Annotated in this window: 41 protein-coding genes (1 of these 41 running past the window's edge); 4 read left to right on the plus strand and 37 right to left on the minus strand. The window is 48.9% G+C overall.

What is annotated here, in order from left to right:
- Nucleotides 1-182 precede the first annotated feature (182 nt).
- Together G491_RS0114690 and G491_RS0114700 are read right to left on the minus strand one after the other, a co-directional pair.
- Nucleotides 183-536, minus strand: a complete 354-nt coding sequence (locus tag G491_RS0114690) for an AMP-binding protein (RefSeq protein ID WP_028315130.1) — start codon at nt 534-536, stop codon at nt 183-185.
- A 366-nt stretch (nt 537-902) separates the two neighbouring features.
- Complete coding sequence (locus G491_RS0114700; protein WP_028315131.1) at nt 903-1,349, minus strand: PaaI family thioesterase; 447 nt, start codon at nt 1,347-1,349, stop codon at nt 903-905.
- A 237-nt stretch (nt 1,350-1,586) separates the two neighbouring features.
- Between G491_RS0114700 and G491_RS30935 the strand changes: the two genes are divergently transcribed.
- Nucleotides 1,587-3,176, plus strand: a complete 1,590-nt coding sequence (locus G491_RS30935) for a sigma 54-interacting transcriptional regulator (RefSeq protein WP_035219037.1) — start codon at nt 1,587-1,589, stop codon at nt 3,174-3,176.
- Nucleotides 3,177-3,273: 97 nt separating this feature from the next.
- Here G491_RS30935 and G491_RS0114710 read toward each other — a convergent pair whose 3' ends face one another.
- The gene (locus G491_RS0114710) at nt 3,274-4,137 is read right to left on the minus strand and encodes a ferredoxin family protein (RefSeq protein WP_028315132.1); all 864 of its coding nucleotides are present in this window, start codon (nt 4,135-4,137) and stop codon (nt 3,274-3,276) included.
- Nucleotides 4,138-4,520: 383 nt separating this feature from the next.
- On the opposite strand from G491_RS0114710, the gene G491_RS0114715 reads away from it, so the two are divergent.
- Nucleotides 4,521-5,747: a saccharopine dehydrogenase family protein gene (locus G491_RS0114715; protein ID WP_028315133.1), complete on the plus strand. Its 1,227-nt coding sequence runs from the start codon at nt 4,521-4,523 to the stop codon at nt 5,745-5,747.
- Nucleotides 5,748-5,792: 45 nt separating this feature from the next.
- Nucleotides 5,793-7,373 (plus strand): xylulokinase, encoded by a 1,581-nt coding sequence (locus G491_RS0114720; protein ID WP_028315134.1) that lies wholly within the window; start codon nt 5,793-5,795, stop codon nt 7,371-7,373.
- A 439-nt stretch (nt 7,374-7,812) separates the two neighbouring features.
- Here G491_RS0114720 and G491_RS0114725 read toward each other — a convergent pair whose 3' ends face one another.
- From G491_RS0114725 to G491_RS0114735, 4 genes are read right to left on the minus strand one after another with little or no spacing between them, the layout of a single operon-like run.
- Nucleotides 7,813-8,850 (minus strand): Fic family protein, encoded by a 1,038-nt coding sequence (locus G491_RS0114725; RefSeq protein ID WP_028315135.1) that lies wholly within the window; start codon nt 8,848-8,850, stop codon nt 7,813-7,815.
- Between the two features lie 9 nt (nt 8,851-8,859).
- Nucleotides 8,860-11,430 (minus strand): restriction endonuclease subunit S, encoded by a 2,571-nt coding sequence (locus tag G491_RS30940; protein ID WP_211239147.1) that lies wholly within the window; start codon nt 11,428-11,430, stop codon nt 8,860-8,862.
- Nucleotides 11,346-12,644 carry a type I restriction enzyme HsdR N-terminal domain-containing protein gene (locus G491_RS36105; RefSeq protein ID WP_211239148.1) on the minus strand — a complete coding sequence of 433 codons (1,299 nt, stop codon included), beginning with the start codon at nt 12,642-12,644 and terminating at the stop codon, nt 11,346-11,348. The genes G491_RS30940 and G491_RS36105 overlap by 85 nt, the downstream gene beginning before the upstream one ends.
- A gap of 8 nt (nt 12,645-12,652) precedes the next feature.
- A complete protein-coding gene (locus tag G491_RS0114735; RefSeq protein ID WP_028315136.1) occupies nt 12,653-12,871 on the minus strand; it encodes a helix-turn-helix domain-containing protein in 219 nt (72 codons plus the stop codon).
- Nucleotides 12,872-13,080: 209 nt separating this feature from the next.
- On the opposite strand from G491_RS0114735, the gene G491_RS0114740 reads away from it, so the two are divergent.
- On the plus strand, nt 13,081-13,272 hold the full coding sequence (locus G491_RS0114740) for a hypothetical protein (RefSeq protein ID WP_028315137.1): 192 nt from the start codon (nt 13,081-13,083) through the stop codon (nt 13,270-13,272).
- 492 nt (nt 13,273-13,764) lie between these two features.
- Here the strand turns inward: G491_RS0114740 and G491_RS0114745 are convergent, their stop codons facing one another.
- From G491_RS0114745 to G491_RS0114890, 30 genes are all read right to left on the minus strand, one after another.
- On the minus strand, nt 13,765-17,073 hold the full coding sequence (locus G491_RS0114745) for a DNA-binding protein (protein ID WP_157468316.1): 3,309 nt from the start codon (nt 17,071-17,073) through the stop codon (nt 13,765-13,767).
- An 18-nt stretch (nt 17,074-17,091) separates the two neighbouring features.
- Entirely contained in the window at nt 17,092-20,139 is a 3,048-nt protein-coding gene (locus G491_RS36110) for a chromosome partitioning protein ParA (protein ID WP_051327278.1), read from the minus strand.
- 2 nt (nt 20,140-20,141) lie between these two features.
- Entirely contained in the window at nt 20,142-22,097 is a 1,956-nt protein-coding gene (locus G491_RS0114755) for a hypothetical protein (RefSeq protein ID WP_157468319.1), read from the minus strand.
- Nucleotides 22,088-25,546 carry a DEAD/DEAH box helicase gene (locus G491_RS0114760; protein WP_028315140.1) on the minus strand — a complete coding sequence of 1,153 codons (3,459 nt, stop codon included), beginning with the start codon at nt 25,544-25,546 and terminating at the stop codon, nt 22,088-22,090. The genes G491_RS0114755 and G491_RS0114760 overlap by 10 nt, the downstream gene beginning before the upstream one ends.
- The gene (locus G491_RS0114765; RefSeq protein WP_051327279.1) at nt 25,543-26,904 is read right to left on the minus strand and encodes a protein kinase domain-containing protein; all 1,362 of its coding nucleotides are present in this window, start codon (nt 26,902-26,904) and stop codon (nt 25,543-25,545) included. The genes G491_RS0114760 and G491_RS0114765 overlap by 4 nt, the downstream gene beginning before the upstream one ends.
- Nucleotides 26,897-27,616: a PP2C family serine/threonine-protein phosphatase gene (locus tag G491_RS0114770; protein WP_028315142.1), complete on the minus strand. Its 720-nt coding sequence runs from the start codon at nt 27,614-27,616 to the stop codon at nt 26,897-26,899. The genes G491_RS0114765 and G491_RS0114770 overlap by 8 nt, the downstream gene beginning before the upstream one ends.
- A complete protein-coding gene (locus G491_RS0114775) occupies nt 27,610-28,086 on the minus strand; it encodes a vWA domain-containing protein (protein WP_028315143.1) in 477 nt (158 codons plus the stop codon). The genes G491_RS0114770 and G491_RS0114775 overlap by 7 nt, the downstream gene beginning before the upstream one ends.
- Nucleotides 28,083-29,843, minus strand: a complete 1,761-nt coding sequence (locus G491_RS0114780; protein ID WP_028315144.1) for a Card1-like endonuclease domain-containing protein — start codon at nt 29,841-29,843, stop codon at nt 28,083-28,085. Before G491_RS0114780 ends, G491_RS0114775 begins: the two co-directional genes overlap by 4 nt.
- Nucleotides 29,840-32,953 (minus strand): FtsK/SpoIIIE domain-containing protein, encoded by a 3,114-nt coding sequence (locus G491_RS0114785; RefSeq protein ID WP_028315145.1) that lies wholly within the window; start codon nt 32,951-32,953, stop codon nt 29,840-29,842. Before G491_RS0114785 ends, G491_RS0114780 begins: the two co-directional genes overlap by 4 nt.
- Nucleotides 32,950-33,177 carry a hypothetical protein gene (locus tag G491_RS0114790; RefSeq protein ID WP_035219039.1) on the minus strand — a complete coding sequence of 76 codons (228 nt, stop codon included), beginning with the start codon at nt 33,175-33,177 and terminating at the stop codon, nt 32,950-32,952. The genes G491_RS0114785 and G491_RS0114790 overlap by 4 nt, the downstream gene beginning before the upstream one ends.
- Nucleotides 33,170-33,502, minus strand: coding sequence for a hypothetical protein (locus G491_RS0114795; protein WP_028315147.1), 333 nt, complete (start codon nt 33,500-33,502; stop codon nt 33,170-33,172). Before G491_RS0114795 ends, G491_RS0114790 begins: the two co-directional genes overlap by 8 nt.
- A 1-nt stretch (nt 33,503) precedes the next feature.
- Nucleotides 33,504-34,817 (minus strand): translin family protein, encoded by a 1,314-nt coding sequence (locus G491_RS0114800; protein ID WP_028315148.1) that lies wholly within the window; start codon nt 34,815-34,817, stop codon nt 33,504-33,506.
- 12 nt (nt 34,818-34,829) lie between these two features.
- The gene (locus tag G491_RS0114805) at nt 34,830-35,099 is read right to left on the minus strand and encodes a WXG100 family type VII secretion target (RefSeq protein WP_028315149.1); all 270 of its coding nucleotides are present in this window, start codon (nt 35,097-35,099) and stop codon (nt 34,830-34,832) included.
- Nucleotides 35,099-35,875: a vWA domain-containing protein gene (locus G491_RS0114810; RefSeq protein WP_028315150.1), complete on the minus strand. Its 777-nt coding sequence runs from the start codon at nt 35,873-35,875 to the stop codon at nt 35,099-35,101. Before G491_RS0114810 ends, G491_RS0114805 begins: the two co-directional genes overlap by 1 nt.
- Complete coding sequence (locus G491_RS30950) at nt 35,875-36,627, minus strand: vWA domain-containing protein (protein ID WP_051327280.1); 753 nt, start codon at nt 36,625-36,627, stop codon at nt 35,875-35,877. Before G491_RS30950 ends, G491_RS0114810 begins: the two co-directional genes overlap by 1 nt.
- 45 nt (nt 36,628-36,672) lie before the next feature.
- Nucleotides 36,673-36,999, minus strand: coding sequence for a thermonuclease family protein (locus tag G491_RS30955; protein ID WP_051327281.1), 327 nt, complete (start codon nt 36,997-36,999; stop codon nt 36,673-36,675).
- 135 nt (nt 37,000-37,134) lie between these two features.
- A complete protein-coding gene (locus G491_RS33985) occupies nt 37,135-38,631 on the minus strand; it encodes a sigma-54-dependent Fis family transcriptional regulator (protein WP_051327282.1) in 1,497 nt (498 codons plus the stop codon).
- Between the two features lie 2 nt (nt 38,632-38,633).
- Nucleotides 38,634-41,906 (minus strand): DEAD/DEAH box helicase family protein, encoded by a 3,273-nt coding sequence (locus tag G491_RS0114830; protein WP_028315151.1) that lies wholly within the window; start codon nt 41,904-41,906, stop codon nt 38,634-38,636.
- Complete coding sequence (locus G491_RS0114835; RefSeq protein WP_028315152.1) at nt 41,906-45,277, minus strand: DNA methyltransferase; 3,372 nt, start codon at nt 45,275-45,277, stop codon at nt 41,906-41,908. Before G491_RS0114835 ends, G491_RS0114830 begins: the two co-directional genes overlap by 1 nt.
- 19 nt (nt 45,278-45,296) lie before the next feature.
- Nucleotides 45,297-48,179, minus strand: coding sequence for an SNF2-related protein (locus G491_RS0114840; RefSeq protein ID WP_035219041.1), 2,883 nt, complete (start codon nt 48,177-48,179; stop codon nt 45,297-45,299).
- A 6-nt stretch (nt 48,180-48,185) separates the two neighbouring features.
- The gene (gene mads1, locus G491_RS0114845; RefSeq protein ID WP_028315154.1) at nt 48,186-48,386 is read right to left on the minus strand and encodes a methylation-associated defense system helix-turn-helix domain-containing protein MAD1; all 201 of its coding nucleotides are present in this window, start codon (nt 48,384-48,386) and stop codon (nt 48,186-48,188) included.
- Nucleotides 48,387-48,688: 302 nt separating this feature from the next.
- Complete coding sequence (locus tag G491_RS0114850; protein WP_028315155.1) at nt 48,689-48,946, minus strand: hypothetical protein; 258 nt, start codon at nt 48,944-48,946, stop codon at nt 48,689-48,691.
- 13 nt (nt 48,947-48,959) lie between these two features.
- Entirely contained in the window at nt 48,960-52,520 is a 3,561-nt protein-coding gene (locus tag G491_RS0114855) for a DUF4815 domain-containing protein (RefSeq protein ID WP_028315156.1), read from the minus strand.
- A 15-nt stretch (nt 52,521-52,535) separates the two neighbouring features.
- Nucleotides 52,536-53,069 carry a hypothetical protein gene (locus G491_RS0114860; protein WP_028315157.1) on the minus strand — a complete coding sequence of 178 codons (534 nt, stop codon included), beginning with the start codon at nt 53,067-53,069 and terminating at the stop codon, nt 52,536-52,538.
- 10 nt (nt 53,070-53,079) lie between these two features.
- A complete protein-coding gene (locus G491_RS0114865) occupies nt 53,080-53,541 on the minus strand; it encodes a hypothetical protein (protein WP_028315158.1) in 462 nt (153 codons plus the stop codon).
- Nucleotides 53,528-53,659: a hypothetical protein gene (locus tag G491_RS36555; RefSeq protein ID WP_282705990.1), complete on the minus strand. Its 132-nt coding sequence runs from the start codon at nt 53,657-53,659 to the stop codon at nt 53,528-53,530. The genes G491_RS0114865 and G491_RS36555 overlap by 14 nt, the downstream gene beginning before the upstream one ends.
- Nucleotides 53,660-53,664: 5 nt before the next feature.
- On the minus strand, nt 53,665-54,654 hold the full coding sequence (locus G491_RS0114875; RefSeq protein ID WP_028315159.1) for a hypothetical protein: 990 nt from the start codon (nt 54,652-54,654) through the stop codon (nt 53,665-53,667).
- A gap of 10 nt (nt 54,655-54,664) precedes the next feature.
- Complete coding sequence (locus tag G491_RS0114880; RefSeq protein ID WP_028315160.1) at nt 54,665-55,258, minus strand: hypothetical protein; 594 nt, start codon at nt 55,256-55,258, stop codon at nt 54,665-54,667.
- A 9-nt stretch (nt 55,259-55,267) separates the two neighbouring features.
- On the minus strand, nt 55,268-56,842 hold the full coding sequence (locus G491_RS0114885; RefSeq protein WP_028315161.1) for a phage tail protein: 1,575 nt from the start codon (nt 56,840-56,842) through the stop codon (nt 55,268-55,270).
- Nucleotides 56,842-57,671 carry the 3' portion of a baseplate J/gp47 family protein gene (locus tag G491_RS0114890; RefSeq protein WP_028315162.1) on the minus strand. 580 nt of this gene lie beyond the right edge of the window, so 830 of the gene's 1,410 nt are visible here — the last part of the coding sequence; its start codon lies beyond the right edge, outside the window; it ends in the stop codon at nt 56,842-56,844. The genes G491_RS0114885 and G491_RS0114890 overlap by 1 nt, the downstream gene beginning before the upstream one ends.

The following is a 57,671-nucleotide window of genomic DNA, read 5'->3' on the forward strand; positions in this document are numbered from 1 at the left end:
GTCATGAATTACATCCTTGACATTATTGAAAAAACAATAATTGACCAGATGTCTATAGCATCTGCGAAACTTTAGTTAAAAGTAAATTGTAGTTGCAATTCATCAATAAAAGATCGGTCAGAAGCAGTAATATGAATATTACCCGCCGGCCGTTCTATGGTCAAAGAAAACTTTAAGTTTGTTCAGTGACCCATGCAATTCCCGCCTATGACTGGAGGGGGGCGGGCGTCTTTTTCGTCGGAAACGTCCTTGTACGCGGCGCTTTTCTGGATGAAAATCTTCACGATTTCGCTGTCCGGCCTTTCGGGGTTGGGGACGCCGACCAAAGCGCACATCTCTATGGCCGGGTGCTTGAACAGCTTGTCTTCCACTTCCGAGGAAAACACTTTGTACCCGCCGACAATGATCATGTCTTTGGCGCGATCCACCACGTAGACGAAACCGTCCTCGGCCATCCTGCCCACCTCCCCGGTGTGCATCCAGATTTCGCCCTCGTGCTCCCTTAAGGCGTTGAGGGTTTCCTCCGGACGATTCAATTAGCCCTGCATCACCTGGGGGCCGCAGCAAATAAGTTCCCCACATCCTTCGACATTTTTGTCGTAAGACGCAAGCCAGGGTTTGTCTTCACAAAACATACTGCGTACTCCTTGACTGCCAAACATCTTAAACCTGCGACGTCAATACTAATGCTGGCGTTTGGATATATCTTTGAAAATAGGGCGTTTTCAGAATTGGCTGGTTGTTCCGGACTTTGGACGCAAATATAGCGTCGCGGCTCAAGGTTCAGCAACCTGCGCCGTTTTTCCGGTCTCGGTTCATCCCGATTTAACCGGGATGGCTTTGGTCAATCCTTGTGAAAAAGCCTGGGACAAATCCCATTTTGCACAAGCAGTAAAGAAAAACTACTTGCGCAGGCGAAGCTGATACAGGCCCTTGCTCAACGCAGTCACCTGCCCGGACTCATCCTTGATTTCGCCTTCCAAAATAAAATCACTCTTTCCCTTGGTGGATGCCTCCTCCTCGATACGGGCGATTTCATCTTCCGAGATGCTAATTTCCACATACGCATCCGTGGTGACCGGCCTGCGGTAGGAAATGCTCATCTCCTTGATAATGGGAAAAAACTTGTTGAGGTCAAAGCTGGACCAGCTGAGGGCCCCGCCTGGGATTTCCGCCAGCGTGAACAGAGCGCCGGCATACATGGTTCCTATGTGATTTTCATTTCCTTTGATGGGTGCAGACAGCTTACAATACCCCCTCTTTAAATCCACCACCTTCAACCCCATCCTTTTGACGAAGTCGATTCCCTCTTCAATGATGCTGATCATAGGATCGGAATGGTTGCTCATTTTTTCTCCTTAAGTGACGGCTGGTTGGAGCAAGGCCTTGCATCTCAAAAGACTGATATGGCAAAGCCCATGCCAAGATGGAACTGAGATTGCATATATTGTATTTTTAAGAGGTTATGTTTTGCGCCAGTGTATTTAGAATGGATTTAACGGGAATTCTACCACATTCGTTGAAAAACGCCCACATATGTGGTAGAAAATAAGCCTGTCTATCAAATAAGGTATATTGGGGGGCTTATGAATCCGGATCCAAATGAATTTTTTAAAAATACCGTTCTTAGAATTTGCTCCAGCCTGGAAGTGGAAAAAGCCTTGTGGCACTCCCTGCTGTATGTCAGGGAGCATATTCCCGCTTCCCAGATGAGCCTGCATCTATACAACCCGGTTACTGGAGTCGCTGAAACCGTGGCCCAAGCCACCCCGGGAAAATACGGCCGGCTTTCGGTCAAGACCCATCTGTCCGAAAAGGCCCGCCGGCAGGTGGAGGCCCAGCGTTCTCAGCGTTTGCGCAGGGTCAACCGGGTCAGCGACGACCCTGTGGCGGAAGAGGTGAGCCGGTATTTCGGCGGCGCGGTCCAATCCGCCCTGATTCTCGACCTGGTGATCGAAGGCCGGCTGATAGGCGTTTTGACTCTCCACGGAGAAGTGGGCAAAACCTATACGGCCAGGCACGAGCAATTATTCCGCCTGTTGAACGAACCTTTCGCCGTGGCCTTAAGCAACAGCATGCGGCAACGCGAGTTAAACAAGCTCAAAGAACTGCTGACCGACGACAACCCCTATTTTCAGGAGAATGAGGAGGCCTTTTCCGAAAACGAGGTTGTGGGCGCCGATTACGGCCTAAGGGGCGTGATGGAAATGGCGCGTCAGGTCGCTCCCCTTGAGAGCCCCGTGCTTTTGCTGGGCGAAACGGGCGTGGGCAAAGAGTTGATCGCGTCAGCGGTGCACAGGGCGTCCCCCCGGCGAAACGGCCCGCTCATCAAAGTCAATTGCGGCGCCATTCCGGACACCCTCATTGATTCCGAACTTTTCGGCCATGAAAAGGGCGCCTTCACCGGCGCCTCGTCCATGAAGCGCGGCCGCTTTGAGCGCGCGGACGAGGGAACGATTTTTCTGGACGAAGTGGCCGAGCTTTCCCCCGAGGCCCAGGTGCGCCTGCTGCGGGTGCTTCAGGAAAAGGAAATCGAACGCGTGGGCGCCGCGGAAACCACCCATGTGGATATTCGGGTTATTGCAGCCACCCACCGGAACCTGGACGGCTTGGTTTCCATGGGCCGTTTTCGCCAGGATTTGCTGTTTCGGCTTAAGGTGTTCCCCATCGTCATTCCACCCTTGAGGGACCGCAAGGGCGACATACCCTCCCTGGTCCAGCATTTCGTCCGCATTAAGAGCCTGGACATGAAGCTGGGAACCATTCCGCCCCTGGCGCCCGGCGCCATGGACAAGCTCATGGATTACTCCTGGCCCGGCAACGTGCGCGAACTGGAAAACGCCGTGGAGCGGGCCTTGATCCTGAGCGGCGGCAAAAAACCCGTCTTTCAGGAATTCGACCTGGGCCTCAAACCCGGCCCCAAAACCAAAAATGTGGAATCCCTCAGCCTGCCCACCATGGATCAGGCCATGGCCGACCTCATGCGCAAAGCTCTGGTCCTTGCCAAGGGCCGGGTGGAAGGCAAGGGCGGGGCGGCTGAAATCCTGGGGATGCACCCCATGACCTTGAGGAATCGCATGAAAAAGCTGGGCGTCCCGTTCGGTAAAAAAGCCCGCGCGGTGTACAAGAGCTCCGCCCCCTCCACGGTGCTCAACTGGCCCCAGGTCAAAAAATAGGCCTTTAGCCAGCTTAAATCCCGACGCCTTTGTTCGCAGGTTCATCCGACAACATTTTGACTGCAATCCCGAAAGTTGAGGCCGTACCGTTAAATTGCTACACGTCGGGCCGGAATCCCCAGAAATAGTCCTTGATGTCGTCTTTTAACGGGGCTTTTTGGTAAAGCTCCATGGCGTCCGTGGGACAATTGCTTGCGCACAGCCCGCACCCGATGCACCGGCCCTGTATTTCAGCTTGTTCCTCGCCCAGGACAATGGCGTGCATGGGGCAGACCTCCACGCATTTTCCGCAGGCGATGCAATCGCCGCTCACCCGCGCTTCCCAGCCGATGCTTTGAATCCTGTCGCCGAAGACTTCCGTGATTTTTTTGCACGAATTCAAAGACAGGCAGCAGCAGGGGCAGCAAAAGCAGACTTCCAGGAAATTTTGCATCTTATCCTTGGGAAAGCCCCAAAAATACTGCTCCGCCTCGATCCACAGGCACTGGCAGATTAGCCCAAGCTCCACGCCTTTGTGCAAATGCTCGATGGCTTCCTCCACCGAGGCCTTGCGGGAAATCCCGTTTTCATAGGTGACATGGGACCCCTGGCCCAAAAAAATGCAGGCGTGGTCATGGGGGAAGTCCTGGCAGTTATTGCCATCGCGGCAAAGACACCTGTGCACGATATACCGGTCGGGCGCCTCGCGGATCAGCTTCTCCACTAAATGGATAGGCATGACCGTGCTGCCCTGGCTTCCCTTTTTGTTCAGCTCCGCTTCCAAAGGGATGACCGTTCCCTGGGTGAAATGTATTTTCTTGTCATTGATCAGGGCTGCCCGTCTGACCATCCAGCCGATGTACGGATTTTCCGCATGGTGAAGCAGCTTCACCAAATTGTGAAAAATCGGGACATAAAAATTCCACCAGTTGATGCGCACTGCAAATTTTTTCTTAAAAAGCTCTCCCAACATAACAAACATGGAAAAATCCCCCCGTGATGCAAGCGTGACGATGAACTCGACATATGCCGGCGCCGGCGAAGAACCTTTAAGGCCAGGGGCTCTTGGGCCGGTTTGCGAAAAAATACTGAATAGCGAGCAATAATATTCATACTTTACATTTGACCTCTTAGTCAATACACGATGTAAAATTTTTTTGGGAGAGCGTCCACCGGTTCCAAAGGTTAAGCTGCTTCAAAATTAGTCTGAAAAATCAGTACAAAATCCATTTTTACTATTCAGCTTCACTGAATTGTGTTATAAAATGAAAAAAAATTTCCAAAGTATGTTTTTGCTTGACAAAGAGAGCTGATTTTAACAAAGTTCATTTAAAATAATTCAGCTCATAAGGAGGGGAGGGCGTCATGGCAAAAGCAGTGGTTCTCGGTGGATGTGGTGCGGTAGGCACGGTGGCTTCCAAGACCTTGGCGGGCCAGGATCTTTTTTCCCAAGTGATTCTGGCCGATCAGAACAGGGAGCGGGCCGAAAGCCTCATTGGGGAATGGGGATCGGACAAAGTCGGTTTCGTGCAGACGGACGCCTTGGATCCGGAAAGCATCAAAGCGGCCATTCAAGGGGCTGACGTGGTGGTCAACTGCGTGGGGCCGTTTTACAAGTCGGTCAAGATCATCCTGGATGCGGTTCTGGAGTCGGGGATTAATTATGTGGACGTGTGCGATGACGTTGACGTAACGCTGGATATTCTGAATTGGGACAAAAAGGCCAAGGAAGCCGGGGTGTCTGCGTGCATCGGCATGGGCAGTTCGCCGGGGGCGACCAATCTGCTGGCCAAGTTTGCGGCCGACGCCTTGCTGGATGAAGTGGAGTCCATCGATATTTTTCACGCCCACGGAGGCGAGCCTTTTGAGGGGCCGGGCGTGATCGGCCACCGTTTTCATTGCATGAGCATAGACATCCCCATGTTTTTGGACGGGGAGTTGAAATACGTCAAATATTTCGAAGAGGACGGCATCGCCCTGCGCCAGACATTCGACTTCCCGGTTTTGGGAGGGGACGTGCTTTTATACCCGTATCCCCACCCGGAACAAGTGACATTGCCCCGATACATCAAGACCCGGCAGGTCACCAACAAGGGGACCGTGCTGCCTTCGGAATATTACGATTTGACCCGGGACATGTGCCGTCTGGGCCTTTCCGGCAAAGAATCCCTGGACGTGAACGGCCAAAGCGTCGTTCCGTACGATTTCGCCCTGGCTTACATCATCCGGGAGCGGGAAAGGATTTTAAAGGAGACCCGATTCGGCTCCCAGCGGGGATGCTGCAGCGTGGTCGTCAAAGGCAGGAAGGAAGACGCCTACAGCGAGTACAGGTTCCACATGGCTTCCGGCAGCCAGGCCCTGGGGGAGGGCACCGGCGTACCGGCGGCCGTGGGCGCCATGCTTATGGTTCTGGGCAAGATCACGGAAAAAGGGGTGCTGCCGCCCGAAGGGTGCATCAACCCCCAGGATTTTCTGGACCTTGTCAGTCCGGTCATGAAACTGGATGAGAAAAAAGGGGATTCCGATTCTTTTAGCGGGGTTATCGTTCAGCATGTGGATGCTTTGGGGAAGGTTTCCACACTAGACATTTAGCCTCTTGTTTGCAGGGAGGGTTGACGCCGGAGATGAGGAAAGGAAATGAGCATTTCGGACAAGCATATACTGGCCATCGACCATGGCACCTCCGGAGTGAAGGCCAGTCTGGTTTCCATGAAGGGGAAGGTTCGGGACTACGCCTACCGGAAAACGGAGATGTTTTTCCTGCCCGAAGGAGGCGCTGAACAGGATCCCCAGGAATGGTGGGATGCGCTGATTGCCGCCTGCAGGCATTTGATCGAGCGGGGCTCCGTGCCCCGGGAAAGCATCGTGGGGATGTGCGTGTCCTCCACCTTTTCCAGCACCGTGGCGGTGGATAAGGACGGAAAGCACCTCATGAACGCCCTGAGCTGGATGGATTCCCGGGGCGGCAAGTACGTCCGGGAGTTTATGAAGGGTTTTCCCTCGGTTCTGGGCTACCACGTACCCAAAGCCTTGAAGTGGATCCACAAAACCGCGGGAGGGCCCACCTTGTCGGGCAAGGACGACATCGCCCATATGCTTCTTTTTCAAAAGGAGTTTCCCGAGGTTTATAAAAACGCCCACAAGATTCTGCCTTCCAAGGATTTTTTCAATCTCAAGCTGACGGGAAAATTCGCCGCCAGTTACGACTCCATGACTCTGTTCTGGGTGTCGGACGTCCGGGATCCCCATAACATCCATTACGACGATAAATTGATCGCCGCTCTGGGCATTGACAAAGAAAAACTGCCGGACATGTATGATTCCACCCACGTTTTAGGGCCTGTCCTGCCCGAGGTGGCCGAGGCCATCGGCCTGCCCGAAGGCGTCATGGTGGTGGAGGGCTCTCCGGACCATCAATGCGCGGCCATGGGGTCCGGGGCCGTGGAGGATTATCAGGCCCATTTGTACGTGGGCACGTCCTCTTGGGTTCAGTGCATCGTGCCTTTTAAAAAGACGGATATCTTTCATTCCATCGCGTCTCTGCCTACGTCCATTCCGGGGAAGTTCTCCTCCGTCAATGAGCAGGACATGGCCGGAGGATGCCTGAGTCTGCTGGTTCAGAACGTCCTGGGCATCGGTGAAATCAAGGAGGACGAAAACCCCTTTGAAATGCTCACCAGCATCGCCCAGACCTCCCCGCCCGGCGCCAACAACGTCATTTTCACCCCCTGGCTCAACGGCGAGCGCACCCCTGTGGACGACACCACTATCCGGGGCTGCCTGTTCAACCTCACCCGCACCAGCACGTCGGCCGACATGGTAAGGGCGGTCATGGAAGGCGTGGCCCTGAACGTTCGCTGGAGCCTGAAATACGTGGAGAAATTTGCGGGAAGACGGCTGGATGCCATGAATTTTGTGGGCGGAGGCGCCCGCTCAGACCTGTGGTGCCAGATTTTCGCCGACGTCCTGGACAGAACCGTCCGGCAGGTGAGCGATCCCGTGGCGGCCAACGCCCGGGGAGCCGCCTTTATCGCAGCCGTGGGCCTGGGGGAGATCGAGTGGTCCCAGATTCCCGAATTAGTCCGGTATCGTGCAACCTACACGCCCAATCCGTCCAACAGAAAGACCTACGACACCCTGTTCAAGGCCTACACCGACCTCTATAAGGCCCACAAAAATATCTGCAAACGCCTGAACAGCGGGGATAAAAACGACTGATGATTATTGGAAGACAATGGAACGAATAAAATTGAAAAATCCATGATTTGATGTGCATCGCAAAACATACCCAGTGCATACCAAAATGAAAAAGCCCAGGCCGCTGGCGGTCTGGGCTTTTTGCGTAAATCAGGCCTTTATTCAAGCCCGATTATTTGGTGGAGGATACGGAGCCTTACCCCAATTCGTTCTCCAAACCAAAACATATCCATAATCCCTGTTTATTCAAACTCTTACCGCGCATCAAGACCCTTTAGGCTGTCGGACACCGAGAGAAATTTAATTCTCTACATTTTCCCGAAACAGAGAACGGACGTGGGTTCGATTCCCGAGCGGAGGCTACCTGTAATCACTCCGCAAACCCGAGTCTGAAAATGGCCATGTCACAAAGAATGTCGTGAACCTGTCGCAAACTTTGTCGCGAAGTTGTCGCAAACATTCAGACCAGTTTATACTCCTGATGGTGGGTTGCTCCTTCACTGCTAATCAGCTGTTTATCAAGCATTCCTTTGAGGTCGCGCTGGAGGCTACGTCGATTTACATCGGGGCAGATGCTTTCAAAATCCTGAATGGTTAGCTTGCCGTTTTGAAGCAAGTAGCCAACAGCTTTGCCTTGGCGTTCATTCAGGCTATGCTTTTGCACCATAACATCCCGTTTGATAACCTGCTCACCACGCTCTTTGACTTCGATCATCTGGGTTTCAAGGCCGGTGATGAAGTAATCGAGCCAACCGGTCATATCCATGTCGTTTTCACGGACGCTCTGGATCTTCTTGTAGAAGGTCGGCCGGTCACGGTCGTAATATTCGCTGATGGTGAACAAGCGCTTGAAGTCATATCCGGCTTTATAAAGACATAGCGTCGAGAGCAAGCGCGAGGTGCGGCCGTTGCCATCGAGGAAAGGGTGAATATGCACCAGCTGAAACTGGGCGATACCGCTGATCAGCACTGGATGTATATCAAGATCACCGTTCAGCCATTTCACCATTTCCGACATCATGATCGGTACTTCCACGGCGGATGGCGGGGTGTAAATCACTTCGCCGGTTGATGAGTTGGCCACATAGTTTTGGATGCGTCGGTAATTGCCGGGATCAGCTTTGCCGCCTCGCACACCTTCCACCAGTTTGCGGTGAATCTCCCGAATCAGTCCTTCAGTGATCGGGTCACCACTGTCGAGGCAATCCGAAACGAATTCAAAAGCAGAGCGATAATTAAGCAGCTCCCGCGCATCATCCGGATCGGCTTCCGGCACCGCTTCACCGCGCCACAGGCGTTCCGCCTGATCGAGGGTCAACTGTGTGCCTTCGATGTGGGTTGTGTGATGGGCTTCCTTGATTAACGCCTCTGCGCCCATATCCCGTACCCAGTCATCGGACAAACGTGCCGCTTCCAAAAAACCGCGCGCCCGTTCAATCTGCGTGATTGCGGCGGTCATCCGGTTGGTTATGGTGAATTTAGGGTTGAACTTGGCCATCGGGTCACCTCACAGATATTTCTTCATCATCGCCTCTTTTCTGGCGGGTGCGGTATCGATAATGGTCTGGGCATCCTCAATCTTTTTTTCCAGGGCTTCGATTTTGGCGACGAATTTCTTCTGTTCGGCCAATGACGGCACAGGCACTTTAATGTTTTTCATCTTGGTGGCGTTGATATTGTTGGTACCTCCAGACTTCACTGCGAGTCCAACCATTCCTTTGCGGAACGTTGAGGAATTCATAATGCATCCTAAATACTTTGGCAGCGCTTTGGATATGTCAGGTACAACCCTTACCAAATACGAGGCATAACAGTAGTCCCCATCAAGATCGAACAGGCCAACCTTACCAATGTGCTCAAGACTGCCATTGGAACGAATAAAAAGCAGGTCTCCTTTGTTGAGACGGTACTTGGCGAACTCATCGGCGCTGATGTCGGCGCACTTCATCGAACCGTTATCCACCATTCGGCCTTGAACGATTTCATTCATTCGGAAAATCTTATAGCCGATTCTTGCCTCGTTCATCTTTTCGTTCAGGCCGTATTGGATGTTGCTGCTCAGCTTGGCGATTTCGATCCGGGGAGCCTTGGAGGCGTAGATGGACTCAACTTCGTTGTTTATGTCTGCCGATGCTTTGGCTATTACATCATCAGCAGAGGCGATTCCAATATCTACCTTCTTGCATTCTTTAACAATCTGACTCTGTACACCAATTGGAGGCAGAGGCATTGGCAATTCGTAAGCCTCATTTCGGTTCAGACCTGGCACACCAACACCGCCATGCAAGTGCCCTAAGTCCAATCCCTTTAAAATTTGGAACAAAAAATACACATCTATGTCTTTTTGCTTTGTTTTGATATAGAACGTTGTATCAATAGGGAAACAATTCTCTGTTTCCCACACAACCGCACCAGCGGAGCCTTTTCTTCCGATTATTATCGCAGGCCCCTTTACAAGATATTCATCATGGAATCCAACTCTGCCATTTGAGCCCATGACAGGATACGGTCCCGCATGCCTCTTCTTCTCTGGTAACGGTTTTCCATATTCAAAACTACAAACATTTCCGAGCCTTACTTGTGGCCATTTGCTTTTTATGTGAACCGTTCTTTTAACTGCCAATGATAACTGCTTTTCAAAAACAGCTCTAGAAAAATCCAGCATATCCACCAACCGCGCATGGTTGGCCACGTCGCATAATTCTGCCGGAATCGTTCCAATCGTTCCCTCAAAATTCGCGGCAATATGGCTGTTCAGTTTGGCCGGATTGATCCGATTAAACATCGTCGGATTGTCGCGGTCCGGCCCGTCATAAAGCGTGGTCACATGCTTGCCGGAAGCGTCCTCGATCAACTTGATGCCTTCGTCTCCCTTGGCGCTTGACCATTCGTAGCCGAGGAATTGCTTGATCTCCTTTGTGCCGGACGGACTTCGGATAATCAGCACCGGATTTTTCTGATCCGAGGCCGTGACAAAATGATAGAGTTTATCCCGTTCCATTGATCGCACATGGGCCAGATAGCGTTTAGCAATTTCAGCGGTCTGCTCATCTTTGCTCAGATCCTTAAATTTTTTTGTCTTTTTCAGGTTTTTCAGTTCCGTACTATTCATGAACGGGTCATGGTACGGTTGAAAATGCGCCTGCTTTTTCCATGTCCCTTTGGTATCACCGCTCAGCAAGGTCCGATAATCTTCTTGCGGCACACCGATATGGGCGCAATAGGCTTCAAGCAGATGTGCGTCTTTATAAATCTCCTGTTTTTGTTTTCCGGCTCCCGCGTCCTTGAACCAATCATTTACCCGCCCGCGGTAATGTTCGGCTGTGTCCGGTTGTGTCGGCTTGCGGCGCAGGAACATTGTGACGGTGTTGGTGCCGGTCTTGCCAAAGGTGCCGCTTCCGAATTCGGCAATGGCAACGATGTCAAAGTATTGCAGTAGAATTTCCCGGGCGCGGATATATGTGCCGCCACCATTGGAGAGGATGGATGAGGGTAGAATAATGGCAGCCACGCCTCCGCTTTTCAGTAACTGTTTGGCCCGCTCGATAAAAAACGTCTCGATACTGTTTGCTGTTTCAGCGTCGTTGATTGTTCCTGAGAGTGTGTAGGCCTTGCGTTCCTCTTCGGGCAGAGTTTCAAGAAAGCCGCGAACGCTGTATGGCGGATTCGCCACAAGCAGGTCAAAATGGCCGTCGCGGATATCCGAAAAAGCGTCATGCCGGTTTATCAATGCGTCTCCGTAACAGATTTGAATCTCCTGCTGACCGTACATGAAGGCAGAGACTTTGGCGACTTTGGAAAGTCGGTATTCCTTTTCGATACCCACCATGGCCTTATGGTATTCAGCCGGTTTTGCCTGGGGTTTGTGCTGCGTAAGAAGGGGGTGCACCTGCAAGGCCAGTTCAGTTAAAAAATGCCCGGCGCCGCAGGCATAGTCAATGGCTAAAGGCGGAGCGGGATTGTCACGAATCAGGCTTTCCAAGGGCAGGCTCATCAGGATAAACCGGCAAATGGGCATGGGGGTGAAAAACTGTCCTTCACTCTGCTTGACGCCCTGATCGAGAAACCCCTCAAACATGTCGCCCAAAAACTGGTTATGGCCGTTGGGATTCGTAAGACGAATATCCTAAACATTTGCAGAATTTTCAGCAGCACCTCGGCGTTCTGGTAAAAAAGCCGTTCGTTATGGACATCGATGAGTGAAAAGTCGTTATTGGTGAAAAATTTTTGTTGAATAAACAGGTTCCATACCGCCCGCTGTGTGGCGTCCGGGTTCTGGCGGATAAATCGAAGGGCGTTGTTGACATCATCCTGATTTATATAAGTGATATCCTCACCGAGAAACTTGTCCATCCCCGACTGGTAGAGCTGCTGAAGGCGGTCCATCAGGTCAAAATGGCTGTCATAGGCCACACCCTTCCAATAAAATTTCAGGTCGTCGGGATTTTCAATCTCATCCACCAGTTTGCACAGAAATAGATTGATCAGCTTATCAAAAGCGTTTTCCCGGCCGGACACGTTATGCTGCCTAAGAATGGTGGCAAACTCATGGTATTTCTTCTGCTGGTCAGTGGCAGATATGGCATGAAGGTCGGCAAGTGAATACTTGTCTTTGCCGATCTGGTAGGGTTGGATGTTTTCTTCGAAAATTCCTTTGGTAGTAAAATCAAGTTTGTACGTGTCACGCCAGACCGTAAAGCGCTCCTTAACATCAGTTACACTGCGAAATGTTTTAAAATGGGGATTTGCTGCAAGGTACAGCTCATTGTCCCGATGAGCGATGATATGGCTCTGGTATGACAATGTGTCATTGTCAAAATCCGAGGTGTAGAGGCATAAAAATTGAGTTTCGCTGATCTGCGGAGCATAACTGAAAAGCTGATCCCCGTCTTGAAGGGTTTTGTTCCACGCTTTTTTGAATTCCCCCCCGGCCGTTTTGCATTCAATAATCAGTAATGGCTTGCCAAAATTATCTTTCACCAAAATATCAGCCCGCCCGCCACTGGCTCCCCGACCCAGTTTCCATTTCGGTTCCAGCTCAATATGTTCCGGCTTATACCCTTTATCCAAAAGGCGATGCACGCATTCGAAGACAACAAAATTTTCATTTGCTGAAAAGTTGCAGGTCTGACGTTCGTTGACCACAAGCCCGTCTGACTCTGGATAGTGAATGGTCTCTTTGGAAACATCAACGCTCAAGGGAATTGATCCGAACGTTTTGCTAAAAACATTTCTTTTTTTAGTAAACCCGAGGGATTCAAGCAGTGTGGGAAAATTATTCTGGGTGATCATAGTATGCTTCAATCCTTTTTCAAGTTATTTGCAGTTACATCGTTTTTGTTGCAAAAATATTCAAACTGACGCCGTGCCAGCTTGGATGGCAAAGTCTTTCCGTTTTCCCACCGATTGACCGTGGCAAAGCTGACCCCGATTGCATGGGCAAGGTCTTCCTGGCTCAGGTTTAACTGACTGCGTACTTTTTTTACACGTTCAGAAAATGGTTCTGATTCTTTGGTCATTGCGCCACCTTGATTCTTTTTGATGCAAAATTTACCTCGATCTTCAACCTGATTGAAGATGTTATAACATTTGATATGGCACGTGCAAGAATTTTGTGCAACAGGCCCCTCGATTTTTTCACTCAATCAAAAAAGATTTAACAGTTACCGACACGTTCTCCGTTTCTCCGGTAAGTAAGGTTCAAACAAACCAAAACACGGAGAAAAGTATGGATATTAATGAATTGTTTGATGGAATTGCCGAAGCGTTTCGGCAGTATCAGGCGGAAATGACCGAGCAGGAGCAGGCTTCAACCAACCCGGCTCCTGCCGGACTTGAACCCGAAAGGGAATCTGAAAAATCAGAGAAAATAATGCCGACAGAGAAAGGAATTGAACAACATTCCCCGAAACAGGAGTGATTGCACGGCATTCGGATGAATGCGTTTGTCTGCGTAAGGTGCTAATTTATCAAAACAAAAAAACCGATTCTGTTTACCGGACTCGGCAACAGGATCGGTTTGTTTAAAAGTTGATGGTGGAGGACACAGAGCCTTACCCCAATTCGTTCTCCAAACCAAATCATATCCATAAATCCTGCTTATTCAACACCTTACCACACATCAAAACCCTTCAGACTGCCGGACGCCGAGAGAAATTTAATTCTCTACATTTTCCCGAAACAGAGAACGGACGTGGGTTCGATTCCCGATTGAATACCCGGCGGTGTGTTGAACAAACCTCAGTCTTCATCACTGACTCCTGTGATAACAATGGTGTTTGCTCCAGAGTCTCCCGTTAGGTACATCCGCAATGCGTATAGCAGATCTGGTGTGTTGCGGAACATTTCCGGCTTTTCAATTTGAAGGCTAATTCGAGACACTGCTCTCGTTGCCCAGTAAACATGCAAATATTCAGTCATTGTCGTCATCCGAAATGCTGGTGATGTGGATGGTATTTGCGACGTCATCGCCGGTGAGGTAGAGGCGTAGCGAGTAGATTAAATCTGAGCTTCGCACGTCCTTGGGCTTTTTGACATCAATCTGTACGCGAGAAAAGAGGGATGCACTGGATTGAGTGATAACTTCCTCTACTCTGTCAACTTGCTCTGCCAGTTTCTTAGTGATGTCCTGATGGGGCTGGAGCAGCATCCTGATTTCGGTATTATCTGAAGCACGAGTACGCAAAAGTCCGAGGAGTAGCTCTAACGGTTCGGCGGCAGCTCGAACCCAATCTCTTTTTTCCCACTTATTTTTTACTCTTGTCGGAGTGAGGTTATTTAACCGGTTTAGGATCGAATTCAGTAATGCAGTCAAATTTGAAATAGTAAATTTTTCAACAAAATGCTGCTCCCGCCAGATTGCGTATGCGAACACACTGATTGCTGAATGATTTGGATGTGATACAAGCTGGTCGAATATGTATTGCTGCCATTTTTGTGAAATGTCGCCAAGGGCAAAACCGACAGCACGTGGATCACGGATATGACCGCTCTCAACTTGCTCTGTAATCCATTGGATGCATTCGTCGGGTGCGTCCTTGTGCATGCAGGATAGTAGAAGAAGCATCTTCTTCTCGATTACTTCTGGAGGTATCTTTGCAAGTATGCATCTTGTCAAAACCTCGATAGATTGATGAAAATCACCTGGGCAGTCCCTGTCATTTATAGATAAAGAATTGCTCCAAATTAATGTCATTCTGTTTTGAAGACTACGTTCTTTAAAGCGTAAAAGGCGCAATTTTTCCTCTTTTGAAAGAGGAATCAAATCGTTTGGCGAAATATTATATGCGGATAGTCCGTTTTTTTGCTCCCTTATTTTGCCATAAAGTAATGTTCCTATCGGAAAGAGTTCATTTGGATCATCCTCTGATTTTTGAATGAATTGTTTTGAATTCAGATAACAGTTTCTTCTGTCGTTTGTATTGGCAAATGAAAACCAGTATATATTTCCATCTTTATCTATTTTTGAACGCCAACGACTATTAACTGTCATTCCATGTGATTCGCCGTTCATTTCTAATAATCGAGTTAATGAGTCAACTAGCCATTTGCATAAATTAACCTCATTTTTTTGTGCATCTCGCCAATTTTGTAAGTCATACCAGGACATTGGCTGGGGATAATCTGGTGCGGGAGCATCAGTGATGATAATTTCTTCAGTGCGTTGCCACGTTGTGCGGATCGGCGGGAATGATTTGTCTATTGGCGTAAAAACTAATTTATACGGTTCGTCGGCACCGTATTCAAAGGTGAGTTGAAGGCTGCATTCACTGTCTTGTTTCAGCGGGAAAGCTGGCGAGTTGATACGGGCGGAATAGCCTGTTTCATCTTCATTTTCTCCTTGAAAGATTGGGAACTGGTAAAATCGTTTCCCTGCAGGCAATGTAAAATGACTTCCGACAGGAATTGAAATCGATTGTCCGCGAACGGGGACAACGGTTGTTCCCCGTGAGACAAGGTAAAACCGCTGATAGCGACCGTTGAGCATTACTTTGATGGAAAGTTCGGGGATTTGGTCACGCCAGAGGGGGATATCCTCCGTCTGTTTCTGTAGGTCGTATAGTCGCACTCCTCCAGCAACGGGACTCCGGCTTATATTGATGACGAACGAAAACTGTCCGATTCGAGAATCATGCCTCAGTGTTTGCTGATCAATAAAAGAGGGTTTTAAAGGTTGTGTCTTATTGTGCCATTTGCCGTCGGCATCCACCGTGATCATATCAAGGTTATCTATTTGGGACGCTTGGTGCTTGTCACGGGAGAGAATAATCGTAGGGCAACGCTCCCAATAAAAGCCTTTGGTTTCGGGGATTTGTTTTTTAAGTTTTTGGTCAGAGCGGGCAATAAGTTTGGTGGCGGTAGTTGCTCCTCCGATGGTGTCTATTACCAACACGGCAAAACCGTTATTGAGTTTTGCATAATCCACTTGCTCAAAGACGGCTGCAACACTGCGAGGGAGCGGCTGGGCATTTGGAAAGCGGGCGTTGATATTGCGTCTGACAATCTCAAGGTCAAAATCGTTGAGGGTATCGGGAACAAGCCAGAGCAATTGATCGGGTTGAAATGTTTTGCTCAAGCGATTGGTAAATGCTTGTGCGGCACGGTCAAGGTGTTCTTCTGTATAAGTGTCGTCATGGGAAAACAGAAGGTCGGGCAGGGAGATTGTTGTTGTATTGGGATGAAGATGGGCTGCATCCGAATCGAAAATCCCCATAGCAACGGTCTCATCTTCATTACTCCACTCTTGCCATAAATAATTTTCTCTGTTCTCTTGGCGATTTGAAGTTGTGGTTGCGTACTGTGGGTGCAGGTAAGCAAGATCAATGCAGGCAGGTTGGGTTACAGACGGACAGCTGATAAATCGTTTGATTTTACCTTTTACTTTACTGGTTAGAGGCGTTGAAGTCCATGGCTCTACTTTGAAATCATCATAGGCAAACAAAATGGGCATGTCAGCAAAGTAATGTGTGCCTTCCCGATACATCTGTGCATACTGATTCCATATTTGCATCGTTTTCTGGCGATCATTTAGTTGCGAAAAGTCACGGGCAATATCATCGTCAAGACTTTGCAACCAACGCCAAGCATCCCATATTCTGCGATAGTCACGGTGGGAAAGAAGCGTATTGTTCGGAGGCAGGTTGTTCCATGGCGAAATGGCGTGTGCATCATCTGTATTCAACCATGACTGTATGCGGACAACCAGTTCGTCCTCCGCTTCATCAAGGCATTTATGGCGTAGTTCAAGCATTTCAAGCAAGCGAGTGACAAATGCCTTCAGCAGTCGGTTTTCAGTCAAATCGACGGACTGAAAACGTCGGACAGCCTGCAAGTACGGTTTACCCGCAAGCTTCTCGCGTATATTCCGTCCAGGACGAGTACTGAGCTTGATAAAACTGGAGGCATCCAATTCACGCACTGCACGAACAGGCAGCAAGGCGTGTTCACGGCGGGGATTTTCGTTTAGCGAACGGAAAAGTCGGAGTATTGACGGACGGGCATGTTCCGTGATGCGATAAAGACGGTCGTGCTTCACTTCCACGTTTTTACCACTTACGATTTTGGTAAGAAATGCAGACAATGGTTGCGGAAGTGCATCGCCAGTCTTTGGGTCAAACTCGACATTAACGGCAAACCAATGCGTTTGCGCAAGCAATTCTCGTGCATTATTGCCAGCTTGCCCTGCCTCTGATTGTAGTTGATATAGTTCAGTGAGAGTCATCTGCAAACCATCCGCATCCTATTTCTGAGAGTGGAACATGCGCTTTTGTCTATTAGACAATTTTGACCATTGTTCATCGCGATCTTTTTCATCGGGATGATAGCTCGCTGGAGGTTGTGATAGGTCAACAGCTTTAGATTCGGGCTGAATGTCGGGTGTATCGACTACCTCAACTTCTTCTTTATCCTGAAGATAATTGGCTGATTGCCAGATGAATTGACCGTAACCGAGTTCACAGGCAATTTCAAAGTCTTCACGAAGGTTGAACGGGTTGCCGCCAATACCAGTGTTGATTTGGGCGGAGATTTTATTGAGACATTCGGTCTTGCTCTTGCCACGTGTGTCGATACCTCGCAACTTGGGCATGACCTTTTGAACGAGTTGATCCTCAAAGGCAATATGAAGGGCTTTGTCAAGAGCACCTTCATCGCCTGAAGCTTGGGCAGCACGAACATCAGGATAGTTTGCCATATAATACTCAACAGATTGCCAGACCCGATGCCCAATCGCACGCCCTGCGACAGAAAGGGAGGCGTTCATGTCTTCAATGAACTGCTTGAAAGGTTTCACATTCTCTTCGGTAAGAGATGTCTCTTTAGCCAGCCATGATTGCCACGAACGCTTATGTAGAAGAGGACCGCGATTCTTTTCATCAAGCGGTGCTAACTTCAGGCGACGTTTAAGTGTTGTGGGGCGCGGGAAATGAACAATGATTGAGCGGTCAAGAACCTTGTCTGACAGGGATTTTGTGGTTTCATCCTGATTCATTGTGCCTGTCCAAAGCACATTCCGTCCGAGTGGGAGCTGGTAGGCGGGCATCCCTGCGCCAATTTTTACTGGCAAATACGGAACATCAGATCCCTTCATGCCGCGACGAAGCTCCAGCTTGCTTAGGAATTCGGCAAAATAAAGTTCAGGATGAGCAAGGTTCATTTCGTCGAGAAGAACCAAGCAAACACAGTCTTCAAGACCCGGGTAATCCGATTCTTTCAGCACATCAATCAGTTCTTTATCCTCTTCAGGATCGAGCTTTAGCCCTTCAGGGGACATTTCGTGCCAACGTGCAACGCGATGTTCGTACTTCTCATTCGCTGTGATTTGGCTTTGGGCAAGGAATCGCAAAACTGCCTGTGCATCGAATTTGTTGTCAATTGAGTTAAAGAATCCAAGCATGGACTCTTGTGAATCCCAGTTTGGCTGGACGGAAAGCGGCTCGAACATCAATCCGCCGAAATGAGAATAGAGGCGAGGCAGTTCGGATTTCCCCGTACCGGAAACGCCCGCAAGAACAGTAAGTGGCGACCATTCCGCCGTTTTAAGTGCAGTGTGGAATGCTTTTAAGATGCGCGGATGGAAGTGTAGTCCGTAAGTATCACACGCATTGCCAACACCAGCAAGCCAAGTACTTTCATCAATGTCAGCTTTTTGTGGTTGTGCAACTTTTTCAGCTTTAATATGCGGCAGTTCAATTTCTTTGTAACGGGCAGCAACTTCGGCGGGACGTTCATACGCCGCACGTAAACGTTCAAGTTCCGCCTGCGCTTCGTTGGCAGCTCCCTCGAACCTGTCAGCTTTTTGGGTGAGCATTCTATTATCAGCGGTCAACTCACTATTCTTGCGTCGTAACTCACTGGTCTCTTCAATTTGAGAGGCATTGCTTTCTACCTGCTTCATGAGTTCTTCGATACGAGCTTTGAGCCGCTCCGCTTCCTGTTTCATTTGAGTATATTTCTCGCGGTCAGCCTCGGTTGGACGATTAACCATCTCTTCACGTAGCCGTTTGATCTCATCGGTTTTGCTGTTAAGTTCACGGAGAACCTCTGCCGGGTCTTGATCGCCAAGTTGCTGTTTTAGCTGATCCAATGTCCCAACAAGCTCCATTTGAACGTGCAAGCTTTCACGCAGTCGTGTATTTTCGCCCTTAAGTGTTTTTCTTTCACTTGCCAGAGACTCCCGTTCTTCCTCAAGCAACGAGTCAAGCTGTTCTTGCAACTCATCGCTCTTCTTTTGCCACTGTTGCTCAAATCGTTGCGCCTGGCGTTCCAGTACCCGCTCATTTTGCTCCATTTCGACTTTTCGTCTTTCCTGCTCACTTTGGAGTGCGGAGAGCGCACCCTTCTGTTTTTCCAATTCGTTCTGTTCGGCTCTCAACTTTTCACGGTCAGATTCTTTCCGTTTTGCCCACTCATCTTGCTCCTTGGCGATTTCAGTGAGGATACGTTCACGTTCAACATTCTCCGCTTCAACTATTTCTTTTAAGCGTTTGTCTTTTTGCTCTGCAATTTCTTGTTCCAAACCGGAAAGTAGAGTAGTGCGCTTTTCAGCAAATTCCTTCTCGAACCTCGATTGACTATCCTGCAGCTTCGCATCCAATGCCGTACGTTCGTCAGCAAATCCCGCATCACGTTTTTGCTCGGCAATGATAACCGCTTTCTCACGCAGAACAAGCTGCGCTTTTTCTTCCTCAAGTTGCTTACGCTCTGTCGAAATTGTGTCAGCCAGTTTTTTCAGCCTTTCGGCTTCAGTTTGATTGGCTTTGTGCTGACGGGACGCTTCGTCTGCCAAAGTTTTTGCTTTATCTGCGAAGCCAGCATTCGCTTTTTGCTCTCGTTCAGTTACCGCCAGTTCTCGCTTGGCAACTTCTCCTTCTTCTGCATGAAATTCTTTCAACCGCTCCACAAACGTAGATGCAGCCTTGTCCAGTTCTTGTTGGCGGGCATCCAATTCCGCAATCCGACTCTCAATTACTTCCTTAAACGCTTCCCGTTGTTTTTCAACAAAGCCCGTTTTAGCTTTAGCTTCCTCTTTTGCTATTTCCTGTCGCCGTTTTTCGAGTTCGGCGTTTTCAGATGCGATGTCATTGCGTTGTTGTTCCACTTCTTCAAGGAACTTGCTCCGCTGAGTTTCAAAGGCTGTTCTTTCATGCCCAAACAGTTCCTTTTCATGGTTAAGGTTTTTCTCTTTTGATGCAACATCACTTTCTAGGTTATCCAGACTCGTTTGCCGCTCATCTAACTTTTTAGCAAAATCTTTTAGTTCATTTTCGCTCATTCCGAATAAACCCATGGTTATATCTCCTGCAATGTTTTTATAGTTGTGTAAGCAGCTTTGCGTAATTTCATTGTCTCATCCTTCGTCAGCGGCAAAGGTTCGTTGGCGTGCCCTCGTTGGTCAATGACATATTCTACATCTGCGACAAACGAGGGTTGTGTTTGCGAAATTGTCTGCGAAACTTCTTCGTCGGACGTTAAAAGAAAAACAATAACACATGCCCCCAGTGTCTGATCGTTGCCCTGCAAAGTTTCACGAATAGCGTTTCGCTTTACACGGCGCAACCCTTCTGAAAATTCTCCTAAACCGCAGTTTTTTGCGTTTTGTTCTGCCAGCTGTGCATATTCAGCATCGCCAACATCCAGTAGTGGGACGCTAAAAAATTGCCGTCGAAAAACATCTTGTAAAGCTGCATAGAGGTCACATGCAAAAGACAACGCATTATCTCCATCTTTGCATTCCAGCCAGAACCTTTCAGCATTGACAAGTCGGTTTTGCGTATTCTCCCCAAACCGATTAAACCGATCGAATCCGAATTCTCCTTGGATACTCGTTCGTGCATCCAGTAAAGAATCAGCAATATAATTGGCATCTACTTTCGATGTTGGTGTATTAGCGAATTGGATAGATGGCAAAATGGTGGTAATCACTTTCCGCATAAACTTGTCATCTGGCAGTTCAACATCATCACGCCTAATGCGCCCAGATCCATGCAATTCTTCATCCCTTTTGTTTTTTATATCGAACATCCGTGGTACGAAGTCAGAAAATTCATTGACTATGCTTCGCAATGGATGCGTCGGATCATTTTCAGCAATTAAAAACGTAAGAGCCAACACAGTTCTTAATTCCGCTTTACCCGATAGAAAGTCCTCCAGTTTTCCTTGCGGAATTGGGGACAATCTCCCTTCTGGAAGTTCAAAGCCGATATTTTTTGCGGATTCAGCTAACAAATCCGGGTGTTTGTCCGGATTTGTTAGTTTGAGCTGCTCTACTGCTGTTTTATATGAATGATGTGCGCAAGAATAAAACAATGCCCATTCAAGTGAGGCATAGATGTTCTGAATAGAGCGATGCTGGTCATTGCGTCTCGGACGGAGGCTGGCGATGAGTTTGGGGTAGCGTCCCCAATTTTCATCTGTTTCAAACACCTCTTTTTGAAGGGTATCTGGTTTGCTTTGACTTGGATTAGACAAGTTTTGACGCCAGTTCAACATCCACTTGCTTAATGAATCATCGCTTTCTAACAACTGGCTAAAAGCATTTTCAAGTTGAAGAGAAAATCCAGTCCCAAATGGATCGGCAATGCGAAATTCTCCATCACTTTTCTGGATAGCAATCGGGCAATCGAGAAAATAGCGTTCAGGTTGTGGTACAATGGTAATTTGTTGCACAGAGGGCATACGGTGGCCTTCGCCAAACGCCATTGACCGTTTTTGCATTGTTCGTAAGGTCAGCAAGACATCACGGGGTATTGGAGTCATAGAGGTATAGTTCTGGCCCAATCGAATCTTCCAAAATCGCCTTTCGTTTTCTTCTTCCCTCTTTTTGAGAGGTTCGTCGTCAAGCATTTGTAAATATGGAAGAATCTTGCCAGTAGCAAGTTCTCGAAACAGAAGTGCAGTAATATACGTCGGACTCGCTTCCTCACTTTTTCTTAGTTCTTCAAATTTCTGTTTGATAAGCTGATTGTATTCATCCACGTAACCCTTATCTCGCAACCGAAGCAATACGCACTGAATAAGATCATTGGGAAGACATGTTTCTGTTGTAAGCTGTTTGGCTTCACGAAATCCACCTGCCTCAATGAGCTTTAATACAACACGCTCAAAGGCATTTAATGCATTATCATCTTGAGAGACTTTGGGTAGTGTTACGCGATATGCATTAACCGGCCAGGATAGATGACGCTCTCTGCCGATTGTTTCGCCAAAGGGCTTTGGCATCCCGTAATCAAGGAGGATTATTGACATGGTAGTACCCTCCCTTCTGTTTGGCAAAGCTTGTGAAAATCTACCAATCCAGGAATGTGGTCTTCGGCAAGTTGCGTTTGCAAAAGCCCCGGGTCTCCAGCCACCACAAGCAGTTTTTTCTGACGACTCATCGAAACATTCAAGCGGTTGTACAGACATAAATGCCCAAACAATCTTCGTGCCTGTATTTCTTCGCTGTCGTCGCGAGAATTCCAGTTTTCTGGCATCGTTCTGACCATTGAAAGGATGACAACATCAAATTCCATACCTTGAAAAGAGTCGACTGTACCAATGCGGAGCTTCTTGTCGTCACCGGCCGATTTGCCAAGTTGTTTTTTGACAAGTTCTGCCTGTGCTTTGTAGAAAGAGATGACACCGAAGGAAAGTTCCTTCCCCTCGTCAGAGTTCATCCATGCCTGTAACTGGTGAGCAATAGCAGTGGCTTCTGCTCGGCGAATCCAGCTGGTTCCGCTTCGTTGATGCTTGCCTTTGCTAACGGGAACATTCAGCCAAATGGCGGGAGTATTATCCGTGCCTGATAAATTGTGAACAAAATCACTTTCGGGTCTTCCTGAACCAAACTTTTCAGATAAATCAAATCGCTCGTAGAAATTGCGGCTAATAAAAGCGCCCAGCATGGGATGCATGCGATATTGCTGATCTAGTGTAACTCGCCGTTGAATGCGATCATTCTCCTCAAGAGCCTTTAGCCTTTCCGAGAAAAAATACTGAAACATTGATTTCTTCAACCAGTCGGACTCATCCTCTCCCGTCTCTTCATTTTCCATCTGACGAGCAACCGTTTCATCAATGATGTGTGGCAATTGGCGGTGGTCGCCAACAAGAATGATTCTTTTCCCCTGTGCCATTGCCACCATCAAATCAGGTGGCGACACACGAGCCGCCTCATCAACAATTACATATTCATACTGAATCTTCTGAATTTCTTGAGCAGCGTCTTTGACAGATATTCCCTTTTGTTGTTGCATTTGCTTGTTGACACTTTGCTGACAAGTAGCAGCGAAAGCGTAGGCATAGTCAGCAACAGTATCGATCATTCCAAAAGGGTTGCTTTCGAGTTCCGCAAGGAATTCCGCAAGTGCGGCTGTTCTTTTATCCTTCACAGAAAGCCCTGCCGTTCTTATTTTCTTCACCGCATCGTCCGCCAGTGCGAGAATTTCGTCATTCTGTTTTTCCACACGAAATAACGGGGGTGATGTAAAACGGTAAAGAAGTTTCTTTTTTAATTTGGCGATGTCCTCCAAGAATGAAGGCTCGCCATCTTCAGGACGCCATAAACTTGCCTTATCGAGTAGTTTTTTCTCGTCGTCATCCAAAACATCCTGCAAATCTTCCAAAGCATCGGTTACCCGTTCCGCTCCGTCATCAGCAAAACTTTCAGGGCGATGGCGCAACCGGCGGACTGATTGCAACAATGGATACGATGTACTATCATTCAGCTGTTCCTGCAGCGACAATCTTTCAGCAAGTAGTGCGGCACGGCGACAGCATTCTTCTCCGACAATGGAAACACCCAATTTTGCAATGCCCTGTGCAATGTTTAACGCAAGTGTTCTTGTTGGTGCTTTCAGATACTGAATACAAAGGTTTTTGATTTGTGTTTCCTGCTTAACTTCTATCAACTTCGGGTTCTTTGAGCGGAGTTCTCTCGCTCTCTGCGTACACCATTCTTCAAGTTGCCTTTCAAATCGACTAAATCCATCGCCGTCTGTCCCTGACCGCTTCCCGAATTTTGGAACTGGCAATCCATTAATCGCAAGGCGATCTGTCATATTCTCAACAGCGTCATGCTGAAAGCCGGTCAGCAAAATTGAACCTTTTATATTTGCTCCAGCTTTATCAGATAATTCATTCAAACGTTCAATAATCGCAGCGATGACGGTTGTTTTTCCCGTGCCGGGAGGTCCCTGAATAAGGGCGACATCCGGGGTGTTCAACGCCACATCAATTGCATCTCTTTGTCGGTCTGTAGGTGGATTGAGGAATACCTTTTCAGCGACAAAGGCAGTTAGTGGTTTAATCTTAGAAGGTGCCCTTGCTGGTGCAATCTCGCCCTTTTCTTCAATTAGAAGCCCAAGTTGAGGGTTGGCTGCACGCCCCTCAAGAATTGCCTTCCGGGCAAATAATCGCCGCTTGATTTGTGCGATCTGTCCAGCTAGGGAAAGGATAAGATTTCCAGAGGAATTAGGAATGGCTTCGGTATTGAGCGTAAGAGTTCGAGTAACCGCATCGTAATGCTTTACATCAAATCGGGGGCTTGGTTCTTTTTGTTCGCCTCTTCGTTTACCAAAAAAAGCATCGTCCTCTGCTTCCTTTTCGATGTTTCCTGTGAATTGTACAAAAGTCAATTCAGCGTTGGTTAAATAGTCTGGCAACTCATTAATCAAATCAACAGATTCAACATCTTTGTCTGCCAGCATCTCCAATGCCGAATCTGAAGCATGAGTGATTCGAACGCTAACCGTCCCGTCGCGGTTTTGCGTCATATCGCAAAAATCCAATGAACCGACTTTACGAGCCTGATCCAGCAAAAGTTCACCTTCAGCCGCTACAAACTCGTCCCATTTCTTTAGGTAACTTCCATCATCACTGGTGAGTGCCGACATTTGTGATTTGGTGAGGATTTGTATTTGCCCCGCCTGCGTCCAATCTACAAATTTGAGTTTGCCTCGTGCCAGCCGCAACGCACGGTCTTGCGATTGCTTGGGCTTGGTCAGGCGGGTGGCGATGTAGATTGTTTTACCATCGGTTCGTTGTTTTTCTGTGGCTACAAAACGAATCCCATCGCCAGTAATGCAGAATGAATTTTGACGTGTCGCTTTGTCTGGCGATTCACCAGATTCTTCTTCATTCGAATTTTCAATGTCGTCAGTAGGCTCTCGTGCATTGTCAGGACTGTCATTCTCTACAAAGTCACTATCAGAAGTTGACTCTTTTTGTTCTGCTCGCAAATCTCGGTCAACAGCGGCACCCGTATAAAAGAGAAAATAGGCGGATTCGCCATACATATAACAGCATCTTCGCTTCAGATCTGAGTAAATTTTTTCGCCAGACAGTTTATTAGAAAATAATTTGGAATAGCGTTCCTCTACGTACTCGTCCACCCCAATTTCGATGTCGCCCATTTCCAAGCATTCACCAGAGAAAAAAGCTATTTGCAATTCAATGCTTTCATCTTTAGCTGGGTTCGCAAACTGTGCAAGTATGGCGCACCCGTTAGATAGCTCACGGGAGAGGCTATTTGACTCCTCACTCTTTATCGGTTTTACAAAGACAACTGATTCCTTCAATCTGACTTCAAACTCACCGGGGCGGGTGGCATGTGCTTCAACACCAAGAATAGATTGCTCTTTCAAATCCTTGGCAGGTACGTTTGTTTGTTTGACGCGAACAGTTATTGTTTCTGTGGGAAGGTCTGCAAATTTCATTTTTCCGTCTCCATAAATTCAAACGACAAGCAGTCAGGAAACGGCTTTGTTCCTCGAACAGGGAATGCAGTTTTATCTTCAAAGTCTAGAACCGCTTCGTATTCCGTATCGTCATTGTGTTCCAGCGAAAACGGATAGAAAAGACGGTGCGGTAATGTAAACGCGCTGGTGTCTGCTGGAATTAACACTTCCCATCGTTCAGTCTTGGCACGGGCAAATACTGGACGAGAAGTTTGACAATACGGGCAGCATTTATGCTTTACAAAATAACTCATTGAGCATTGTGGGCAAGTCAATGACTGATCGTAAGCCTTAGCTAATTCCATCGCCCAGAACATCATTGCCGGGCGGCGGTGCGGTTGAGTTCTTCCAATCACAAATGTTTCTTGGAATAACCGACGCAATTCATCCGTTGCCACCAATTCACGAGGTAGCGGAGGGCAGGTGACGGCAGGGTTACTGTCGTCATCTTCATCATCAATGAAAGGCAACAGACCTGCGTAAGCCTGTTCGTCCAAATCAACAGGTTCGTTTTCATTTGCTGGTTCTGCATCCCAGCCGCCGTCATCGTCTTCTGGTTGCAGCACTTTCTTTCCAATAAACGGGTGGGCAAGTGTGAGCAGATTGAAAGCCATTACCGAAAATGCCCAGCAATCTGTGCGTGGACGAGACTGATTAGTTCCTTGCACAATTTCAGGTGCGCCGTAGTGTGGCGTATAAACTGAATTCCCGCCCTTGATTCGTTCAAGGCGGAGGTTGTCGGCATCAATCAGCCAGACATCCTTTGAGTTGCCTTCGCCGATAAAAGCATTGTTCGGAGAAATATCGCCATACACCAAGCCAGCGGAGTGAAGTCGGGCAAGTATCGAAGCACATTTTGAGAGTGCAAAAAGTCGACGACGGGTTGAGCCGGTTAGTGCATAATGGTACAAACGCAAGGCTGAATCGCTATCCGGCATTTTCGCAAGCCATTCGGGAAGCTTTAACTTTTTTTCATCAAAGGACTCTTTTAACTTTTTTTTATCAGTTCCGTTGAGGTTAAAATTTCCAAACGGTTTCATGCCATTCAGAAGGCGCATGACATATCCCGGCTCATCGCGCAAGATAGCAAGCGGCAATGAAAGCGGGATGCGAGGAGGAAGCGGCAAAAGCCTTATGTTATGAAATTGATTACGCAAATTGGCACTTGTGTCTGGCTTTCCAGAAGCATTAAGAGGTTGTTTAATCGCCAGATCAGCATCTTTAGTACGATAAACTACCCCCTGACCACCACGGGCTAATTCTTCCCCGAGATAATGTACGTTTCCATAATCATCCACCATAGGCTTTGCTGAAACTTTAGGTGTGTCTTTACTCATCAGTCACCTCCTCACAAAAAAGGCAGGCGATAGTCTTGTCGTCACTATGTTTTGGTGTCGGCCAATTCACCAGCATCTCACGTACATTCCGAGCAGCAGACACAGATGCGAGGTTGCGATGAGCGGAGCAAAATTCTTTTACAAAACCATCCGTATCTGACAAATCTTCAGAGACACCATCCGTGCAAAGGATGATGGATTGGCATTCATCTTCTGGTAAAGACAGGATTTTCCAATTGCTTGCCTTCACCTTCGCAGACAGTGCAACTGTGATATTTGAAAATCCTTCAGTCTTGCCATCAGAAAGTGATTCGACAGAACCATCATTTTTTACAACAGCAACCAATCCATCACCAAGCATTCCAAGGGTGATTGTTCTTTCGTTGGTTCGATATGCGAACAGGCATGTTGCAGCACAGTCTTTGGGCTCAAGCGGAGAAATAAGCGAAAGCCACTTGTCCTTAACATTTTCGCAAAGTGCCGACTGTTCAATTTGAGAGTTGGAAGAAGCATAGACCGCGTGAGCTACGGCAAGGCAGGCGGAATGACTTCCAAAATCAGAATACTGTTTTGAGCCAAGACCATCCGACACGACAATTCCATCTCCCCATGTATGATGAAAACCAAGCCATGCGTCCTGGTTGGGCTTGCATGTCGTAATGTGGCCTGGCCCTATAACAGTGGCCCCGAAACTTTTCCAGACTTTTACCATTCGTCACCGCCTTCAAGCCAGCCATCTAAAGCGGGAAAAAGATCTTCCACTGGAAACACTTCATCCCCTTTAAGCATAGGGTTGGAATCTGCACCACTTTTAAGAATGCGTAGAGTGTCGGCAGGCAGGTTTTTCTTCCAACGTTTTATTTTTTTTGCATCAGCCGATGCCCAAAATCCATCCGTAATAAAAACTATTTTGGCATCCGGCGTTTTTTCAAGCAAAGCGATCAAGGCATCTGCATTTGCACCCCCCTCACATGTCACAAGAGAAGGAGGCAGTTCATCATCCGACTTCCAGTCGATAATGCATGCATCTTTTTTCCATGCAACCAGCTTTATTTCTGCGTTTGATTTTCCGAGTCGGATATATTGCTCAACCGCACGAACAGTATTATTAGCAATCAAGTTTTTCCCCCATTCGAACATACTGCCGGAAACATCAACAATGATATAGAGGACTTCTTTCATCGATGACGCCCTCCGGGTTGAATCATTTCTTCCAGCTGCCTGAACAGGCTGTTCCTCGATACGGACTGGAGGTTTTTCGAGTCGTCGATTTTCTTTCTTACGACTTTGTTTTTCGGGTAGAAACATGAAGCTAAAACAGCTCTGCCTTCAATTCCGCCAAAATAACGGACAATATTCTGGAGCTTCATGACATGCTCGCTGTTCACATTGCCAGCTTTGCACTCGATGACATAGAGACGTCGTCCATCCGTGAAGGTAATATCAAGCTCCTGATAAGTATCCCCAAACAAGTTGCTCAGTTGTGCGCTAAAGCTTGATGAACTCTTGTCGGCATCATCCTCTTTGAATGAGACTTCAAGACTGATGCGCATATCCTTGATCAAACCGGAATCAACAAGGGGCTGAAGTTTCATGAAGGTGTATTCTTCAAACCATCCGCCAGAGAGGTATTTGGCAAAATCCGGCCACTCCTTGAACTCAAAGTGTTTAGGACCGACACTTATCTTCGCACTTTTATCCTTGGAGAGCTTTGCGTAGATATCCCCATTGTGCAGTTCAAACGGCTGAAAGCTGTCGTTGTAACGGGACAGCTCTCTATAGAGCCTTGAGATTTTAGAACGCGCCTGCCAGAGCTCATTGGTCAGACTTTTCCGGTCAGAAGATTCAATGCCGGGGATATCAGCCCAATGGCCAGCTTTCGAGATAAACAGATTATTGCCGTTGAGCTGGATAAAGGTTTCTACCGATGGAATCAGCTTTGTTTCAACGGTCTTAAAGTCATTGAGATAAACCACCTGATTGTTACGGCTGTTGAAATAGAATGGCGTTGCATTCACCTTGCGACAGGCAGCAAGAGCCCCTGCATACATCAACTTTGTTCCGCCCGTTAGGTTGAAGCCGACCTTTGCATCGGCAGGCATTTTCGCGATCAGATCCAGAATTGTGGAACGGACATTTTCAGGATCATACGGGTCCACGGCGACTTCACCGTATCCAGCTCCTCCAAGAAACTGTTTCATGACATCGGCAGGGAACTGTGCTGAATTTACGAAGATGTGCTTCCTGCTTGAAAACTGGATCACGCCAAGCAAGTTCGGCATCCGCTGTTCGCCGAACAGGTGAAAAATGGCATCATACTGATCAGAATCAGCATCCGTTGTTCGAACCTGTCTTCCGTGCCATTCCAGCCATTCGCTCGGTAGGACGATTCTTTCCGGAGGTCTTCCGGGCTGAGAAGATGCGATAAGGCGCTTCTTCAGGGTCGGGTGCCTCAGGGCCGCAAAAGCCCAGACGAAAGCCATAACCGGAGTTCCAGGACTCAGGTAGAGTGTAACGAGCTTTTCACCTTCCAATGCCGCAACCGTATTCAGGGACTGAGTCGCTGCTTCGTATATACCTTCGGTATCATTGAGATGCTTCAGGCCCACAGGGTGAAAACTCACATCAACCTTTTTACCGGCATCTCGAAGTTGCTTTTCAAGCCACTGATTAAAATGATTGTGCGCCTCCGCTGTATTTGAAAACAAATCAAGAAACGGTCTCGCGGCTGCAGGATCAGAACCTTCGATATCTGCTGTTTTTTGCTGAAATTCATCAGCTCTTTTCTCGGTTTTATCCGGGTGCGTAAAACCAAGGATGACCACGTCGGTGTAATCTTCCGCAAGCAAAGCTCCCAGAACGGGGCCGGTTGTCTGTTCAAGTCCGAGTGAGGCCCTGAAATCAGTCATTCCGTACCATGTCATTAAATATTTCTTCATAAACTTTCCCCATTTATGTATGGACGGAACCAACTAATTTCATTTGTCATGCGATTGACAAATACGGCACGGTTTGGTTTTTCGATACCCTTGAATTTTCCAATGCTCCCGCTTACCAATTGTCCCGCATCATCTTCGTTCATGCAAAATGCTACGCGCAGTTCAAATAAATTCAGCAAATCCTTGCATGAACTGGAACATCGTCGCCAGTTATCCATAAACGCAAAGACAAAGGTTCCCTTGCGCGAACCTTCTTCGGCAATTTGCTTTAGTAATGATGCCGGTGTTGGAGGTTCTCCGGGCTTAGGTGCTCTAAATGATTGAACGGGATGCAATGCCTTCTCTGCATCTAAACCATCAATAATCAATGCCGTGCGCCGAGTTCCAATTGATTCAGCGATACTTTCGAGCGGCATTTCGCCGAGATCATCAAACCGCCTAAAAGTACTACCACGGCTGGATGATATTTCACCAAAGGCATCAGCAGGTTCAACACCACGACCGTTAAAGTAAACAACTTCGTCAAAATTACTAGACACTCTCGATAAACTTGCGAGTAGAGATGCTAACAACCCATCGTGAAGTTGATCATGGTAACCGCAAAAAAGAATATTGAATGCTTGGCGATTGGTCAGCGGAACAGAAATAAAGTCGGCTGCGAAATTGAGTTGTTCACCCAAAAGAATTGAGTCAGACTGTCCGCAGATATGCTGGTAATTATTTAGTGATGGACGTAGCGGGAGATGTGCGCCGTTGAAAATATGGGCTTTGCTCTCAATTCCACGTTTTGTTGCTCGTTGTGATAATCTCTTGAGATGAGCAAGACAAAACTCTCGTTCTACCAGTGGAATTCGAATTTTCACATTGCCCGATTTCGCACCATTGGAATTATTGATAATTCCTTCTGGCGGACTCCTAAGTTCAGATGCCGCCCAGTTATTCCCGCTAAGGATCATAGCAGAGTCTTCTTGTCCACATGCCAGCGCAATACGACACCCCAACTGCGAAATCAGAGAGCTTATCGACAAGGCGTTGATCCCTTTTAGTGTTTGCGTAGCCAAGAGAATATGAATACCAAAAGACCGCCCCTGTTTCAGGAGTTGCGAAAGCAGTTTCTCGGCGGCATCTGCTACTTGCCTGCTTTCTGTAAACAGAATTTGAAACTCATCAATTACCAATAGAATACGTGATAACTTACAATTTCGGGAATTTCTATACTCCGGAAAATCGCGCACACCTGACGACTTGAAGAGACTTGCCCGATGCTCTAATTCTTCCACAAGATGCTGTAATACAGTCACCCCATATTCAGGGTCGCTTTCTGTGGCAACCAGTTTGGCATGTGGAAGTTCTGGTTTGGCATATACCGTAAACTCGGTGGATTCCTTATAATCTAATAAGTAAAGGTCAATTTCATGCGGCGCGTATTTTTCACATAGCGAATGAATCATTACATGCAAAAGGTTGGACTTCCCAGAACCGGTTTTTCCCGCCAAAAGTGCATGATGTTCAGAGTCTGATGCGCCTAATCTCAATGGGACGGCATCACCGGATGGCGTCCATCCTATTGGGATATTCAGCCCGTCAACGGTAGTTGCGCCTTTCTGGTAGTTAACCCAAAGATCGGATAAAGATTTGCTGAAGCGACCAGCTTCAGCATGGTGTTCGGCAAGTTTGACCAAAAAAGAATCCAAAGCATCTTGTTGCGGCCATCGCTCTGGGTGATAAGAAAATGACAACCCGACTGTATTCTCGGAATTGACGCGCAACAACGTGTCGACTCTCTGAGTGGAAAGGCTAAATGTTTCACGCAGTTTTTCGTGCCTTCTATCCTCAATGCGTGCTGTATCAACTGCAACAATTGGCAGTATCCCACATCGCGGTCCATTTTCAATCAAACGTTCCAGATACCACGAACTCTTGTCTGATAGCTGTTCTGGGACATCGAAAAGAAGCAATACTCTGTATGGCAAAGCATTGTCTTGGTTTGCAGCATTAAACCCCATCCAGTCAGATATTCTTCCCTTGAATCTATTTTGAATCATTTCCTCTACTTCATCCGCCATACTACCGAGAAGAGCCTCAATTTCATCAGCTCGTGTCAGCACACGTTGTTGCGGCATCAATTGCTCAACTTGCAACAGTGGCAGAAATGGAGCAAATGAATCGCCTTGTTTCAGTGGGTCAACAAGCATGAGTTCAAGTTTTCCGGGTGGGATAGATTGTGTCAGCCGCAACAAGAGATGATGAGCCAAACGCCGTTGAGCTTGATTCTCTTCTGGTAGAATTAAAGATCGCTCAAAGGGGAACGGAACTTCATGAGGAACCGAACAAGACAAATCATTGAACGATGCCATCTGACGACCAAGAATAAGAGCGTTGGGGATTTGCGAAACGATGCCAGCATCAGTCTCTTTAATGTTTTCGAAGGGAGGTTGTTGTTGAAGCGTTTGCTTCGAAGCAAACTCTATTTCTTGAGTTGCTTTACGCCAATTCGCAGGCAACCCAGTTTGGAGATTCTTTCTGCGTGATTGCCTTCGTTTTTCCAGTTCTGCGGAGGATTTTCTCAATGCGGAAAGTTGCTGCCGGATGCTATCAAGCCGCTTTTGCAAAGATTCCTTTTCTGATAATGCCGATTGTCGGTTGTTTTTAAAATCCAGTTTTGTCTTTTCTAGTTCGGAACGATCCGCTGATTGTTTGTATAGAACACCTTGCAAACGATCGCATTGCTGCCTTGCGTTATCTTCAGCAAAAAAATAATAGATTTTTTCAATGAGCCAGCGGTTTTCAATTTGTTGCTCAAAGTCAGCTTTCTTCTGGGTGGTAGACTGTATTTCTTTGTTTACCGTAATGATTGCTTGGTCGAGTTTGGTAATTTTGTCATTACTTTTTGCAATTTGTTTTTCGATTTGACGCGCCTGTTGCCTGAGGCTTCGTTCTTTGGAAAATTCGTCATTGGAGTGTTTGACGGGTGTTCCGCCAATGTTAGATATTGAATGATTAACCTTTTCGCAAGCTTGATCAAACTCGCGGTCAATCATAGCAAGTCCATCATGATAATCCGTGATGACCTTGACAAGCGTAGCGATGGACTTTTCAAAGTTACTCATAAACTTGAACCCCCGCGCATTCGCAATGATTGGGCTTCCTGCAATACTTGATTCACATTTGTAGCATTCTGCTGAAATTCTTCATTAAATGCACAGAGTGAACTGATTTCATTTTGAATCGGTTCCAGCACATCAGCGACGATGGATGTTCCAAACTCATCTCGTACTGAGTTGCAAAATTCATCCGTGCAGTACCTTGACATCCCTAACACATCATCAAACATCATCATCCTCCTGTTCTTCAATCGGCAGGTGGAGAACCATGCTGTTGGACAGCTCTTCTAAAAAGAATTGCTTGCACATATCCCTGGCTATTAAATAGTCCGATTGAAAATCCGGATTATTAGCTCTGGTAGTAGCTACCCACTGATTCCATTGTTCCTCTGAAATTTCTGTTGAATTCATCTCGCTTGTCAACGAAATGAGTTCTGCCGTTCTTTTATCCACAGCATCCATATCCCCGGCATTTGAGGCTTCGCGGAGAGCATCAACAAGACCTTGAATATTTACAATCTTATCGGCTGGTATTTCTGTTAATCGGATTTTCATGTCAATCTGTCTCCTCATCTTGATGTATGGCCTCGAGGCAGGATTTGTCTATCTCGTTTTTGGCGGGCAGCATACCGACTAACGGCGAACCTGCCTCACGCAAGGCATCCCGCAGTTCCTTTTCTTCCTCTGGCGATAAATCATGAATATCTCGCGAGCAGAGAGTGCAGTGTGCATCAGCTTGCTTATGCCCTTCCGCCTGAAAAATCATGTGATCTTTTTGCGAATAGAGATAACTCGCCTTGCCGCATTTCACTTCAAACGCCATTGAGCCACCGACGGGTGCTCCCATTTTCTCACCACGTCCAAGAATAACTGGCACTCGCAAATCACTTACAATTAAATCGGTCTTGGTATATCTGCCGTTATCCCCAACATACGTCCGGCCCTGTGTGTCAATCTTTCCCCCCAGCGGTGCAAGAGCATAACGCGCCATTTGTTCTGCGTATTCTCCACTTATATGAATGCGAGCATTGCGATTGATCATGTTTCGCTCTACATCACCTTTTGCAGAATTCCACTGGCTACGGTATCTATCGACCATGTTGCGGTAGGATCCATTTCTGTCATATAAATACTCTTGCAACAGGCGTTGCTGATCGGAGGAAAGATTCATCCGGTCACGGATAACATCAGGGGTGATTGGCTTTCCTTTTTCGGGTTGCCAATGAAGCCACTTATGAAACTGAGCAGCAGATGGCTTCGTTGCCAGATAGGCTTCGAGTGCTTGTTGAGCAGATGCAAGACGTGCCTTGCCCGCTTCAATGCTGTTCTCCACTTGCTGCAATCGCTGGGTACATTCTTGTTGTGCTTGTTCAAGAGCTTGTTCAGCCAGTGACAACGCCTGCTTTGCAAGTTCGACTCGTTGTTCCATCGTTTGGCGATCTTCCGTAGCTTTCTCAACAGCTTCTTGTGCTTCTTCAAGACATGCTTCAGCTTCTTCAAGGGCGACCTCAGCCTCGGTCACATCAGTCTCTTCTGATGAACAATCAGGTGGTTCATAGTTTCCATCTTCATCGTAGCTGCCACTCGCTTCGCAAGAGGATAGTGCGGATTGCGCACTGCTCAATGATGATTGTGCCGTTTGAACTTGTTGCTGGGCGGACTGAAACTGTTGCTGAGCTTCCTGCTCAGCTTGAGTTGCCTGCTCCAGCATATCTTCACTGGTTTGGGCTTCTTCACCGGCTACTTCGCAGAGCTTTTCAGCAGCGGAAATTTGTTCCTGACAAGCAGATTCAAGACCTTCGCGGATAGATTCCAAGTCCCGCATAAGGTCTTCCAAATTTTCAACTTGTCCGATAGAAACTTGTGCCATTGCTAAATGCCCCTACGATTGTAAATAATCACGCAAGCGGGAAGCCAGCGCCTTTAGATACGGGATTTGCTCAGAAGCGTTCTCATCAAACTGCCGCAGTTGCTGTAAAAGCGTGTTGTACTCTTCTTCAAATTGTCCCCGCTTCTCATCCTGCCAGGAATCACCCAATGCAGAGAATGCACCATTGAGATTTGCCGTCGCATCATTGAGCGAGTCAATAAACTGCTGCAATGAATATGCGAAACGCTCCAGTTCTTCAGGGTCGCCAATTGCTTGTGCCATTACCAATACTCCTCTTCGTCTATTGAATCATTTGTTGATGTCGGAACTCCATTCGGATTTTGCGATTTGCTGCGCGTGGTCACCGACATTGTTACCTTACGGAAGAATTCGTGTATTTTATCTGCATCTTCCGCTCGAAAGACGGTGTTTTTAATCTCGCTCCCATTGACTTCCGCTAGGACGGGCGTAGTTGAGATAAAACGCTCAAGTGTCTCAATCCCCGGATCACTGCCAATGCCCATAGCCATAAAGAAGCATTTTGAAGAACGACCATCTTTGATTAGCGACTCAACGGGAGCTTTCCAGGAATCCGTTGGCTGTCCATCGGATACCAATACAATCGTCGGGCGATAGGCACGGGAAGGAACAACATCCTTGTCCTCAATCATAGCTTTTACCAAATTGAACGCCTCGCCCATTGAGGTACACCCGTCAGCCTCCATGTCCGTCCATTCAACAGACGAGGCAGCAGTGGGCGGCAGATGCTGTTCGGCGCAATCACCAAAAGTAATGATAGAAATCAGAAATTCAGTTTCTGCTCCCTCTTCAGCGGTAAATGAGTCAAGCATCTGCTTAACCGCCTGATTCATGATCTGAATCTTTGATGTTCCACCCTCTACCAACTCCCAAGTCTGCCCATCGCTTTCCACGGTCTGTCCAGTGCGGACGACATTTTCGGGATCAACAACTTCACCCATTGAACCGCTGACATCCAGCAGAAGAAACACAGGCAACGGTTTTGCCTTTGGTGCCGTAAATTTACTCGGATCAAACATTACCAATAATCCTCCTCATCTGTTTGTTCATTAGTTGCATCTGTGTCCTGAGACGGTGCAGGTGCTGTTTTAGGTCTTTCTGTCCGATCCTCTATCGTTGCAGGCTTGACTTCAATATCGGCAGGCTTCGTTACCTGATTGGGGTTCTGCGACTGTGTACGCATCGTGACCGACATCGTGACAAATTTAAATGCATCTCGCAATTGCTTGGCATTTTCAGCATACAAAAGCGGTGTCTCAGCGTTGCCGATAAACTTTCCAAGCACGTCCTCATCTGCATCTGCTCCAATTGCCATTGCCATTCGATCGCACTTTGACGAACGTCCCTCATTGATGAAATCCTGTAAAGGAGTCTTCCAGTTGTCCCCTGGACGCCCATCCGAAACGAGAACAACCGTAGGCCTATAGGCACGCGATGGTATGACATCCTTGTCCTCTATCATCGCTTTCGCCATCTTGAGTGCAGTGCCCAGTGGAGTGCCACCTCCCGCAGACAAATCATGCCACGAAATATTACTGGCACTCGTCAATGCCTGATGGAGACTAACTTCGGCTCCAAAAGTGATGATTGCGACATGGATTTCCGTTTCACCACTCTCCGAGTCACAGAATGTCTCTAACATCTCCTTTACGGCGGCATTAAGATTCTGAATCTTCGGCCCGCACATACTTCCGCTTACATCCAGTAACAGAATTACCGGCAAAGGCTTTGCCGTTGGTGCCGTGAATTGTGATGGATCAAATGCTGTCATCTTTGTTCTCCTAATTAATTTGCTGGTTTCAATTTCATACAATTCTCAATACTCGGGGAAAAACTCAGCAAGGTTTCTACTCCCGACAAACACTTCGCAGACCAGTCGGCCCCGATCCACTTTGTAAGCGGTCCTGAGTTCAACCTGCTGCCCATTGATAAGTTTTGACAAAGCATCCTTCGCTTTCTGCCCTTTGGCGGTGTGCAGTTCCGGAGCATCGTAACCGGCGGGACGAACTCTGGTTCCGGTCTCACCGTTCCATTTCCACTCCGGTGACACCTCGAAGGTATCTCCGTCGATAATTGAAGTGACTTTGAATGCTGGCATCGTTGCTCCTTTTGCTTTTCCAACCAATTGCGCTTCTTTCTGCATCTGGTCTTTAGCAACCGGTGTGCCAGATTGTTTAAAATGGCGTAACCTACTGTTATTGTTGAGATTATAAAACTCCTAACAAAGAGCAAGCATTGACTGTATTTCAACTCAGGTTGATGCATTTTAAACCCCGGTTTAAAGTTTTCGTTTTGTCTGATTCAAAAACTTGTGCACCGCCTGAGGGGTTACACCCAACATCCTCGCCGCCTGACTCTGATTGCCGTTCGCAGCCTCAAGCGCCCTCAAAATCATCTGCTTGCGGGCACTGCCGAGAAACTCATCCAGAGAAAAACCCTCGTAAGGCTCGGGCAAAGCATCCAATGGATCGGCATAGGTGATCGGCTCGGTAATAAGCAGGTCTGAGGCATCCAGTACCTCCACACGACTCAGCCTCACAGAGCGCTCGATGACATTCTCAAGATCTCTGATGTTGCCTTCCCAGTTGTGCGCCTGCAGACGACTGAGCGCATCGGCCGTGAGTCGACGCTGTCTTTTCAGGGAACCGTTCAACCGGTCCAGAATATGGAGCACCAGTTTGGGAATATCTGAACGCCGCTCGCGCAGGGAGGGCAGTTTGATCTCGCCGACATTCAGCCGGTAATAAAGGTCTTCACGGAAATTACCTTTGCGAATCTGCTTGCGGAGCTCACGATTGGTAGCCGCAACGATCCGAACATCAACCGCATGGCCTTTGGTTTGACCGATCGGTTCGACAATGCCGTCCTGAAGGACCCTTAAAAGTTTCGCCTGAGCAGGTAGCGGCAGTTCCCCAAGTTCATCCAGAAACAACGTTCCCTTGTGAGCTGCATCAAACTTTCCGGTCTGATCGTTCACAGCCCCGGTAAAGGCACCTTTTTTGTGTCCAAAAAGAATGCTCTCAACAAGGTCCTCCGGGATCGCCGCACAGTTAACCGCGACAAAAGTATCCTGAGGTCGGCCACTCAATGCATGGACATATCGGGCAAACAGCTCTTTTCCGGTTCCGGTCTCTCCGGTAATCAGGATCGGAGCCAGCGATGAGGCCAGCATGGCTCCCATCTCAAGGGCTTTGAGCATAGCCGGATGATCCCCGACAATCCCGAGCTGTGCCCGGGCCGAACCCACATCGACCTCATGTTCATCAATGAAAAAGCTGGAGGATTTGAATCGAACCGATGGAAATTCGTCCGATGACAGGTCAATCTCGCTTACAGGGGGGAGATCCTTTGTTACAAAGCGTGGTGGTCTTACATGAAGAATCTTGGCCGGAATTTCACCGGAAGCGGCCAACAACACCCAGCAGGCATGCATCTGTGGTGTGCCCGAGGCGACCGAGATAAAGAAGTTGGCCGGACCATGCTCTTCCTGAATGGCATGCGCATGCTGCTTCAGCCCGCCAAAGATGTCCCGGTAGCTGGTCGGGTCCGACAGCTTCATATCCAGAACGTGAACATCACAGTCCGGATGCAATGCGTTGATCGCCTCTTTGGTGTTCCTGCTGATCTCCCGGGTGGTTGGCGTATCAAAGAGAAATACGTGCCCAAAACTTCTGACGTTCAACAACGACAGGATCGGCCCCGGTTGTTCTTCTTGGTCTACCAGCCCTTTTGAATAGGGGTCGTGAAACCCGGTAAATGTCAGCAGGATATCCATCTCTATTTGGCCCCCTCTGAAACTGCCTGCTGCAACGTATCAAACAGTTTGTCTATGTACCCATCCCGGTCATCCGTCATGAAGAGCACATGATTGGCTTCCATCTCATCCTGCGGGATTCCCCAACGAAGCTGGGGATATTTTGTCCACGACAGAATAAAACTGTTGAGAATGACATCCGGGTTGGCAAATCGGCTTTCGATATCTTTGATGCGCTTGTGGAATTGCACCTTCTCACTCGCGGGGCCTTCGTGGAGCAGCCCGTGCGGCTCAATGAAGGTGACATATTGTTTGCCATCAACAATCATCCACAGAATAAAGTCGGGATGGAAATTACCCGCTTCAAAAAAGCCCACGCCTTTTCCGCGACTCAGGTTCCGGAGCAAAAAGAGTTCAACCCCGTCCTTTTGAAGCTGCTCCGCATTGGTTTCGGACCAATCTTTAAGATCCGTCACAAACTGAAATTCACTTTCGTTCAGCGCTACTGGCAGAATGGTAATTTTTCCACCTTTTCTTACATGGAAGAGCGGCTGAAAAAGATGCATTCCAAAGCGGCATGCTTGGAGTTCGCCTGCTTTAAGCAGTGATTGTTTGTTTTCTTCCAACTCCTTTTTGAGCTTTTCGATGGCAAGGATTACCTGTTCTTCACTGCCATCGACTATGAGCTGATAAAAATCTTCCTGAGGGATATTGTCATCTTCCGGCGTAAGCTCCCGGAGCTCAAGGCGTGGCTCAATAAATGACCGTTTACAATAGTTGTAATAGTGATCACAGAACCGTTTGAGAAGCTCTGCAGCTACTTGCTGCAGCAACGAGACGTCATCAAATCCAGCCGGTTCCAATCGGGCCGTCGGAAGAAAGAGGGTGTACCATGTTTTATCTGTAAGTAGCTTATGGATGCCCGCTTTATCAATATTCAGGTTGTACCAACTTCTCTCACGCTTGAACTGCTCGAGTTCGAAATACAACTCATCCAGATTCAGCAACGAGATATGTCTATCGGCCAATTTCACATCATCTTTTTTAATCGCCTCGGCGGTCTTCTTTGAGTGGATGGACTGAATACGCGGATACCAGTCAGACACAACCGGGTGCAGCTGAAGGTACTCTGTTAGCTGACCAAGGTTGGGGACGGGAGCATCCTTCTTAAAGTCATATTCTTTTCCGTCATCCGCCTTCCGTTTTGGCCTGATGATCTGCAACTTTTTGCCGAAGTCATAGGTGACATTCAGCGGTATGGTAAACACACGTCTCCGCTCATTGCCGGGCAATCCTTCATCGGCAAGGAATTGGCGGAATTTCTCCATAAAATCGGCTTCCACACCGAATACGTTCAGCGTCTCGAGTTCCTCGATATATTGAGGAATGGACGGAGCATAGCTGTGCCCGCTTCGCTTGAGGCTCCAGCCGTATCCTTTCAGTCGCACGCCACGCCCAAAGAGCTGAATAATTTGCGCCCCTTCGCTTTTACCAACGTGCATCAAACCAAGGGTACTCACTCGCCAGCAGTCCCAGCCTTCGACAAATTTCTTTGATCCAATAAGCAGGTTGACCGGTGACGATGAGTCCTTAACGGAATCAAAGGTCGCTTCCGAGAAGTCGCTATCCTCAACAGACAGTGACAAACCATCCTGCTTGGCCACGCCTTCAATGTGATCCGCAAGCGCTTTGGCATCGCCAACGTTAATCAATCCGAAAGGCGTCTCTGATGTGCCGACCCGCAGAGCAATTTCCCCGGATTCGCCTTTTACGCGATCAAGGGCCAGATGCCCCCCGGTATTCGTATTGAACAGGCGCTTCAGGATATTTTTGTAGAGATCGTCATAGGAAAGCCCTGCGTTCATTGTTTTGGCCAGCCATGTAAATGAGCCTTCAAAAATATCAACGCCATTACTATCCAATAGACCTGTGTCCTGTCCGTTTCCAGTCAGGATTTCCTCCATACGCTTACAGGCCTTATCTTTGCTCGAAAGGAAATCGGCTATAAATGCGATGATCTGGGCCACATCGGTTGCGACAATCTGTTCGTCCTTCCCGAGCTTGCCACCGGTTACGGTGCTCCCAACGAAAACCCATAGAGGCTTCTCTATATTGAAAGGATGTAATGACTGGCTCTTGTCCTCATAGATATCAAGCTGCTGATAGAACTTAAGTAGACATGCAGTCAAGTAGACGGCTTTGAGATCATCAAATGATTTTGGTAAGTTGAGGATCTGGTAGTCTTTACCGAAACCATCCTCATAAAACCAACGGTAGGAGTAGTCGAAAACAACCGTCTTTGCATAATCGTCTTCATGCCCCGTACCGGAAACGGCCTGATCAAAGGTTGCCGAGTATTCGAAGGTAAAGCCTTTTTCACACAGCATCGCGCGGTTTTTAAACCATGCGTTTTCATCAGCCTTGGCATTTTTTCCAGAAAGGCCACGATGCCCTTCGTCAACAAGCAGCAGATTCTGATCACCAAGGCTGCGTGTTGCAATGGTGTTCGGGCCTTCCTTGTCGCCCAACTTGGTAATTTCCAGAACATCCACGCGGGAAAGTCCTTGAGCCTGCGTGAACAGACTGTGGCCTTCCTTTGAAAAATTGGATGCGCCAATGTTACTCTCGGAAAACTCGGCAATATGTTGTTCGCTCAATCGCTCATTCGGTGAGATAAGAACAACTCTGGAGAGATCCTTCTCTTTGCCGTATTTTTTTGAGTAGTGCTTATACTGCAGGTAATTGACATGCATCAGCAACGTTTTGCCTGAACCGGTGGCATTCTGCAAAGAGAGCTTGTTCAGCTCGTCTTCATTGAAATAGGCCATATCAGCATATTCCGGCCAACGGCTATTAAAGCGGTCAACATACTCGTTCAATGCTGTGAGCAAAGACTCCCGGTCACTGAAATAGCGATCGAGATAGATTTCAACAAACAGAAGCGAAAGCCACTGGTAATACTTCCAGACCACTGGACGATGACGCTTGGCATTGATCGCTTGGGTGTGATGGACAATATTCTCCTCATAAGCCAGCAGTTGCGTCTTGCTTAGTTCCGTTACATCATCCCAAAACAGATTGCTGTTAACCAGTGCATGGTAGAAGTTGTGTAGATTATCCTTGTCGAGACCTTCCAGCCTCGGATCACGAATAGGCTCAGCCAGTTTGTGAAATGGACGCTTCTTTGCGCCTTCCCGAAGCGGATCAATGCCGAACAAACTCACCAGCCATTGATTCAGGAGAAGCTTGTCCCTGAATTTATGCTGTTTTGGTCCTTTGGATTTTCGTTTGGCCATTATGCCTCTCCTCCAACTTCCCACATTTTCTTATGGAACTCCTCTTCAATGAGGCGGACCTTCCAGTTCTCGTCATCCTTTTTCAGGTTGGGCAGGTTGTTGGAGCCGTTGACATAGATGGTGTCGTATTCAAAGTCGCGGGTTGAAATGCGGAATTTTTCGAACCACTCATCCAGCATCAGGTTGTCTTCTTCCAGATTGCCGGTGAGCTTACGCCACACGATCAGCACACGCTCTTTCTGACCGTTGTTCGGGTTCATAGGATCGGCTGGCACCCAGCCTTCCAATTTACGGAACCACCATTTACCCTCAGCGGTTTGCTGAATTTTTCCATCCACCACCAGTTTTGTGTGCTGGTCTTCGGGCAGTTCAGGATCGGGCTTGCGGGTAAAGCTGGCAGTAAAGGTCTGCGGGGCAGCCATGTTTTCAAGGCGCAGGCCAAGCAGGTAATTAAAGGTTTCAATCAGATCAATGTGTTGTTTGACCTGTTCGTCACTGCCGGGCTTTTTCACCACAAGGGCGTAGGCGCAAGGGTCGGCAAAAGCGTCGATATTGAGCAAACTCTGACTGCCCCGGGTCTCCACATCCAGCAGATAGCGGAGCATGTAGTCCTCTTTAAGCGATGGATTGCTCTCGATGGCCTTGCCACGGACAGGATTGTCATCAAAAACAAGGTTGTTCAGTGTGTCTTCGTAGGATTCCAGACGGATATATTTGAAGCAAAAATCTCTTTCTGCCTCATGTTTTTTATTGGTTTTATTCACGAGCTTGAGACGAAGAAGTGCCTTGTCATCAAAGTAATTGCTTTGCTCGATACCGATAAACTTAATATTTCTTTTTAATGCGGTTGCCGCCGTTGTACCACTACCTAGAAAGAAATCGAGAACACAATCTTGTGGCTTACAGCATATGTCATAAATTCGATTTAATAGATTTTCTGGTTTTTTACCTTTTTTAAGAGAGACCCCCCCCTCGTTATGCAAATCGTTTGGCAAAATATCATCCCAAATATCTGATAAAGGTTCAGCTGTTACAGTCTCGCCATTTATCTCAACTAATCTATCTGAATAAAAAAGTAGTCTCTGACCTCCAATGAGATACATGTCAGGAACCCCATTCCTTTTGAAATGAAGTATTTCAGATTTGTTTTTACGAGATTTTTTGATCGCTTCTTGGGCATCTTTGCTAACATTGGATTCATCAGGGTATGCAAGCTGTATTACAGACGCTGCATTATCTTTAACAAACTGATAAATCTCATCTTCAAATTTTTTCCCCAACCGTTGTTTGAGTTCTCTTTTGGGTATGTTCTTATGTTGAGAAAATGCGTCTAATAAGGATATGATTCTCCATTCACTTGAATCTAAATTTCTGTTTTCTATGAAATTATTATACCGATCATTCCGCCCTCTCGCCTTAAAGGCACGCTGGGGTTCCCATTTGGATTTGTTCTTTGCATAAAGAACAATATACTCAACAATGTTCACAAGCCCTTTGTTAATGGCTTTATGACCAGTCACAGATCCTCGCTTGACAGTCGCTATTCCCGCTCGATTCTCCTTGCCATAAGTATCGTCAAGAATCCTCAAAGTATTTGAAATTTCATTTTCATCAATACTAATTGCTATTGCGCCATCATCATTAATCAACTGATGTGACAGTTTGATTCTATCAGCAATCAATGATATCCAACTTGAAGATTGATAATTGTCTTTGTAAAGAAATTCATCTTGACCAGTGTTGTAAGGCGGATCTATGTAAATACTATTTACCTTTTCGAATTCCTTTAGCCGCAACAGGTTCAACGCCTGAAAGTTCTCCGAATGAATCAGCAGGCCATCGCACTGTTCATCAAAATCCTCGATGGACGCAATTAACTTTGCCTTAAAATCACTGCTGAAAAATGCAGTATCCAATACCAGTTTGTCGTTCGCTTTCAGAAAGTCCGTCGTCAGCGGAACCGAATATTCTGGCGCCCCCATACCGGGCAATCCTCCGGCATCGCCCTTGATCTCATCAATGGCAAAGAGCTTTACCCATTCTTCACATTGCGCATCGTTGGCAGCAATTTCTTCGTACAAATCTACGGAAATGCGATCCAGCGTAATGCAGTAGTTGGTCTCGGTGACGAACTTCTTTTTCAGCCAGAGCTTCTTCTGAAAATCTTCCAGCTGGGCGAGAAAGTCGATCAGCTTTGTGGCAATCTTGCGGATGACCTTGAGCTTGGCCAGATAGTTTTCCACGGCAGGGGCATCGGCGTTTTCGATATCATCAAGGTGCATCACCTCGTTTTTGATATAGAAATCCAGCTCTCGTTTAAGGAAGCCTGAAAGGTCTTTATGGATGAAGTAGTCGCAGGTGTTGCGGGCGGTGTACTGGTTGATATATTTCGCCAGTAGCGGTCTGTTGGAAATCTTGTCTGTCGGTGCATGCAGGCCCAATGCGCTGAGATATTCTTTGGCCTTTTCTGACCCGGAAGCAGCCTCAATAACCTTTTCAGCAATGGCCAGATTCGGCATATCCCCTTTGTTCAGGCTCTTGCCGAATTTTTCTTTCAATGCTTTCTCTGTATCGGCATCAACGTCATTCTTCCCACCGGGTAGCGCTTTGTATTCAAAATTGATAACCAGCTCATCTGCATCGTTGAACTCAACCGGGGTTTCCTCGTGCAGAATGAAAAACCGCTTTTTATCTTCGGCAGCCTTTACATTGCCATGCTCACCTTCGCTGGCATCGACAATACGGAAATGTACCTTGAGCGTTTTTTCCGGGATGCCGTTTAGAACCTTTTCTCCATCCGACATCTTACGGATTTCAGCGGCTTGGGTAATATCGAAGCTATAGTTGGAAAAGTATTCTGCCGTTTTAATGTAGTATTGGTCCGCATTGGCCCAGTGCAGCTTAACTTCTTCGCCATTATACGGAATAGCAAAAGGGGCAGCCTTCCCGGCGTTCTCTCGGGCGTAATACCGGCGGGATATAAAATCGCCTTCGTCATAATATCGTTCAAAGAAACGGTACAGATGGTCATACACGTCGGATTCAGCGGTGGCTCCGTCGCGCAGGGCATCCAGTGCCGCCTTGGCTTTTTTCACCGGTTCTGTCTCTTCAGGGTTTGGCGCTCCGAAGTCCTTGGCGGTTTGAATGGCTTTTTCTACGGCAGCGGCGAGTTCAGCCTTTCTGCCTTCATCAACCTGCCCGAAAGCATCCTCAATAATCTGCAGGAGATCTTTATCTATGAAGGATTTTACCTGTTGGGCCTTGGCCTGCATGATTCGATAAAATCCAAAATCAAGATCCGGCTGATCCAGCTGGAACAGCTCCGTAAGCTTGGCCATAAGCTTGTTTCTAAGTTTTTCTGTAGTCGGCATCTGGTATACTCCTGACGATTTACTTAACGATCCAGCGGATCGTAAAAAGTGTCTCTGTTTCTGTTTTTTGGTCCATCCGCTTTGTCAACTGTTCGACCAGCGAATCCCGCTTTTCTGCTATTTCATCTTCAACATCAAAAATTTTCTGTTGTTGTCTGCGGCGCAAGGTTTCAAGCTTCTTCAATTCGGTCTGAAGCTCAGACTGTTCCTGCATGGTCGGAGCAAGCCTGACTTTTCGGCGGATATCGGCAATCTTGCGTTTGGTGTCATCCATCTCTTTGGCCGCCGCCTTTTCCATGTCCTCAGCCCACTTATCGAGCTGAATACATGCTTCTGACAGATGCTTGTTGTTGTCTTCAAGGTTTCTGGTGATGGTGGCCTTGATATGCCTTTCACTATCTGCACAGAGCCTCTGCCTTATCGGTTCAGGAAGCGATGTTTCCTGGCTGTCATAACCAATACAATTGAAGAGCTTTTCTATTGTCTCCTGACCAAGATTCCCTCCGGCATCATCGATTGCCGAAAACAAAAGGTATTCTTCTGATTCAAACGAAGAGATTTCAAGCTTGCTGAGTGTAAGCCAGCCTGATCTTCCTTTGAGGCTTTCAATGACGGATATCTTCGTCGGATTATTGGTGATATCAAACACGACCGTTGAGACGGGGCAGAGTAAATCCTTGCCAGTTTGAATGACATGCTCTCCCAGAGGATGGCTCAGTCGATACAAAAACTCGCTGTTCTGCACGTCCTTGTTTTTTGTAACAAGATGGTAGGTGCCCAGCCTTGTGCCGTTAGCCAGTGGTTTGTGGAGATTAAAAGAAAGCGTGGAATCATCAAATGTCGCATGTTCGGACAGTACATGCTTGGTAACAGTCCAAAACTGTTTGCCGATCCGGTCGAGCTTTTCCTGTGTGCCAATCAGATTGCCTTTCAATCTTTCATGAACGTCTTCATCGAAGTGTTCCAGCAGGACTTTTCTGGTATCTTTCAACTTAGTCTGGATAGATTCTTCCAGTTCTTTTTGAAGGGCTGCAAAGGCGCTTTGTATTTCATTTTCAGTCCGGCATTCCTGATAAATATCCAACACGCGCCGTTCAAAATCCACACCTGACTCGATGGAGCCAAGAACGTCGTCCGAGGCACCAAAAACGCCACTGAAAAGATTGAATTTATGCTCCAGGAGTTCATGTACCCGTCTGTCGGCCTCATTCTTTTCATTGAGAAAGTTGATAACAACGACATCATGCTTTTGCCCATAACGGTGACAACGACCAATGCGCTGCTCGATCCGTTGAGGGTTCCAAGGTAAATCGAAATTGATCACCATGGAACAAAACTGCATATTCAACCCTTCAGCTCCGGCTTCAGTTGCGATCAAAATGCTTGCACTTTTTTTGAAGTGATCAAGGATTGCCGCCCTCATATCAACTTGCCTTGACCCGGTAATGCGGCCTGTATCTCTGTTGGCCTCCAGCCAGTCTATATAGATTTTTCCGGTTGAATCATCTTTGTTGGTGCCGTTGAAGGTAACGACCTGATCTGAAAATCCTTGGTTATTCAGATGGTTCAAAAGCCAATCCTGAGTTCTCCGCGATTCAGTAAAAATGACGGCCTTTCGGGCCGCACCCATCTCAGTCATTTTCTGGAAACCGACATCAAGTGCTGTGAGTAAAGCTTTGGATTTAGTGTCTATTCCTATGCTTCGCGCCCATCCGATATATTGATCGATCTCGTTTACTTCATTCCTAAGACGGGCAATATCAATCTTCTCTTCCTGAGCAGGTGCGTTGTTTTCCGGGATAATGTCACTAATATCATCCTCTTCATCTTCAAGTATTTCATCCAACAAGTCTTCATCGATATCTGCCTGTTTGATTAATAGCTCTGAAACTGAACGGCCTTTTTTTGCATTTTCTAAAAGCCCCAATAAGCGCTCCCTTATGATTTCAAGGGTACCGGCAAGTGCGGTCGGTGACGATGCCAGTACCTTTCGAATAAGTAGGATCAACAGGTGCTTTTGTCTGGCAGGAAAGGCATATGTATCATCACGCATTAAATATTTGGAGACAGCCTCATACAGCTTATGCTCCTGCTCTGTAGGCTTAAACGGGCGCGTGATCAGCTTACGTTCTGTATAAGGAACATACTCAATCACTTGACTTCTAAGTGTGCGCCAGCAAAAGCCTTGAAGGCGATCGCGAAGTCCGGAAACGTCCCCTCCATAATTGATGTACTGAGTTCTGAAAGACGCAAGATCTCCAAAAATGTTCTCATCTATAAGGGTTGAAAGGCCGTAAAGTTCGAGAAGAGAATTTTGCAGCGGAGTAGCGGTTAAGAGTAGTTTTTTTCTGTCTAATGTAGCTTGTCTGACAGCCTGACCAATCCGGTTGCTTTCCCTATATGCGTTTCTTAGTTTGTGCGCTTCATCAATGACAACAAGATTCCATGGGATGGCTCGAATGTCCATGGCCTTGCTGGCCACAAAGTGCATGGAGCAAATGATGATTTTTCGTTCATCGAAAGGATTCGGATTACCTGCTTTTTGTGAATCCCGATAGGTTTTGGCATCAAGGATCTGGCTGGGTAAATTGAATTTTTCCTCCAGCTCCACGGCCCACTGCTTACGAAGGGAGGCAGGACAAACGACCAATAGTTTTCGACAGTTTTCAGCCCAGCTTTGACAGATCACCAGCCCGGCCTCAATGGTTTTACCAAGACCGACTTCATCAGCCAGCAGAACGCCCTTGGATAATGGAGATCTTAAAGCAAAGAGCGCCGCCTCGATCTGGTGCGGGTTCAGGTCAACACAAGCGTCAAACAAGGCACGGCCAAGGCGGTCTACGCCTTTGCCTCCAGCTCGAGTCAATTCATGAGCGAAATATTTGGAATGAAACTTCGTCATATTGATTTACTCTTTGTTGTTTTCTTCTTTGAAATCACTCGCTTTTCCTTCACGAACCCAGGTATCGACCTCGTCTTTCTTGAATTTCCAAAGACGGCCGATTTTATGGGCAGGCATGCCTTTCTCGCTTATCCACTTATAGACGGTATCTCGCTTGATCCCGAGATAGTCTCCAATTTCATCTACGGACAACCATCTGTCTTCCATTTTCGACTCCATCATTCTTTGAGGGCCGTCCAAACGGCTCGTCAAGTTGTTTAACCGGACGGCATCCCATAGGGGCACAATCCGGCTACATTAGGTTAAACAGGGTTAAAGATATATAGATGAAATGAAAAAATCAAGTTTTCTTTCCGGATTTAACCGAGTTTAGCCGAATTTCTTGCCGTCCCAGTACCCACGGGGAAGGTGAAAACTGCCTCGGAGGATATGGTCGAGGACAAAAAGAAACGCCCCGAAAGCGTGCGGGCGTTCCGGGGCGTTGGCTGTTTTTCACGGATGGGATTGGGTCAGGAGCCCGGGCTTTCACCTGTAATCAGGCTGGTGTGAATCTCCTTATTCTGGGATTCATCCTGCTTCATTTTCTCCAGAAAGGCGGTGCAGGCTTCAGCCTCATCGAGCGGCAATCCGAGTTCCTCTTCCAACCGGCTCAACCTGTGGTGCAGGTTTTCGATCAGATTGAAGGAGTGATCCCGGACCAGTCCTTCCCGTTTTTCCTGTGGAGACGGGATGAATTCCGTCATCCCGCCACGGCGTTTAACGATCATCTCATGCCCTCCATCAGCTCAGGGTTGCACCGAGGGAGTGAATTCTCGGATAGGTTAAGGCGCTTCCGGTCATCTCGGCTTTGTAGCGAACCTTGTTTCCCGATGGATCACTGAAGATTCGGACCAGCGTGTATTCGGTCCAGTCTTCATCGATGGGTCGGGTGTCGTCGATGGTCATGGCTTCCCATGTCTCACCGCCATCATTGGAGGCGAACCACTGAACACTGGTGCCGCTGGGGATATCCATCTGAGTGTAGACCTTGGTGGATTCCACACCCTGCGTCAGCTCGTTCTCACGGGTCAAATAGGTGCCTGCGGTGTTGTTGAGGTAGCCAATCAGGTTGACATCCCGGAAGTTGAGCGCCGGAGTGTCGTTTCCCATGCCGGTACTGAAGCGCACCCGGACCAAAACGCCATTGGCCAGATTGGGCAGACGCTCTTCCTCGGCCGGAACGACCGCATCCCATGTCGCGCCACCATCGGTGGAGTATTCCCAGATGAGATGAGTACCTTCCGGGATGGCCGAGTATTCATCGATATTCAGATCAGAGAACTGCACACCGCTGACCGGCTGGAACTGGACCGTGCCTTCATTCTCGAACTCATAGCCGTAGAGCTTCATGGTGAGGTCGGAGCCGTTGAGCGGCGTCCAGGTCTCGGCATTGGAGCTTTCCAGAAGCACACCTTCGGCATAGGTCTGCCGGGTGATAATGCCCTGACGGCCAGTTTTTCCGAGGGTGGCGGTGCGCACTTTGTAGTTGGTGCTGTTGGTCAGCAGGACCACCGCATAGCTGGTATTGGCTTCCGCGTAGAACGGGTCGTCGAAGCTGATCTTGGTTTCACCGCCGAGATTGATTTCCGACGGCGCGATCACCTTTTCTGCAAAGATGGTGTCGTTGGGCAATCCGGTGGTGACACCTCGAATCTGAACCGTTACCGGAATGGAGGCGTCACGCTCGGTGAACTGAATCCCCACTGCCGAGAGCACCCGATTTTCCGTGAAGCTGAAGGTCTGGGCCAAGGGGTCGCGGCGGACAAAGATAGTGCGGGTTCTCCAGACGGTACGCACCACCGGCACACGAACGATGCGGGTAATAATGTTGGTCTGGATAAAGCGCTGGATACGGGTGATCACCAGCGGATCATTGATCTGCAGGCTGGCCCGGGCGGTGTACTGCCCATCCGCCATTTCCACGATACGATTGCCATTGCGGGCTTCCGTCGGCACCGTGAAGGAGGCGGTCACACGTCCGGCATCATCGCTGACCAGATTGCTGGACATGACACGGCCGTCACAACGCAGGACAATCCCGGAGCGATCCGGCGTGAAGTTGATGCCTGTTACCGCAATGCCGGTCTGGCCTCGGCGGCCGATATTGGGCGTGACCTGCAGCATGGCGGGCGGCTTTTCAAAGACCGCATACGGGTTGATGTTGCGTTCCTCGGACCAATCATTCTGTTCGAGAATCACCTGTTCCGCTCCCGGCAACAGTGCCAGACTGCCGAAGAAGCTGGCATCGCTGCTTCCCGTATCCACCTCGAGGGGATTGGAAATGGCCGAACGATCCGGAGAGGCAAACTTGCCCAGCTCATTGACCCGGGCATCCCACTCGGCATGATAGATATCCGACTGGGCCGTATTGGAGAAGTCGTCCGAATAGATGCCTTTCTTGGACTGAGCGTCGCGGTTCTGCAGTTCGTTGTTCATCTGATACTGGGCATCGTTGTATTTCAGGTCATCCACATCTTTGATGATGTCGTGGATCTGATCCATGGTGATGCGGGTGAGCCCGAAATTGCGGATGGTCATATCGGTGGAGTTGGGCGGACAGTCGATGCTGCATAGTCCCAAGGTATCCTCCGGAACGATCGGGAGCTTGGGAAAATCCGCCGGAGCGCCTTCGAGTCGTTTGATCTCCCGGGTGGTGGCGTAGATGATGTCCTTGCGTCCGAGATAATAATCGTAATCGATACTGCAGTTGGAGCCGTTGACCGGTTCATCACCCAGCGCTCCGCGACCGAAATTGACCACGTTGAGATTCCCCAGCTCGATCTGGGTCGTGGACATGGAAACCGCCGCCGAGCTGCTGGCCGGTGGATTTGAGGCCACAGGTTCGTCCACCGCATCATCGATATAAGAAATGGCTTCGCTGCCCAGCTCCTTGATGCGCTGGAAGTCCGTTCTGGAACCGTTGGTCGTGGCCCGGTAAACCCGATATCCGGTGGCACCGTTGACCGGCAGCCATGAAAGACGGTTCATCTCTCCGGCCAGAGTCATTTTCGAAAGGACGCTGCCGGAGTTGAAGGCGGTTTCACCCGAGCCATCAAAAGCGGTCACCACATAATGATAGGTTCCGGCTGTCGGATGGGCGGTAATACCGAACCAGCCGCCGTCCACATAATCCTCGCCTTTGATCATCTGCTTGGTGTAGGTCCAGCGCACGGTATAGGTGGTTCCGATGGCCGGTTCGTTTCCGGAGCCGATCCAGTCCACATGGTTGCCGGACTGCTGCCAGTCGATGCCTTCCTGAAAAATGGTGGCACCCTGACTGACCTCCAGAATATCCACCACCGGATTGGGATCGAGCAAATCCTCTCCGCCGCCGACCGAGCCACGGGTCACATTGGCGGTCATCTCCACAATGGCTTCCACCTGCGTGGTCTCTTTGAGCGGTGTGGAATTGACTGGATAACGGCGCTGGCTGATGTTATAGGTTTTCTGTTCACCACGAACCGACTTGATGGCCACCGACTTGGGAACCAGCGTTGAGGTCGGCAGATCCCGCTGATGGCGGAAGCCCTGAATGTAGGCCCGGCCCGCATTGGTAATCACCTCGACATCGGTATCATCCACCGAACCGATAAAGCTGTCGAAACCGCTGACCAGATAGCTTCCCGCCTGATCGAAGGTCCGCTCGGCAAGGTTCTGCAGCAGCGAATTGAGACCTTCGGCTGCGGCAAAGGAGAGCTGATCCTCGGTAATGGAGGAAACCGTAATCCGGCTGCCGGGAAGCGTGCCCAGCAGGTCGCGCAGATACAGATTGGATTTTTCCTGCACCGTCGCCGTAACATCACCGGTCACCCGGTCGAATTTGTAAACGGGCACCACCTTGCGCTCGGTCACGTTGTTGGGAAGCGTCAGTCCGGTGGTGTCGGTGGTCTTCAGGGCCAGCACCCATTTCTCTCGTTCGGCGGTGGGTTCACCTGTGGCCGGATTGATCAGCGACGGGTCTTGTGTGTAACCGTAATTGTATTTGAGCAACTCGGCATAGACATAGTCCGCGCCACTGGTGGTGGCGGGATCATAGGTCAAGGTGGCTCCGGCGACCGCTTCCACATGGCCGTCGATATAGATCATACCCGGCGTCAGGGTAAGCACGTTATCCAGCACTGTGACATCGAGGCCGCTCAGAATCGATCCCTCCTTAAAAAGGATATCGGCAATCTTGCGACGCTCGAGGTTGATCAGTTCCTGCTGTTCGTTCAGTTCCGAATCGAGCAGATCCCGGTCCTGATGATAGCGGATGCGTTTGTAGTTCTTGGCGGGATCGAATGTATCTCTTGAAATACTCATCTGTTTTACCTCCGGTTATATTTTGATGATCCCGACCAGCTCCACGCGGGTATCGGAAATCTTGTTGAAATCTGGAATGTTCTTCACTTCGTACAGGTAGCCCGGGCGGAGCACCTCACCGACCGGGTTGGTGTCCTGATGGAACACACCGCCCATGGCCAGATCACCACTCACGCTGGCCACGTATTCGACGTCGCCGCCGAAAAAGCCGTATTCGCGAATGGTGATGCCGTTGGCTTCGGCCTCATCAAAACGAAAGAAGATGCCGATGGTGTTGGTCTCTTCTCCGGTTTCCAGATAGCGGACACCGTTGACCACCAGCGCACCTTCGGCATCCTCCTTGAGGAAGGTCCGTTTGTAGAACCGCTTTCTGGCACGCTCGTTTTTAAGTGCAGCCTGCTCGATATCCGGCGCAGGCGGATTCTGCGGTTCGGTGAATGTTTCATCTCCATCCCCGATGGCGCAGTGGGTGATGCCTTCCACTGCCTGTCCCATCAGGAGCTTTGCCGTCAATACACGGCCTGATTTGACTATGAGTCCCAATGCCATGGTCTTCTCCTTATGTTTGAATCTCGTGTTCTTCGTTGATAATCACATTGAAAATGGCCACCCCCGCGTCTGCGGAACGGCCAAACTGCTGCTCCAGATGCTGGGCGGTGTCGGCCGTCAATACCCGGGAACCGCTGATTCTGAGCGCTGTATCCAGCATTGCCTGTCGGGGATGCGTCACCCGAACGGCGGCAAGAGACAGCTGTTCAAATGCCTGCGGGATAATCAGCCAGGTATCGGCATCCCGCTCGATGAGGCCCGCCACAATGGCCTGACTGTCGGCCACCAATGCACGCTGGTTCGAAGCCCTGACAGAGGCATCCGCCTGAATCACGATGGTGCGCCTTTGATCTCGAGGGCCGAACAGGTCGAAATAGGCTCCCTGCACAGGCGGCAGGTTGACCTGAAATTGGGGTCTGCGAATGCCCCGGATAACGGCAGGTCTGATGATTGCTCCCTTATGCACGGCCACGGCGAATCCTCCCGGCCATCTTGAAAGCCATTCCCTTGTTGAGATTGGCCAGCGGCTGCGGAACACGCCGACCTTTCACTTGGGTTGTGGTTTTGATTTGTCCTTTAACAACAGCCATGAGCCTTACTCCTTAATCGCACACCAGCCGCCGCCGGAAAGGTTGAACACCCGATAGGAATCCGAACCAATTTCGACGGTATCCTCGGAGGCCACGTTGGCTCCGCCGGTGGCATAGATTTCGATGAGTTCCCCGCGCAGCTCCTGATAGCTGTCGGAGCCGTTCATGCTGACCAGCCATGGGAAAAGAATGGTGGTGTCGTAGCGGCGTTCCGGATCGGTATCGCTTTGCAGGTTGCCGTGGGCCGCACCGCAACGGCCGCGTTGTCCGCTGGCGGAAGTCCAGCCGTCGAACTTGTTCACAGCGTAAAAGGTGCCCGGCATGTTGTAGTAACCGGTTATGACCGGCTGCGGGTCCTCGCCGATCTTGGCCCCGGCCGCATAATCGCTGACGAGTGTTTCGATGGTGACGGTATTGGGCGTGGCAACCGTATCGATGGCGGTAATTTTGACCCGCTCGATATTGGCGTCGTCTTTGATGATGTAATGCTGATCGGGTGTGAAGATCGATGCATCGTTAACCTGCACCACCACGGCGCTGCCGTTGACAATCGCAGTCTGGGTGATGGCAACTGCCGAGGACCAGAACCGTTTGATGGAGCCGCTGTAATGGCCGTAATAGGTCGAGACGATCTTGCTGACGACAAATACATGGTCGAGGTCGGCATACAGCCAGTAAATAAAATCGGCGGTGTCCTCGGCCCGGAGATAGTTATAACTGCTGGAAAACCCTTCGTTGACAGCGGTCTGCGTGGTGTTGTCCCAATACTGGAAAGCGGCCACTTCAATGCGACCGGAGCTCTGCCCGATCTGAAAACGCAGATAGATATCTTCCGCTCCGGATTCCCCGACAGACTTGAATACATAGTATGGCCGTGCATCGGCGAACTGGTCGTCATGCAATGTCCAGCCAACGGTGGTGACCAGAAAATCTTTGATCTTGTTCAGCAGGTCCAATCGGCCGCTGGCGGTTCCCTGAATACTTTGATAAGCCATGGTTCACTCCTTATAAAACGGGGTTCTCTGTTCCGGTGAGGCGCAGCTTGATATCGATCTTGTTCTGGACGGGTGTGCCCAAAAGCACCGTGCAGCGACGCCAGAAAGAGATGGTCTGATTGTGTGCCTTGGCTCCAATGTTGAGCGGCGCACTTTGCGTGGCGGCATCGAGCTCTGCTTGTGTGAGCGCGAGCTTGTACCAGACCGATTCGTCGGTTTCGAACTCGTCGATCGGGTCCACAACCAGCCCTGTATAGTCGTATCCGGAATAGACCGGCGCATCGGCCGCGTAAGATGCGGCCACGGTGTTGGCTACGGAGCGTCTTACGGTCAGATTAATGGTTCCGCCGCCGGAAAGGATCTGCATCTGCTCAGTGCCGATCACGATGTATTCCGCATCGGCAAAGCGCGGTTCGGTCAGTTCTATGTTGGTCTGGACGTCATCAATCGGTGCGGCAAGCGTGGTCTGTTCATTGGCCACGAAAATCTGCCGGTCTTTGATTTCTCCATCCGTGCCGTTGTAGTTGTCCGCATCCGGATTGCTGAAATCGCCTTCAGAAATCTGCTGGATCAACTGTTCATCGAGGTATAAGTGAATTGCCATAATCTCTCCTTAAACAGGCCATTGGGTTACTTGATATTTGTTCACGGCGCTCTCTGTCGCGGCCTCCTGCGCCTCGCTGAAATCCTGTTGACGGAACAGCCATCGGTAGGACGGCTCGGTGAATCGGAAACCGGCCTGATTGAGTTTCATCCGGCCGATGCGGAGCGGTCGGGTCCGATCCACGGAGAGGCGTAAAGAGGTCGTGTTGAGGGCGCGTTGGTTCAGGCTCAAAGGCACGATCCGTGGGCGTTGGAGAGAACCTGTATCCACATAGACTTCAAGCGATGCCCGTTCTCCGGTGAGGTTCGCATTGGTCAAAGTCCGGTTGTTGAGGACATTCGCGTTGAGCTTGAATACAGGCCCTCTCCGACGCCAGCGGTTAATCAGATCTGATGCTTCGGTGACACCGGCTTTGCATCCGGCGGCGGCAACCAGCAGCGCACTGCTGTGTCCACCCTGAATGGCATTGATGACCACATCCCCGTTGAGCGGTGAACGGCCCAGCTGGAAGCATTGCCGGTTTCTCGCTTCGATGTTGAAGCCGAAGGTCTGTCTGTTCTGCAGGGCTTCCGAAGCCTCCGCCTGCAGAATTGAAAAGAGGTCTTTCTGCCGAAAGCAGTAAAGGGTTTCCGTATCGGCAAAGGAAAGTTTGCGGCGGTTGAGATGATCAGCCGAGAGGTTGAAACCGGTCTCGACAATATCGGTGAGATAATCCCGGCCGGTATAGATCGGATTACAGAAGGACAGCCTGTCCTCGCGGATGGAGGTGTTCACCAGCCGTCTTTCGTTGAGCGGCCTGTGATTGAGTCGCATCCTGTTTTGACGGCCATGAAAACGGGAGACCTTATTGTTGGCCCGATCGATTTCCGGAACCATCTCCACAGTGCTGGTCAGCTGCAGGTAATTGAATATCCGCTGCTTGTTGGTCAGATGGCGGCAAGAGCCGAGACGGCTTCTTCCCAGCACGAAAGTTTCATCGAGAAAAGCCAGAACCACACTGCGGACATGGGCGGCGTTCTGAAATTCCAGATCGGACCCGATTTCCAGAAAAGTAGCGAGCCACTGCAGGAAAAACGCCCGAGTGCCAGCCGGATGATGAAAAGACAATGCATCCCGCACACCTTCGGCCAGGTTAAGACTGTGAACCCGATACACTCCGAGGCTGAACACATTGCCGGGGAGTTTTGCCGAACTCAATCGGGAACGGGAGTTTAAACGGAGAGCACTGCGGAAAGTTTCCTCGATATGCCCCTCCCAACCGACAGACCCAAGACTGCGATCGATTGCCGGAATGGTTCCTTTGCGACGGTATATCTCGACCGCTTCACGGATCAGCCGACGCTGGTTTTCCGGCGTGTCTGTGCCGTCATAGTGGTGACCGACCAGATACGCGAGCAAGGGCAGAAAGCGCTCGTCACAGCGCTCCACATCAAAAATGTCGGGGAACCTGTCAATGGCCTCCTTGATCTCATCGAGCGTGCCTGCCGGGAGTGAAAGCAGAGAGCGAAGGTCGCCGCTTTCATCCTTGTGCTCATACAATGGCGGCAGCAGATCGATGAGATTGTTCTGGAACCAGTCCGCCACTATTCGGCCCTCCGCATATCGAGATTAACCGAGCCAAGAACCGGTATTTCACCGCGCCCGAGTTCTACGTCCAGTTGGGGCGTATAGAGACGAATGTGACTGACTCCCCGAACACCATCGATCAGAGCTATGAGATCAGATGAATGGATGGTCTGGCCGAAGCTCACCTGATCGAAAGCAAAGAAATCCGCCAGTGACGATTCGATTCGACTGCGCACATTTTCGAGCGCTTCGCCCGGCCATGCATAGACTTCACAATCGATATGGATGGACCGGTACACCGGATCGAACAGCTTCACCTCGACGGTGATCACCTTGCGATGTTCCAGATATTCAGCCAGATCACGCTTGAGCAGCCCGGAAGGCATGCCGCCGCCATTGGGGGCGATGGCCAGATGGACGTTGTAATAACGGATGTTCTGGCAGTCATTGGTGTCGAGCACCTTGGCCTTGGCAACTCCGGGATAGCCCTCGGCAAGTGCCTTGTAGTCCTGAAGCGTTACCGCCTTCCAGAGACTGCGCAGTTCGGCCGGAGCCTGATTGCGTGCATGTTGAATGGTCTCCCGGGATGAGCCGCCGGTAGCAGCCACCGGATTGGATACGGTAAGTGGGATCTGAGCGCCGTCGTGATAGACGGCTGACAGAAGCTGCGTGATGCGTCCGGGGCCGATATTTCCCATGGCTCCGAGACTTTCGAGCCAACTCACTGAAATGGTTTTCCCTGCAGCGGGAACCGCTCCGGATTGGCCATCACCAAAGAGAATGGAGGTAATATCCAAGGCGTTCGTGTCGGCCATGAAATGAAGGCTGTCGCTATCGCTTTCCTGAA

The organism is Desulfatibacillum aliphaticivorans DSM 15576 (assembly GCF_000429905.1).
Classification (GTDB): Bacteria; Desulfobacterota; Desulfobacteria; order Desulfobacterales; family Desulfatibacillaceae; genus Desulfatibacillum; species Desulfatibacillum aliphaticivorans.

What these genes read in the sequence shown, in the direction of transcription:
- G491_RS0114800 (WP_028315148.1), bottom strand. Translation starts at nt 34,817, where the DNA reads ATGGCACAAGTTTCTATCGGACAAGTTGAAAATTTGGAAGACCTTATG.
- G491_RS0114875 (WP_028315159.1), bottom strand. Translation starts at nt 54,654, where the DNA reads ATGGCTTATCAAAGTATTCAGGGAACCGCCAGCGGCCGATTGGACCTG.
- G491_RS0114860 (WP_028315157.1), bottom strand. Translation starts at nt 53,069, where the DNA reads ATGGCATTGGGACTCATAGTCAAATCAGGCCGTGTATTGACGGCAAAG.
- mads1 (WP_028315154.1), bottom strand. Translation starts at nt 48,386, where the DNA reads ATGGAAGACAGATGGTTGTCCGTAGATGAAATTGGAGACTATCTCGGG.
- G491_RS0114715 (WP_028315133.1), top strand. Translation starts at nt 4,521, where the DNA reads ATGGCAAAAGCAGTGGTTCTCGGTGGATGTGGTGCGGTAGGCACGGTG.
- G491_RS0114725 (WP_028315135.1), bottom strand. Translation starts at nt 8,850, where the DNA reads ATGGCCAAGTTCAACCCTAAATTCACCATAACCAACCGGATGACCGCC.
- G491_RS36555 (WP_282705990.1), bottom strand. Translation starts at nt 53,659, where the DNA reads ATGGCTGTTGTTAAAGGACAAATCAAAACCACAACCCAAGTGAAAGGT.
- G491_RS0114735 (WP_028315136.1), bottom strand. Translation starts at nt 12,871, where the DNA reads ATGACCAAAGAATCAGAACCATTTTCTGAACGTGTAAAAAAAGTACGC.
- G491_RS0114795 (WP_028315147.1), bottom strand. Translation starts at nt 33,502, where the DNA reads ATGAAAATCCGATTAACAGAAATACCAGCCGATAAGATTGTAAATATT.
- G491_RS0114760 (WP_028315140.1), bottom strand. Translation starts at nt 25,546, where the DNA reads ATGAAATTTGCAGACCTTCCCACAGAAACAATAACTGTTCGCGTCAAA.
- G491_RS30935 (WP_035219037.1), top strand. Translation starts at nt 1,587, where the DNA reads ATGAATCCGGATCCAAATGAATTTTTTAAAAATACCGTTCTTAGAATT.
- G491_RS0114755 (WP_157468319.1), bottom strand. Translation starts at nt 22,097, where the DNA reads ATGTCAATAATCCTCCTTGATTACGGGATGCCAAAGCCCTTTGGCGAA.
- G491_RS30940 (WP_211239147.1), bottom strand. Translation starts at nt 11,430, where the DNA reads ATGTTTGAGGGGTTTCTCGATCAGGGCGTCAAGCAGAGTGAAGGACAG.
- G491_RS36110 (WP_051327278.1), bottom strand. Translation starts at nt 20,139, where the DNA reads ATGGGTTTATTCGGAATGAGCGAAAATGAACTAAAAGATTTTGCTAAA.
- G491_RS0114880 (WP_028315160.1), bottom strand. Translation starts at nt 55,258, where the DNA reads ATGGCAATTCACTTATACCTCGATGAACAGTTGATCCAGCAGATTTCT.
- G491_RS0114700 (WP_028315131.1), bottom strand. Translation starts at nt 1,349, where the DNA reads ATGAGCAACCATTCCGATCCTATGATCAGCATCATTGAAGAGGGAATC.
- G491_RS0114720 (WP_028315134.1), top strand. Translation starts at nt 5,793, where the DNA reads ATGAGCATTTCGGACAAGCATATACTGGCCATCGACCATGGCACCTCC.
- G491_RS30950 (WP_051327280.1), bottom strand. Translation starts at nt 36,627, where the DNA reads ATGACAGCATTTGATCCATCACAATTCACGGCACCAACGGCAAAGCCT.
- G491_RS0114855 (WP_028315156.1), bottom strand. Translation starts at nt 52,520, where the DNA reads ATGAGTATTTCAAGAGATACATTCGATCCCGCCAAGAACTACAAACGC.
- G491_RS0114745 (WP_157468316.1), bottom strand. Translation starts at nt 17,073, where the DNA reads ATGACTCTCACTGAACTATATCAACTACAATCAGAGGCAGGGCAAGCT.
- G491_RS0114790 (WP_035219039.1), bottom strand. Translation starts at nt 33,177, where the DNA reads ATGTTTGATGATGTGTTAGGGATGTCAAGGTACTGCACGGATGAATTT.
- G491_RS0114835 (WP_028315152.1), bottom strand. Translation starts at nt 45,277, where the DNA reads ATGCCGACTACAGAAAAACTTAGAAACAAGCTTATGGCCAAGCTTACG.
- G491_RS33985 (WP_051327282.1), bottom strand. Translation starts at nt 38,631, where the DNA reads ATGGATATCCTGCTGACATTTACCGGGTTTCACGACCCCTATTCAAAA.
- G491_RS0114850 (WP_028315155.1), bottom strand. Translation starts at nt 48,946, where the DNA reads ATGATCGTTAAACGCCGTGGCGGGATGACGGAATTCATCCCGTCTCCA.
- G491_RS0114840 (WP_035219041.1), bottom strand. Translation starts at nt 48,179, where the DNA reads ATGACGAAGTTTCATTCCAAATATTTCGCTCATGAATTGACTCGAGCT.
- G491_RS0114770 (WP_028315142.1), bottom strand. Translation starts at nt 27,616, where the DNA reads ATGGTAAAAGTCTGGAAAAGTTTCGGGGCCACTGTTATAGGGCCAGGC.
- G491_RS0114740 (WP_028315137.1), top strand. Translation starts at nt 13,081, where the DNA reads ATGGATATTAATGAATTGTTTGATGGAATTGCCGAAGCGTTTCGGCAG.
- G491_RS0114830 (WP_028315151.1), bottom strand. Translation starts at nt 41,906, where the DNA reads ATGGCCAAACGAAAATCCAAAGGACCAAAACAGCATAAATTCAGGGAC.
- G491_RS30955 (WP_051327281.1), bottom strand. Translation starts at nt 36,999, where the DNA reads ATGCAGAAAGAAGCGCAATTGGTTGGAAAAGCAAAAGGAGCAACGATG.
- G491_RS0114710 (WP_028315132.1), bottom strand. Translation starts at nt 4,137, where the DNA reads ATGTTTGTTATGTTGGGAGAGCTTTTTAAGAAAAAATTTGCAGTGCGC.
- G491_RS0114810 (WP_028315150.1), bottom strand. Translation starts at nt 35,875, where the DNA reads ATGTTTGATCCGAGTAAATTTACGGCACCAAAGGCAAAACCGTTGCCT.
- G491_RS36105 (WP_211239148.1), bottom strand. Translation starts at nt 12,644, where the DNA reads ATGATCACCCAGAATAATTTTCCCACACTGCTTGAATCCCTCGGGTTT.
- G491_RS0114775 (WP_028315143.1), bottom strand. Translation starts at nt 28,086, where the DNA reads ATGAAAGAAGTCCTCTATATCATTGTTGATGTTTCCGGCAGTATGTTC.
- G491_RS0114765 (WP_051327279.1), bottom strand. Translation starts at nt 26,904, where the DNA reads ATGAGTAAAGACACACCTAAAGTTTCAGCAAAGCCTATGGTGGATGAT.
- G491_RS0114785 (WP_028315145.1), bottom strand. Translation starts at nt 32,953, where the DNA reads ATGAGTAACTTTGAAAAGTCCATCGCTACGCTTGTCAAGGTCATCACG.
- G491_RS0114805 (WP_028315149.1), bottom strand. Translation starts at nt 35,099, where the DNA reads ATGGCACAAGCAATTGGCGACCCTGAAGAACTGGAGCGTTTCGCATAT.
- G491_RS0114780 (WP_028315144.1), bottom strand. Translation starts at nt 29,843, where the DNA reads ATGAAGAAATATTTAATGACATGGTACGGAATGACTGATTTCAGGGCC.